This window comes from Bradyrhizobium sp. WYCCWR 12699 (assembly GCF_032144035.1).
Classification (GTDB): domain Bacteria; phylum Pseudomonadota; class Alphaproteobacteria; order Rhizobiales; family Xanthobacteraceae; genus Bradyrhizobium.
This window is the reverse complement of the sequence record NZ_JAVTJN010000033.1, coordinates 283454-331113: the sequence shown is the minus strand read 5'-3', so window position 1 is coordinate 331113 and position 47660 is coordinate 283454. Positions and strand designations below refer to the sequence as shown.

At 60.5% G+C, this 47660-nt stretch carries 54 protein-coding genes and 3 pseudogenes; 26 read left to right on the top strand and 31 right to left on the bottom strand.

The window, feature by feature from the left end; all coding sequences use genetic code 11:
• The 6 genes from RPS27_RS21715 to RPS27_RS21690 all read left to right on the top strand — a co-directional run.
• Positions 1 to 430: adenylate/guanylate cyclase domain-containing protein (locus RPS27_RS21715; protein WP_313754328.1), on the top strand; the 430-nt coding region annotated here is incomplete at its 5' end.
• 311 nt (positions 431 to 741) lie between these two features.
• Positions 742 to 1542, top strand: coding sequence for a sulfurtransferase/chromate resistance protein (locus tag RPS27_RS21710; RefSeq protein ID WP_313754327.1), 801 nt, complete (start codon positions 742 to 744; stop codon positions 1540 to 1542).
• A gap of 51 nt (positions 1543 to 1593) precedes the next feature.
• Entirely contained in the window at positions 1594 to 2337 is a 744-nt protein-coding gene (locus RPS27_RS21705) for a sulfite exporter TauE/SafE family protein (protein WP_313754326.1), read from the top strand.
• A 139-nt stretch (positions 2338 to 2476) separates the two neighbouring features.
• Positions 2477 to 2635 carry a DUF6894 family protein gene (locus RPS27_RS39750; protein ID WP_409517562.1) on the top strand — a complete coding sequence of 53 codons (159 nt, stop codon included), beginning with the start codon at positions 2477 to 2479 and terminating at the stop codon, positions 2633 to 2635.
• A gap of 1106 nt (positions 2636 to 3741) precedes the next feature.
• Complete coding sequence (locus tag RPS27_RS21695) at positions 3742 to 4110, top strand: hypothetical protein (protein ID WP_313754324.1); 369 nt, start codon at positions 3742 to 3744, stop codon at positions 4108 to 4110.
• Between the two features lie 572 nt (positions 4111 to 4682).
• On the top strand, positions 4683 to 5432 hold the full coding sequence (locus RPS27_RS21690; RefSeq protein WP_313754323.1) for a hypothetical protein: 750 nt from the start codon (positions 4683 to 4685) through the stop codon (positions 5430 to 5432).
• A 24-nt stretch (positions 5433 to 5456) separates the two neighbouring features.
• Here the strand turns inward: RPS27_RS21690 and RPS27_RS21685 are convergent, their stop codons facing one another.
• On the bottom strand, positions 5457 to 5588 hold the full coding sequence (locus RPS27_RS21685) for a hypothetical protein (protein ID WP_313754322.1): 132 nt from the start codon (positions 5586 to 5588) through the stop codon (positions 5457 to 5459).
• 203 nt (positions 5589 to 5791) lie between these two features.
• On the opposite strand from RPS27_RS21685, the gene RPS27_RS21680 reads away from it, so the two are divergent.
• On the top strand, positions 5792 to 6004 hold the full coding sequence (locus RPS27_RS21680; RefSeq protein WP_313754321.1) for a hypothetical protein: 213 nt from the start codon (positions 5792 to 5794) through the stop codon (positions 6002 to 6004).
• A gap of 34 nt (positions 6005 to 6038) precedes the next feature.
• On the opposite strand, the gene RPS27_RS21675 is transcribed toward RPS27_RS21680, so the two are convergent.
• The 5 genes from RPS27_RS21675 to ligD (RPS27_RS21655) all read right to left on the bottom strand — a co-directional run bounded on the left by RPS27_RS21675 (position 6039) and on the right by ligD (RPS27_RS21655) (position 8369).
• Positions 6039 to 6227 carry a hypothetical protein gene (locus RPS27_RS21675; RefSeq protein WP_313754320.1) on the bottom strand — a complete coding sequence of 63 codons (189 nt, stop codon included), beginning with the start codon at positions 6225 to 6227 and terminating at the stop codon, positions 6039 to 6041.
• A 369-nt stretch (positions 6228 to 6596) separates the two neighbouring features.
• Positions 6597 to 6782: a DUF3606 domain-containing protein gene (locus tag RPS27_RS21670; protein WP_313754319.1), complete on the bottom strand. Its 186-nt coding sequence runs from the start codon at positions 6780 to 6782 to the stop codon at positions 6597 to 6599.
• Between the two features lie 81 nt (positions 6783 to 6863).
• Positions 6864 to 7133: a hypothetical protein gene (locus RPS27_RS21665; protein WP_313754318.1), complete on the bottom strand. Its 270-nt coding sequence runs from the start codon at positions 7131 to 7133 to the stop codon at positions 6864 to 6866.
• A 4-nt stretch (positions 7134 to 7137) separates the two neighbouring features.
• Positions 7138 to 7443 (bottom strand): hypothetical protein, encoded by a 306-nt coding sequence (locus RPS27_RS21660; protein ID WP_313754317.1) that lies wholly within the window; start codon positions 7441 to 7443, stop codon positions 7138 to 7140.
• A 35-nt stretch (positions 7444 to 7478) separates the two neighbouring features.
• Positions 7479 to 8369 (bottom strand): non-homologous end-joining DNA ligase, encoded by an 891-nt coding sequence (ligD, locus tag RPS27_RS21655; RefSeq protein WP_313754316.1) that lies wholly within the window; start codon positions 8367 to 8369, stop codon positions 7479 to 7481.
• A 303-nt stretch (positions 8370 to 8672) separates the two neighbouring features.
• Here ligD (RPS27_RS21655) and RPS27_RS21650 point away from each other — a divergent pair, with 303 nt between their 5' ends.
• The 4 genes and pseudogenes from RPS27_RS21650 (at position 8673) to ligD (RPS27_RS21635) (ending at position 12090) form a co-directional block, all read left to right on the top strand.
• On the top strand, positions 8673 to 8888 hold the full coding sequence (locus RPS27_RS21650) for a hypothetical protein (RefSeq protein WP_313754315.1): 216 nt from the start codon (positions 8673 to 8675) through the stop codon (positions 8886 to 8888).
• Complete coding sequence (locus RPS27_RS21645) at positions 8889 to 10568, top strand: PHP domain-containing protein (RefSeq protein WP_313754314.1); 1680 nt, start codon at positions 8889 to 8891, stop codon at positions 10566 to 10568. It begins immediately after the preceding gene.
• On the top strand, positions 10568 to 11131 hold the full coding sequence (locus RPS27_RS21640) for an MOSC domain-containing protein (RefSeq protein ID WP_313754313.1): 564 nt from the start codon (positions 10568 to 10570) through the stop codon (positions 11129 to 11131). Before RPS27_RS21645 ends, RPS27_RS21640 begins: the two co-directional genes overlap by 1 nt.
• Positions 11132 to 11143: 12 nt before the next feature.
• Positions 11144 to 12090 (top strand): annotated as a pseudogene (gene ligD, locus RPS27_RS21635) (non-homologous end-joining DNA ligase).
• Between the two features lie 28 nt (positions 12091 to 12118).
• On the opposite strand, the pseudogene RPS27_RS21630 reads toward ligD (RPS27_RS21635), so the two are convergent.
• Positions 12119 to 12472 (bottom strand): annotated as a pseudogene (locus tag RPS27_RS21630) (ribonuclease HII); the annotation flags it as partial.
• 111 nt (positions 12473 to 12583) lie between these two features.
• Positions 12584 to 13495, bottom strand: a complete 912-nt coding sequence (locus RPS27_RS21625; RefSeq protein WP_313754312.1) for a LysR family transcriptional regulator — start codon at positions 13493 to 13495, stop codon at positions 12584 to 12586.
• A gap of 158 nt (positions 13496 to 13653) precedes the next feature.
• Between RPS27_RS21625 and RPS27_RS21620 the strand changes: the two genes are divergently transcribed.
• The 3 genes from RPS27_RS21620 (at position 13654) to RPS27_RS21610 (ending at position 16469) form a co-directional block, all read left to right on the top strand.
• Positions 13654 to 14634, top strand: coding sequence for a Bug family tripartite tricarboxylate transporter substrate binding protein (locus RPS27_RS21620; RefSeq protein ID WP_409517561.1), 981 nt, complete (start codon positions 13654 to 13656; stop codon positions 14632 to 14634).
• A 58-nt stretch (positions 14635 to 14692) separates the two neighbouring features.
• On the top strand, positions 14693 to 15433 hold the full coding sequence (locus tag RPS27_RS21615; RefSeq protein WP_038949298.1) for a dienelactone hydrolase family protein: 741 nt from the start codon (positions 14693 to 14695) through the stop codon (positions 15431 to 15433).
• Positions 15434 to 15710: 277 nt separating this feature from the next.
• Positions 15711 to 16469 carry an IS5 family transposase gene (locus RPS27_RS21610; RefSeq protein ID WP_313754310.1) on the top strand — a complete coding sequence of 253 codons (759 nt, stop codon included), beginning with the start codon at positions 15711 to 15713 and terminating at the stop codon, positions 16467 to 16469.
• Between the two features lie 9 nt (positions 16470 to 16478).
• Here the strand turns inward: RPS27_RS21610 and RPS27_RS21605 are convergent, their stop codons facing one another.
• Positions 16479 to 16844, bottom strand: a complete 366-nt coding sequence (locus RPS27_RS21605) for a hypothetical protein (protein ID WP_313754309.1) — start codon at positions 16842 to 16844, stop codon at positions 16479 to 16481.
• Between the two features lie 62 nt (positions 16845 to 16906).
• Positions 16907 to 17089: a hypothetical protein gene (locus RPS27_RS21600; protein ID WP_313754308.1), complete on the bottom strand. Its 183-nt coding sequence runs from the start codon at positions 17087 to 17089 to the stop codon at positions 16907 to 16909.
• A gap of 341 nt (positions 17090 to 17430) precedes the next feature.
• Here RPS27_RS21600 and RPS27_RS21595 point away from each other — a divergent pair, with 341 nt between their 5' ends.
• Positions 17431 to 17778: a hypothetical protein gene (locus tag RPS27_RS21595; RefSeq protein WP_313754307.1), complete on the top strand. Its 348-nt coding sequence runs from the start codon at positions 17431 to 17433 to the stop codon at positions 17776 to 17778.
• Complete coding sequence (locus RPS27_RS21590; protein ID WP_313754578.1) at positions 17775 to 17939, top strand: hypothetical protein; 165 nt, start codon at positions 17775 to 17777, stop codon at positions 17937 to 17939. Before RPS27_RS21595 ends, RPS27_RS21590 begins: the two co-directional genes overlap by 4 nt.
• Positions 17940 to 17961: 22 nt before the next feature.
• On the opposite strand, the gene RPS27_RS39745 is transcribed toward RPS27_RS21590, so the two are convergent.
• From RPS27_RS39745 to RPS27_RS21570, 5 genes are all read right to left on the bottom strand, one after another.
• The gene (locus tag RPS27_RS39745) at positions 17962 to 18204 is read right to left on the bottom strand and encodes a PilZ domain-containing protein (protein WP_038949304.1); all 243 of its coding nucleotides are present in this window, start codon (positions 18202 to 18204) and stop codon (positions 17962 to 17964) included.
• Positions 18205 to 18362: 158 nt separating this feature from the next.
• Positions 18363 to 18668: a hypothetical protein gene (locus RPS27_RS21585; protein WP_313754306.1), complete on the bottom strand. Its 306-nt coding sequence runs from the start codon at positions 18666 to 18668 to the stop codon at positions 18363 to 18365.
• Positions 18669 to 19644: 976 nt separating this feature from the next.
• Positions 19645 to 20982 carry an extracellular solute-binding protein gene (locus RPS27_RS21580; protein WP_313754305.1) on the bottom strand — a complete coding sequence of 446 codons (1338 nt, stop codon included), beginning with the start codon at positions 20980 to 20982 and terminating at the stop codon, positions 19645 to 19647.
• Between the two features lie 54 nt (positions 20983 to 21036).
• Positions 21037 to 22053 carry a methyltransferase gene (locus tag RPS27_RS21575; protein ID WP_313754304.1) on the bottom strand — a complete coding sequence of 339 codons (1017 nt, stop codon included), beginning with the start codon at positions 22051 to 22053 and terminating at the stop codon, positions 21037 to 21039.
• A 54-nt stretch (positions 22054 to 22107) separates the two neighbouring features.
• Entirely contained in the window at positions 22108 to 23088 is a 981-nt protein-coding gene (locus RPS27_RS21570) for a tripartite tricarboxylate transporter substrate-binding protein (RefSeq protein WP_313754303.1), read from the bottom strand.
• 166 nt (positions 23089 to 23254) lie between these two features.
• On the opposite strand from RPS27_RS21570, the gene RPS27_RS21565 reads away from it, so the two are divergent.
• Entirely contained in the window at positions 23255 to 24826 is a 1572-nt protein-coding gene (locus RPS27_RS21565) for a winged helix-turn-helix domain-containing tetratricopeptide repeat protein (RefSeq protein WP_313754302.1), read from the top strand.
• Between the two features lie 69 nt (positions 24827 to 24895).
• Here RPS27_RS21565 and RPS27_RS21560 read toward each other — a convergent pair whose 3' ends face one another.
• Complete coding sequence (locus RPS27_RS21560) at positions 24896 to 25792, bottom strand: MBL fold metallo-hydrolase (protein ID WP_313754301.1); 897 nt, start codon at positions 25790 to 25792, stop codon at positions 24896 to 24898.
• 2 nt (positions 25793 to 25794) lie between these two features.
• Positions 25795 to 26775 (bottom strand): tripartite tricarboxylate transporter substrate binding protein, encoded by a 981-nt coding sequence (locus RPS27_RS21555; protein WP_313754300.1) that lies wholly within the window; start codon positions 26773 to 26775, stop codon positions 25795 to 25797.
• A 143-nt stretch (positions 26776 to 26918) separates the two neighbouring features.
• Here RPS27_RS21555 and RPS27_RS21550 point away from each other — a divergent pair, with 143 nt between their 5' ends.
• The gene (locus tag RPS27_RS21550; RefSeq protein ID WP_313754299.1) at positions 26919 to 27725 is read left to right on the top strand and encodes a helix-turn-helix domain-containing protein; all 807 of its coding nucleotides are present in this window, start codon (positions 26919 to 26921) and stop codon (positions 27723 to 27725) included.
• A gap of 306 nt (positions 27726 to 28031) precedes the next feature.
• On the opposite strand, the gene RPS27_RS21545 is transcribed toward RPS27_RS21550, so the two are convergent.
• The 6 genes from RPS27_RS21545 to RPS27_RS21520 all read right to left on the bottom strand — a co-directional run bounded on the left by RPS27_RS21545 (position 28032) and on the right by RPS27_RS21520 (position 33700).
• Positions 28032 to 28385 (bottom strand): hypothetical protein, encoded by a 354-nt coding sequence (locus tag RPS27_RS21545; RefSeq protein WP_313754298.1) that lies wholly within the window; start codon positions 28383 to 28385, stop codon positions 28032 to 28034.
• Complete coding sequence (locus tag RPS27_RS21540; RefSeq protein ID WP_313754297.1) at positions 28382 to 29788, bottom strand: adenylate/guanylate cyclase domain-containing protein; 1407 nt, start codon at positions 29786 to 29788, stop codon at positions 28382 to 28384. Before RPS27_RS21540 ends, RPS27_RS21545 begins: the two co-directional genes overlap by 4 nt.
• Positions 29789 to 30734: 946 nt before the next feature.
• Positions 30735 to 31151, bottom strand: a complete 417-nt coding sequence (locus tag RPS27_RS21535; protein ID WP_313754296.1) for a hypothetical protein — start codon at positions 31149 to 31151, stop codon at positions 30735 to 30737.
• A gap of 15 nt (positions 31152 to 31166) precedes the next feature.
• Positions 31167 to 31370 (bottom strand): hypothetical protein, encoded by a 204-nt coding sequence (locus tag RPS27_RS21530; RefSeq protein WP_313754295.1) that lies wholly within the window; start codon positions 31368 to 31370, stop codon positions 31167 to 31169.
• Positions 31371 to 31512: 142 nt separating this feature from the next.
• Positions 31513 to 32079, bottom strand: coding sequence for a hypothetical protein (locus RPS27_RS21525; protein WP_313754294.1), 567 nt, complete (start codon positions 32077 to 32079; stop codon positions 31513 to 31515).
• Between the two features lie 22 nt (positions 32080 to 32101).
• Positions 32102 to 33700, bottom strand: a complete 1599-nt coding sequence (locus RPS27_RS21520) for a hypothetical protein (protein ID WP_313754293.1) — start codon at positions 33698 to 33700, stop codon at positions 32102 to 32104.
• A 508-nt stretch (positions 33701 to 34208) separates the two neighbouring features.
• Between RPS27_RS21520 and RPS27_RS21515 the strand changes: the two genes are divergently transcribed.
• Positions 34209 to 35717: a tetratricopeptide repeat protein gene (locus RPS27_RS21515; RefSeq protein WP_313754292.1), complete on the top strand. Its 1509-nt coding sequence runs from the start codon at positions 34209 to 34211 to the stop codon at positions 35715 to 35717.
• Positions 35718 to 35957: 240 nt separating this feature from the next.
• Here the strand turns inward: RPS27_RS21515 and sigJ are convergent, their stop codons facing one another.
• On the bottom strand, positions 35958 to 36860 hold the full coding sequence (gene sigJ, locus RPS27_RS21510) for an RNA polymerase sigma factor SigJ (RefSeq protein ID WP_313754563.1): 903 nt from the start codon (positions 36858 to 36860) through the stop codon (positions 35958 to 35960).
• A 210-nt stretch (positions 36861 to 37070) separates the two neighbouring features.
• Here sigJ and RPS27_RS21505 point away from each other — a divergent pair, with 210 nt between their 5' ends.
• Entirely contained in the window at positions 37071 to 37526 is a 456-nt protein-coding gene (locus tag RPS27_RS21505; protein WP_018642933.1) for a carboxymuconolactone decarboxylase family protein, read from the top strand.
• Between the two features lie 208 nt (positions 37527 to 37734).
• Here the strand turns inward: RPS27_RS21505 and RPS27_RS21500 are convergent, their stop codons facing one another.
• Positions 37735 to 38697, bottom strand: a complete 963-nt coding sequence (locus tag RPS27_RS21500) for an ABC transporter substrate-binding protein (protein ID WP_313754291.1) — start codon at positions 38695 to 38697, stop codon at positions 37735 to 37737.
• Between the two features lie 492 nt (positions 38698 to 39189).
• Between RPS27_RS21500 and RPS27_RS21495 the strand changes: the two genes are divergently transcribed.
• The 5 genes from RPS27_RS21495 (at position 39190) to RPS27_RS21475 (ending at position 43630) form a co-directional block, all read left to right on the top strand.
• Complete coding sequence (locus RPS27_RS21495; RefSeq protein ID WP_313754290.1) at positions 39190 to 39963, top strand: ABC transporter substrate-binding protein; 774 nt, start codon at positions 39190 to 39192, stop codon at positions 39961 to 39963.
• 867 nt (positions 39964 to 40830) lie between these two features.
• The gene (locus tag RPS27_RS21490; protein ID WP_313754289.1) at positions 40831 to 41790 is read left to right on the top strand and encodes a DUF3618 domain-containing protein; all 960 of its coding nucleotides are present in this window, start codon (positions 40831 to 40833) and stop codon (positions 41788 to 41790) included.
• A gap of 12 nt (positions 41791 to 41802) precedes the next feature.
• Positions 41803 to 42483 (top strand): hypothetical protein, encoded by a 681-nt coding sequence (locus tag RPS27_RS21485; protein ID WP_313754288.1) that lies wholly within the window; start codon positions 41803 to 41805, stop codon positions 42481 to 42483.
• On the top strand, positions 42480 to 42896 hold the full coding sequence (locus RPS27_RS21480; protein WP_313754287.1) for a phage holin family protein: 417 nt from the start codon (positions 42480 to 42482) through the stop codon (positions 42894 to 42896). The genes RPS27_RS21485 and RPS27_RS21480 overlap by 4 nt, the downstream gene beginning before the upstream one ends.
• Positions 42897 to 42916: 20 nt before the next feature.
• Positions 42917 to 43630: a hypothetical protein gene (locus RPS27_RS21475; protein ID WP_313754286.1), complete on the top strand. Its 714-nt coding sequence runs from the start codon at positions 42917 to 42919 to the stop codon at positions 43628 to 43630.
• 82 nt (positions 43631 to 43712) lie between these two features.
• On the opposite strand, the gene RPS27_RS21470 is transcribed toward RPS27_RS21475, so the two are convergent.
• From RPS27_RS21470 to RPS27_RS21450, 5 genes are all read right to left on the bottom strand, one after another.
• A complete protein-coding gene (locus RPS27_RS21470) occupies positions 43713 to 43976 on the bottom strand; it encodes a GlsB/YeaQ/YmgE family stress response membrane protein (protein ID WP_313754285.1) in 264 nt (87 codons plus the stop codon).
• 38 nt (positions 43977 to 44014) lie between these two features.
• The gene (locus RPS27_RS21465; RefSeq protein WP_313754284.1) at positions 44015 to 44467 is read right to left on the bottom strand and encodes a YidB family protein; all 453 of its coding nucleotides are present in this window, start codon (positions 44465 to 44467) and stop codon (positions 44015 to 44017) included.
• Between the two features lie 409 nt (positions 44468 to 44876).
• Positions 44877 to 45056, bottom strand: coding sequence for a hypothetical protein (locus tag RPS27_RS21460; protein ID WP_313754283.1), 180 nt, complete (start codon positions 45054 to 45056; stop codon positions 44877 to 44879).
• A gap of 62 nt (positions 45057 to 45118) precedes the next feature.
• Positions 45119 to 45436: a hypothetical protein gene (locus RPS27_RS21455; RefSeq protein ID WP_313754282.1), complete on the bottom strand. Its 318-nt coding sequence runs from the start codon at positions 45434 to 45436 to the stop codon at positions 45119 to 45121.
• A gap of 24 nt (positions 45437 to 45460) precedes the next feature.
• Positions 45461 to 46546, bottom strand: coding sequence for a DUF1236 domain-containing protein (locus tag RPS27_RS21450; RefSeq protein ID WP_313754281.1), 1086 nt, complete (start codon positions 46544 to 46546; stop codon positions 45461 to 45463).
• Between the two features lie 647 nt (positions 46547 to 47193).
• Here RPS27_RS21450 and RPS27_RS21445 point away from each other — a divergent pair.
• On the top strand, positions 47194 to 47421 hold the full coding sequence (locus RPS27_RS21445; protein ID WP_313754280.1) for a hypothetical protein: 228 nt from the start codon (positions 47194 to 47196) through the stop codon (positions 47419 to 47421).
• 91 nt (positions 47422 to 47512) lie between these two features.
• Here RPS27_RS21445 and RPS27_RS39740 read toward each other — a convergent pair.
• A pseudogene (locus RPS27_RS39740) lies at positions 47513 to 47660 on the bottom strand (glycosyltransferase family 4 protein); the annotation flags it as partial.

The following is a 47660-nucleotide window of genomic DNA, read 5'->3' as shown; positions in this document are numbered from 1 at the left end:
TTTCGCTCTCCTAGATGCAATCGCTCATCAGCATGCCGGTGCCATTGTGAAGACCATCGGCGACGCCGTCATGGCTGCGTTCTTCCAACCGGCGGATGCCGTGGCGGCGGCGCTCCAAATTCTGCAAGACATCGAACGGTTCAACCGGGATCATGGCCAGCCGGCGATCATTCTCAAGATGGGCGCCCATTGCGGGCCGTTTATCGCCGTGACCCTCAATGAGAACCTCGACTATTTCGGCCAGACCGTGAATATCGCAGCTCGGGTGCAATCATTCGCCGGTGCCGGCGAAATCTGTCTTACGGAAGCGCTCCATACGGCCCCCGCCGTTCGCCAGCTCCTGACGGGGTACGGTGTCGAAGAGTTCGACGCCCCGCTGCGTGGCGTCGAGGGCGAGGCGCGAGTCTATCGGGTCACTGGCCGATCGTAGCTTAGCTACCCGCCTTGCTCAAAGGACAGCGGTGTTGCGAGCGTCAAAGAGAGGGGGGCCTCTCAACCGTGTAAATGTCGCCTTGTGGCCCCTAGCAGCCTCTCTTTCTCTACGCCCTGACGTCGGCTTGCGAGGTACGAACGGACCAAGGCGAGTATGGCCACGACGCCCGCATGTGACCCATAAGAGAAGTCAACCGGATTGACTTTTAGGCGATTTCGGTACGAGATGTATCTCTGGGGATATCGCGATGACCCCGTGAGGCGGCAGCCGAATATCGCGTCCAAACCCTCGATGAAGAGGTGGACGCCATGCCGTCACCAACCGAAATATCGGTAGAACAACTATCCCGTATCATTGGCCTGCCCGGCGCACCGACGCTAATCGATGTTCGTCCAAGCGACGGTGACGGCAGCGACATTGACCGGAGCTTGTTGCCCACCGCACGCCGAATGAATTCCGAGATTATATCGAATTGGGCGCAAAACATTTCTGGCCGACGCGTAGTTGTCTATTGTCGGAATGGCGGGAATATCAGCCAAGGAACAGCAGCTTGGCTTCGGCAAGCAGGCATCGTTGCCGAGACGCTTGCGGGCGGCTTCGACGCATGGTGCAAAGCGAACCAACTGCAATTGAGCACGAACCGGCTACCAGTTCGCGACGAAGCCGGTCGGACAACTTGGGTCACGCGATCGCGACCAAAGATCGTTCGAATAGCCTGTCCGTGGTTGATCCGTCGCTTTATCGATCCGACAGCGATATTCCTCTTCGTCGCTCCTTCGGAGGTTGCTTCCGTTGCGGAGAGGTTCGCAGCAACTCCGTTCGACACCGGGCATGGCATTTGGAATGATCGAGGTGACGCCTGCACTTTCGACGTGATGCTTGAGGAGTTCAATCTCAAGACCGAACCGTTGTCGCGTCTCGCAGCGATCATTCGTGGCGCTGATACCGGAGAGCCCGATCTGACATCCCAGTCGGGTGGGCTGCTGGCGATCTCGCTAGGCTATTCCCGGATGTTCAGGGACGACGTGGCCCAGCTTGAAGCCATGATGCCGGTCTACGACGCGCTCTATCGATGGTGCCGTGATGGGACCGAAGAGACACACGGCTGAATTGCCGGGTCGTCACCTCTTCCTCAACCACCACAACGAAAGGCCATCGTTATGAGTAATGCAATTCCGTTCGAGCTTGCTATCTTTCTGATAGGCACATTCGCCGCTGCATTTGTAACCGGGCTTGCAGGCTTCGCATTTGGCATGGTTGCTGCGGGTATTTGGCTTTTCGCCCTGACGCCGGTGCAGACGACGACATTGATTGTCGCTTACGCGCTGCTGGTACAGGGTTACTCAACTTTGCGATTGCGACGTACAATAATTCCATCTCGGCTTTTACCTTTTGTCATTGGAAGCGCCGTCGGAATACCCGCAGGCATCGCCATTCTCGAATTAGCATCGGCTGTGCACTTGAGGACGGGTGTCGGAATACTGCTGATCGCATTCAGCCTTTACAATCTGCTCCGACCGAAAATGCCTGACTTGAAAAGGGTAGGGCGATCCGGGGACGCTGGGATTGGATTTCTCAATGGGGTGCTTGGTGGCGCTACCGGGCTTGGTGGCATTCTCCCGACCTTGTGGTGCGTGTTGCGCGGTTGGCCCCGCGATGAGCATCGCTCGGTATCGCAGCCGACTGCCGTCGTGACCTTTGCTTTGACGCTGCTGGCCTTCGGCGGGATGGGGCTAGTTGCACCGGAAACGATCCGGCTCTTTTTGATCGGCCTGCCGGTGCTTGTGGCCGGAACCCTGCTTGGTTGGTCGCTCTACGGCAAACTAGATGAGATCGCATTCCGCAAGGTAGTGCTCGTTCTTCTTTTGGTTTCCGGGGTGGCCATCGTCGTCACGGGTCGGTGACTTCCGTTGTTGGCCCTTCAGCGACCTCGGCGGACGTCCGCTTTCCGCGGCTGTTGTTGAGCGGACACAAGGCGGCCAGTTGCTCAATGGGTACGCAGCCCAGTCGGAACAACTTTTCCAAAGCAGCATTTTTACCGAAATGCCGCGATACTTTTTCCACGTTACCCACGAACATAAGCTCATCGACGAAGAGGGAAAGGACCTCCCTGACAAGCACGCCGCTTGGAAGGAAGCGACCGTGACGGCCGGTCAGATGCTCCAAGGCATCGATGGAAAGCTGGCGCCCGGTCCGGACTAGCGAATGGAAGTCACCGACGAAGCGCAAAACACGCTTTACGTTCTGCACATCCACGCCGAGAAGCCCGGCGCCTCTCGTTGATCTTTTCAAAGCACTATTCTGGAGGATGGAGGCCGGGCGAGGTGATCCAGTCAGATAAGTGGGCGCCCGTCTCGGCAATCCGAGCCCTCTTAAGCAGGGCCTCGCGCTCTGGACCTGCCGGTAACTCGCTGGCCTGTTCTTTGAGTTGGGCGGCCAGCTCTGCCATCCGTTGTTCGAGGGAGCGGGTTTGCTTCACTCTTCGGCGGTGTTGCGTCATGCCGATCCTCCCCAGGGTCCTCACGCTCATAACGTTCCCGCCAAAGGAACGGTTCCCAAAGAGGCCATAGGAACAGACACACTCGCTGACGCTTCTTCCTGTGCACCTGCCGGACAACAGGTGATCTCCTGTGGCGTGAGCGAGCCCCAGCCGTCCAGACGGCGGCTGGGACTTTTTCGTTCGCGTTAGCTCACTTGATGCTTTCGCACTTCGCCAGGCTGTATATTCAGCGCTGCGGCGTCATCTGCTCCCAGCTCTCCCCGAACTAGGCTGGCCGCCCACCCCTCAGGGACGACTTCGAGCACGGCGTCGATTGCTTTGTCCCGAGCGGTTGCCGCAAGCCAAATTTGGCGTTCGCCACTGTCAGTGATCACCCGAACAATATGTACGCGCTGCATCCTTCACCGCTTTAATGCTCATGAGAGCTTTCCCGCTGCGCTTTCTCCGCCATGGCCATCCACTCTTCGCCGAGTTCCAGCCACGCCTCCTTGTCGGCAACACCAATCGCCCTCTGTGCCTCGTCAAGGCAGGCCTTCGCGTGGCGTAGGTATCTGTCAGCGTCATTGTCCATAAGCAATAATGCAAGTGCAAGCCGAAGGTGCCTAAAAAGCAGCCGCGAGCCCTGCTCTTAGAACAGCGCCCGTGGATGCGCCGCGACAGTCCGCACGAGTGGCGAGGAACTAAGCCGGCCGGCTCAGCTTGAATCCCGCCGGCTCGCCGCCGAGCTGGCGGAGCGGCCCCGACCGATATCCCCCGTAGCAACCCTGCGTGTCGGGGCCGTCTCTCCGCCTTGTACCGGAGTAAGCGTATGCGCTCGTCGCCCTCGATTGTGCCGACCGACCGTCTCGACCGCGACATCTACCTGGTGCTCGAGGATTTCGGCGCCCGCGCCGGCTGCGCCTGGCGCGAGACCGACGAGGCCGATACCGATCTTGAGACCTTCCTAAGGGACATCCTGTCCGGCCAATATGCCTATCCGCTCCGGATCGTCTGCTTCAACGCGATCGAGGGCTGGTCCCGCGATGCAACCTCGGACGTCGCGGACGCGTTGAGCGAGCGCATCGCCAACAACGACGCCGAAGTCTCCCAGGCGCTGCAGGATTTCATCCAGGCCAACGGCACACGGCCCTTCAACCTGCAGCTGGCGCTTCCGCTGCCGCTTCGCAGCGTCGCGTGATGACGACCGAGGAAGCCGCTGCGCTGGACGCCGCGCGACGAGCGGGACCATCTGGTGCGCTGTCCAGGTTGCGGAGAACTGATCGATATGCGCGATCTTGCCGAGGCGCTCGAACATCTGCACGGCGAGGAGATCGAGGAGGAACCGTTGGTGCAATGAGGTTCTGCGCGCGCTGTGACAACACCCACTGGGTCTGCGAAAACCACCTAGATCGCCCCTGGGAAGGACCACGCGCGTGTGGGTGTGGCGGCGCGGGCGCCCCCTGCCCGGCTTGCAACGAACCAGACCCCGACGAGCTACCGCTGCTGCCCGAGGGCTTTGAGACCAAGTTTGCGTCAACTGAAACGATGCGCCCGCTGCTGCGAACACCGAAGCGACCGGGCAAGCGACACTAGCGTTTCGCCGTTTTTTTCTTCTTCGCCTTCTTTTTCTCGACGCGCACGCCCTTGAACTTTTTGGCCGCTTTCTTTCCCTTCTTCGGTTTCTTGACGGCCATGAACTCCCCGGAACTTCTGTCGCGCTTCGTCCAACCGCTTGCTCCACCAATTGTGGTTTTGGTTTGCGAGCGTTTCTTGACAGCACCCCTTCCTGGCATTGTCGCCAGTCGGCTTATTGACAGCCATTTCTCTCTCTCCCTTGCGACTCAGCTCCCAAGCAATGGTAGCCGCGGGACTCGCGCTGCGTGCGCCATCGGTTCGTCGAATGCTGCGGTGGCGAAGCCAGTCTGCTTTCCGATCGCTGCGGCGAAGCTTGCCAGATCGTCGCCCGAAACGCCGTCGAGGGCCGCCTCCATCAACGGGGCCTGGGCTTCCGTTTTCATCCACGCGGGAATCTTCCGGAGAAAATCGGCTTTCTCCTGCGGACTCATCGCGCCGATCGCAGCCTCGGTTGCCGGCACCCACCTCGAAGCGTCCGTCGCGCACCGTTCCCAGACTTCCCGAGCGTATCTGCTGAACGGTGCCGGTTTCTTCCACCAGGCGCATCGGGCCGTCGACGACTGTCACGCTCTGCTGGAGGTGCTGGCATCCGAGCTTCCGACCACCGGTTCGACGGCGCTGGCGCTGTTGCTGGCGGCCGCCCGCAAGCCGACGATGCGGGTCTGGGCGGAGCAGACCGCATTCGAACTCAAGGACTCGTTGAAAAGGCGCGGCTATCGTTGGAACGACGGTAGCGACGGGCGCGCCAAGTCCTGGTTCAGAGACGTCGACGAGACCGCGCTCGGCGACGAGATCGCGTTGCTCCGGTCCGAGACCTACATGCAGGACGTCGAGCCGACCGTGCAGAGGCTGACCGCGTTCACCCGGTTCTCCAGCCGCATCTAACTACCGTTCCTGGTGACGGAGAGCTCAGTCCGCAGGCGGCTTCAACGGGCTATCCACCCACTTGCGAGCGGCAGGGTCGTGCAAAGGATCGTCCTCGCAAACCGGACAGACATAGCGCTCCTTGCCGGGGCCCGCGTCGCTCTTGACGAGTTTCATGGGCCTTCCGCAGGCCGGACACGCCTTCCGGATCGGGTGCAGCACCGTCATGTCGAAATTTCCTGCCGCCGGCAACTTAGGCCCGCCTGAGGCGTCGGTACAAGGCACGTTGAAAAGTTTTCAGACCTCCGCGCCTGCGCCGCTTGACTCCCCGAGTGCAGGCCACTCAAATTTGAGGAGTGATGTCGTGCGTGGGGTGCGCCATGGAGCAGGAATTCTATCGGGGTCTCGCGCACCGGGTCCGGACCATTGCCGAAAGGGCCAACCCGTTCACCAGGCGACGCCTATTGGACCTGGCGAAGCGGTATGATGCGAAAGGCGGTCAGGCGTCGCGATCTTCCCCGCCCGAGCGCCCGCTCCCCCTACCGCGCACGACGCCTCCAACCTCGATCTTCTCCGGGCCCGGCGAGGCCTGACGCGCGAGCGGCGGAGAAAGCCTTCGCGGCAGGGTCAGGCCGCCGATTCCTTTTCGAGCGCCACATCGTCTTCGGTCAGCTTGGCCTCAAGCCGTAGACTATTGACCTTGGCGCTGCGATGCCGGAATCGGCTGCCCCGCATCAGCACGAAATTGAATTTGCCGGCGATCAGCATCTGCAGGATCGGCGTCAGCGCGTCCCGCGGGATTCCGATGTTGCCCAAGATCGCATCCTGCGTGACGTGGGAGCGACCCCAATGCGACGGGGTGCAAGTCTCTGCGCCGCTCCTCTTCCAGGTCGGACGAAGGGAGCAGCGAAATATCCGCCCTCTCGGTCTTCTGCCCCGACGGCCGCAACAGCCGCTCCTTGACCTGCAAGTGGCGAAATTCGTCGTAGGGGTCGATCGGCTGCCGCTCCCTGTTGAGCGAAAACGAGTAGCCCCAATCCCATCCCTCGATCGCCACGACGTAGTCGACGATCTCCTCGCGGCTTGCGGCGGCGCCTTTTCGCCGACTTGGTCGGCTTCGGCTCGCCAGTCATCGCTCGCACTCTCGATAAGTGCGTCAGGCTATCCGGCCGGATCTGAGGCGGCCTAGCGGCCCAGACGCTTCTCGACGCGCTTGCGGCTGTTGCCGACCGTCTTGACTGCCTTCTTGACGGCCGATGCCGAGCGGCCGGTCTTCTTAGCTTCGTAGCGAACTTCGTAGTCCTGTCCCTTCGCGACACGTGCCCGGTCCTGCTTGCGTCCACGTGCGGTCTTCTTCTTCGCTGCCGCCATCGGCTCCTCCTCTTGCGAATGTTCGATGAGGTGCAACGCCGCAAGGAATCGCGAGTTCCCGGCCGGCTTCGCTGCGACGCTTCAGTGACCGCAAGGATGGCTCGGAACGATGGGCGCCCACCCGTCAAGCAAAAGGCCGTCCCAGGAAATGACGCCTTCATCCCATTTCGACGCGTGCTCGCGGTACATCGAAGCCCACTGAGGGCTCCATTCGATGATCTGGTCGTTGAGACCATCGCGAACGCGGCACGGCATATCGGGATCGAACGAGTCCATCGGGTTCATGCCCGGATGTCCGAGATCGACGTCCCTTCGCCGACCTAGCTCTTCGCTCTGGATGTCGTCCTGCATCGCCTCATTCCATCCGAGCCTTGTCTTTCAGATCGCGGATCCGGGTTTCGGCTTCTTCCTTCGAGGTCACGATCTCGGATTCGTCCGGCACGCGCGCGATTGCACTGAGCCTCTTGAGCTCGTCGAGTTGTTCTGTTGTGGGCTTTTCCATCTTCGAATCCTTGAGCGCCTGCACGACGGCTTCGTCGTCGAGCACATCCAGCAGCTTGTTTATCGTTTGCTCGCAATCTCTGGGGCCGGGCTCGACATGCCGGGCCAAGATGCCTTGTGCGTCTTCCAAGGCCTTCGCAACTCGCCGTTCCGGATCCATGACCGGTACTCCACTTACTCTGCAGGAAAACGCGGCTATGATCGGCGCGTTCCTTTGCTCAGCCCCTTGAACGAGCTGGCCCGCAGCAGACCTTCGGAGGTGATGTCTCGGTACTCGATGTCCGCGTAAAACTTGGGTTCGACCCACGTGGCCTTCGGCTTCCTGATGGTCTTGGTCAGCTTCTGCTTCGGGCTCACCACGTTGTCGAGCGCCTTGCGGATCTGCGCCGAGGTGGTTCGGCTCCATCCGGTCCCGACCTTTCCCATGTAGACCAGATCCTTGCCTTCCTTCTTGCCCAAATAGAGCGCGGCCACGCCGGACGGGTCCTTGATGAAACCGACCACGGGAAACTTGCCCTTCTGAACGACCTTGATCTTCTGCCAAGCCTCCACCCGATCGGACCGGTACGGTGCATCCAGCCGCTTGGAGACGATGCCTTCGTAATTCAGCTTGCTGGCTGCCGCGAACAGTGCCTGGCCGTCCCCTTCGTGGTGCTCGCTATAGAGGACGGGCTCCTGGAGGTCGTGCTCCTCGATTAGCTCCTTGAGCAGCCTCTTCCGCTCGATCTGCGGCTCCTTGCGCAGATCTCTGCCGTCCCGCCAGAGCAGATCAAAAGCGAAGTAGACCAGTCGATCCTGATCGCCCCTGCCTAGGTCTGCCTGCAGCTCGGAGAAGTTCGTGCGCCCATCATGGATGACGACGACCTCGCCGTCGACGATGGCCTGTCCTTCGATATCGAAGGTGCCGGCAATCCTTGAGAACTTGTTGACCCAGTTATGGCCGTTGCGGGTGTAGGCCCGCCGGTCGTCACCGTCGATCCGCAGCTGGATGCGGTAGCCATCGTATTTGACTTCGTGAATCCAGAGGGATCCCGAAGGCGCCTTCATCTTCAGGGTCGCCAACTGGGGTTCGATGAACCCCGGCATTGTAGGGCCCTCGGTCTTTTCGGCCCGAGGCGCCTTCGTACGCTTTGCCACGCTACTCAACTCACAAAAAATCCGCCGCCGGGATGGAGCCGACGGCGGGCAGTCTACCTACCTCAATCAACGAGTCTCGCAACTTCGAAGGCGGCGAGGAGTTCCACACTTCGCGCATTTGCGGCAGGACGCCGGGCGATCTGGCAGAGCCCATCGAACAACCGGCGAGAGCCGGCGTTTACTGACATCATGTCAGACGCATTCGACTACTTCCGCGCCTACGCCATCCGAGCTCTCTGCAGAGCGAGATCCATGCCGCGGGGCAAGATGAAGCATCTACAACTGGTGGCCGGCCGGATCTACAATCTCCTCAAGAAAGAGGCTGCCTACGGCCCCAATGTCCAGCATCTTGAGGACTTCCGCGCAGCCCAGAAGCTCGAGGCCTCTCTCGACCGCCGGCCAAGTGACCGCTCCGGCGGTCGTCTTGCTCCGGCGGCGCCGCAAAGCTCGGACCGGGAGGCTGGCTGAATGCCTTCGCTCGACGCGCGAGGTGTGGCAAAGCTCCTGCGAGAGTACGCGCAGCGCACCGCCTTGCGAGGAGGCAATCCCTACCGGGCGAAAGCCTACTCTCGGGCCGCCGACAGCCTGGCGGCCGTAGCCGTTCCTCTGGAAGTGCTCGTCGCCGAGGATCGGCTTACTGAGATCCCGGGCGTCGGCGATGCTATTGCCGACATCATCACCAAACTTCACAAGACGGGCAGTCATCCCAGCCTCGAAAAGCTGCGGAAGGAGTTTCCCGCGGGCGTGCTCGAGATGCTCGCCGTGCCCGGCCTTCGTCCGGAGAAAGTGCTGCGCCTGTACAAAGATCTCGGCATCGGCTCGCTGTCGGAGTTGGAGGCCGCCGCCAAGCATGACCGCATCAAGAAGGCGAAGGGACTCGGCGCCGCACTGCAGAGCAAGATCCTGCAGAACCTCGCAATCGCCAAAAGCGGAGAAGGCCGCCTCCACCTGCACCGCGCCGCCGCCCTGCTCGCGCATGCGAAGGACTCGATCCGCAAATCCCGCCCCGAACTCAAGCGTGTGACGATCGCCGGCGATTTTCGCCGCGGCTGCGAACTCGTCGGCGATCTCGCGATCGTTGCGGAGGCTGCCAAGCCGGACAAGACATCGACTCCATCGGCCGACGGGCTGCAAACCCGAGTATCCGACCGCAAGCACTTCGGCGCCGCCCTTCTCTTTGCCACCGGCTCCGCCGGCCACATCGAGCAACTTCAGGCCTTGGCCGCCAAGAAGGGTATGCGGTTCGACGCTGACGGCCTCCACAAGGGCCGCACGCTAATCGCAGGCGAGGAGGCCGACATCTACCGCGCCCTCGGGCTGCCCTTCATCGACCCTGAGCTCCGGGAGGGGCGCGGCGAGATCGAGGCGGCTCTGAAAGGCAAGCTCCCGAAGCTCGTCACCGACCAGGACCTGCGCGGCATCCTTCACTGCCATACCGATGCCTCCGACGGCACCGAGACGCTGGAGACCATGGCTAAGGCCACGCGCCAGCGGGGCTTCGAGTATTTCGGCGTGGCCGACCATTCCAAGTCCGCCCACTACGCGGGCGGCCTCACAGTTGAGGAGATCGCGCAGCAGCACCGGGAAGCCGACCGCCTGAACAAGCGCTTCAGCAAGGACTTCCGGATCCTCAAGGGTATCGAGTCCGACATCTTGGCGGACGGGTCGCTCGACTACGACGACGAGGTGCTGGAGCGCTTCGACTTCGTGGTGGCCAGCATACACGGCCGGTTCAAACTGGAGCGTAAAGCCCAGACGCAGCGGCTGCTTCGGGCTATTTCCGACCCTCACACGACTATCCTCGGCCACATGACCGGGCGGCAGCTACAGCGGCGGCCGGGCTACGAAATCGAGGTCGAAAAGGTGCTGCGGGCCTGCGCGAAGCACGACGTCGTCGTCGAGATCAACGCCCACCCATGGCGGCTCGACCTGGACTGGCGTTGGCATCAGGCGGCGCTGGAGTTCGGCTGCATGCTGAGCATCAATCCGGACGCGCACTCGATTCCCGAGCTCGACCACATGCACTGGGGCGTCCTGATGGCCCGTAAGGGCGGTGTTCCTGCTGACCGGGTCCTGAATGCGATGTCGCTTACCGAGATTACGCGCTACCTGCGCCACAAGCGGCGCTCGTTGGCCCGCGCCGCTTGATGCCGCGGAAGCAAGAATTTGCGCTGCTGGGAAAGGTGGTGGCGGTCGCCGCCGACCCTGGGCACCACTTCAGCAAACCAACTCGGGAGCGCATAATCCTGGTGGAAGGCCACGGCGTCGAAGGCGACGCCCACGCCGGCCCGTTCGTCCGGCACCGCTATTTGGCACGCCGCCGGCCCCGTCTGCCCAATCTCCGGCAGGTCCACCTGATCCCATCCGAACTCTTTCCATCGCTCCTCGAAGCTGGCTTCGAGGTTGGCGCCGGCGACCTCGGCGATAACGTCACCACCGCCGGCTTGGACCTCGAACGGATGCCGCTCGGGACACTGATCGACCTCGGGTCGTCCGCAGTCGTCGAGCTGACGGGCCTGCGGACGCCCTGCGTCCTGATCGACCGCTTCCGGGCCGGCCTGAAGCGACAGGTGCTCTCGTCGGCGGAAACGGGCCTTCCGTTCAAATCTGGAGTGCTGGGCGTGGTCCGGGCCGGGGGACCGCTCGTGGCCGGCGACAGCGCGCGGGTTCGCCTTCCATCCTCCTCGTTTCGGCCTTTGCCGGCCCTGTAGAGAGCCCCTGCCATGGCCCGAAAATCGACCTTGCCTCTTCGCCTGCAGCCCATGCTGGCCACGCTGACGGATGCGCCGTTCGACGATCCCGACTGAATCTTCGAGGACAAATTCGATGGTTTTCGTATGGTGGCTGAAATCCGGCGTGGTCGGGTCGCGCTCTATAGCCGTAACGGGAAGATCATCAGCCACTCCTATGTCGAGGTCGCGAAAGCGCTAGAGGGCGTGAAGGCGGATGCCGTGATCGATGGCGAACTCGTCGCGATCGGCAAGGATGGGGCCTCCCATTTCCAGTTGCTTCAGAACGCTCTGCGCCATGAGGCCAAGCTCTTGTACTGCGCGTTCGACCTCATGTTCGCGGACGGCGAGGATCTGCGCGCGCTGCCGCTTCTCGAGCGCAAGAAGCGGCTAAAGAGCATCCTGCCGCGCCGCAAGCTGATCGCGTTCAGCAACCACCGCAGAGGCAAGGGGACGAAGTTCTTCGCAGAAGCTGAGCGAAGGCATCTCGAAGGTATCATGGCCAAGCGCGCCGACAGCCTCTACGCCTCCGGACGCCGGACCGCGATTGGCTGAAGGTGAAGACCGCGCAGCGGCAGGAGGTCGTGATCGCCGGCTTCACGGCGCCGAGGCGGACCCGGCCGTTCTTCGGCGCTCTCGCGCTGGCGGTGCGGGAAAATGGCGGATGGCGGTACATCGGCCACGTTGGCACCGGCTTCAGCCACCAGGTTCTCGAAGAGCTCTACGGCAAGCTCCTGAAGCTCAAGCCGGCCAAGTCGCCCTTTTCCGTCAAGGTGAAGGATGAGCAGGTCACGACCTGGGTGCGTCCTTCGTTGGTCGCAGAGGTGAAGTTCGCGGAGTGGACCAGCAAGGGAGAGCTGCGCCAGCCGGTCTATCTAGGACTGCGGTCCGACAAAAAGGCCAAGGACGTCGTTCGCGAAAGGAGTTGGTCGCGAAAATAGCGCCGCCGTGACGAGACGTCCGACCCGGTCAACCGGCGGCCCGCTCGGATGCCGAAGGCCACGGCGGCAGGGGCGGCAACCCGAGACCCTTGCGTACGGGGCCGAACGACCGACGGTGAGCGGCGCATGCACCGAGCCTGGCAAGAGCTTCGTAGTGAGCCGGCACGGGGTAGCCCTTGTGATCCGCGAAGCCGTAGCCGGGGTGACGAATGTCGAGAGTCCGCATGACCGTGTCGCGCTCGACTTTCGCCAGGATCGACGCCGCAGCGATGCTGGCGGACTTGGCGTCGCCCTTGATGATGGCCTGCTGAGGGATATCGATCTCCTTCAATCGCTTGGCGTCGATCAGCAAGTGCTGCGGCGCAAGCCCTAGGCCATGTACCCATAAACCCAGCGCCGAGATGCGACAAGGCGATGTCCGCCACCGCAATAGCGACCAAGTCCGCGCCGCAGCGCAATATGTCGCGATGGCCCAAAGTAGACATACGGTTTGTCACTTTCGTTTCGCCGTCGGCTTTGCGAGCTCACGGGCGCTGTCAATGACGATCTGCACAAGCGGGCTGACGGCGCGATCCTTAACAGTGACGATCCCGTTCGGTCGACGTGCCGCCGGCAGTTCAACGGACAACACCTTAAGCGCTGCCCTCTTGGTGAGAAATTTCAGTGCGGAAGACGGGAAAACCGTGATGAACCGCCCTGTCTCCAGCAAGCTGACCCGCATATGGGGGGAATCAGTGACGACCGTCGCGCGTGGATATTCAAATCCGCCGGCGCGAAAGGCTTGCGTGATGATTGATCCGATCACGCTCTCCCGCGGTGGAAGCACCCAACGTTCCTCCGCCAGATCCGAGAGTTGGATGTCGCGGCGCCGGGTCCAAGGATTTTTCGCACCAGCCGCGACGACATAGTGATCTTCAAAAAGAAATTCGAAATGCAACCGTTCGTCAGTCATCGGGCCGCTGCTCCGCACGATTAACAGATCGACTTTGCGCTCGCTAAGATCGCGGTGCAGTGTCTCTAGGTAGCCGGTCAAGAGCTGAAATCTGATCCGCGGATGACGCCGGGAGAGCCGATCGATGAGAGCGGAGACGAAGCTCGCCGCCAGAAAAGCCGTGGTTCCAATCCGCACTTCACCAGCGGTGGGGTCGGCCAGAAATTCGATGCTCTTCACACCGCGGCGTAGTTCGTCGAAGACGGCGCTACCGCAATCGAGCAGGGCGCGGCCGCACTCCGTCGGTTCTATCCCTCGCCGGTGGCGATCCAACAAGCGGACGCCGAACGCATGCTCAAGCTCCGCGATCGATCTCGAAATATTAGGCTGGGTGGTATCGAGTATGAGCGCCGCCTTGCCCATGCTGCCAGCCTGCACCACCGCCATCAGCACATGCAGGTCCTGCAGCTTCATTCGTTTTCCGATGCGATCACTCATCTGCATGAGAGTACCCCATTTCCGTTTTGAGATGATCTCATCAGACAATAGCCTTATGCGCTTATGACAGCATCAACTATCTTCAGCGCGTTGAAGAGAGCCGGTGCGAGTGCAGGTTCGACGGAGCAATGCGTATGACGCCCTCCCGACGTCAATTTCTGCACCTCGCAATGGGGATGGCTGCGCCACCTCTGCTGTCGGGCTTGGCTCGGGCCGATACTTACCCGTCCCGGCCAGTGCGCATCATGGTTGGCTTCGCCGCGGGCGGGCCAAATGACATCCTTGCGCGTCTGGTGGCGCAATGGTGCTCGGAGCGGCTGGGCCAGCAATTCATCGTCGAGAACCGACCCGGAGCGGGAAGCAACATCGCCACTGATGCGGTCGTGCGTGCGCCTCCGGACGGCTACACTCTCCTGCTGGTTGGCTCCCCCAACGCGATCAATGCAACGCTTTACGAAAATCTTAATTTCAATTTCCTGCGGGATATCGCGCCGGTCGCGAGTCTGACCCGTGGCTCCCTGGTGATGGTGATACACGCATCGGTTCCTGCCCATACAATTCCAGAGTTCATCGCCTATGCCAGAGCCAATCCCGGGAAACTCTCCTATGGTTCGGGTGGCGTGGGCGGGATCACCCATATCGCCGCGGAACTGTTCAATCAGGAAGCCGGCGGACTCGATCTTCAGCATGTGCCCTATCGAGGCGTTGCGCCCGCGATCACGGATCTGCTCGGCGGGCAGGTACAGGTCGTCTTTGTGAACTTGGCGCCATCGATCGGCTACATCGGGAGCGGCAAGCTGCGTGCGCTTGGGATAACGACGGCCGCGCGATCCGAAGCGCTGCCGGATGTTCCAGCCATCGGCGAATTCGTGCCAGGTTACGAGGCGAGTTCGGTGTTCGGCCTCGGCGCGCCGAAGGACACGCCGGCCGCGATTATCGAAAGGCTCAACAACGAGACCAACGCCGTTCTGGCCGATCCGGGGTTCAGGTTGCGTCTTCGTGGTCTCGACGCGACGGCACTCGGCGGCTCGCCCGGCGATTTCGGCAAGCTGATGGCCGGTGAAACCAAGAAGTGGGCCAAAGTGATCCGCCTGGCGAAGATCCGACCGGAATAGATAACGGTGTCTTGGGTAGCCGCAATCTCTGTACCGCGCATCCCAGCTGGACCAGGCATTGCCGCTGCACCTCAAGCGAAAGGTGGGATTCGAGATGCAAGGGAAGTTCAGCAGGATTTGCGCGAAAGGCGGCGGCGCGTTCGATTGCTATCTGGTCACGCCCGAGCCTGAAAAGCGGGCTGCTGGCGTTGTGCTTGCTTCCGCCATTCATGGCGTGGATACCGACATGCTCGCAATCGCCGACGAGCTTGCGGCATATGGCTTCGTTGTCGCGGTGCCGGATCTGTTCTGGCGTTCGATTGCCGGGCCGCTTTCCCGGAACGACCCGCGCACGGCCCAGCGCGCCGAGCCGCGCCTTGAGCAAATCAAGGCCGGCGAAGACGATATGATCGATACCTTGAGGCACCTCGGCACAATTCCGCAATTCAATGGCCAGGCGGTGGTCATGGGGTTTTGCTACGGCGGCCCGTATGCGATTCTCGGGCCGAAACGACTTGGCTATGCCGCCGGTATCTGCTGCCACGGATCCCAGATGCTGGACTATCTTCACGAACTTGTCGGGGTTCGCGAGCAAGTCTGTCTCATTTGGGGCGACGAGGACAATCGCGCGCCAGTCGAGGTGCTGGAAGCGTATCGTGATCTAGCGGCGAGTATGGACAACGTCGAACTGCACATCTTTCTCGGGGGGCGCCACGGTTACATGATGCGGGGGAGCCCGTCCTTCGATCGGGCGGCACATGATTTTTCAATAAAGCGCGCCCGTGAAATTCTCCAAGGTCTCGAGTCGGCAGTTCGTTAAAAGATTCCATTCCGTCTTGCAGAGAGATGATATCGGATCGACTAAAAATGCCGTCCGTCAGCGGCCTTCGCCGCTCGGCGGTGCGCCTGTTCGCCGATTAAGTTGGCGAACTCGCCACATCAGGTCCAACGGTGCTTCGGGTCATATTCGACGGTTTCGGCGGGGACTATCGGTTGTTTGATGTCCGCTCTGCCCGTAAGCGCCGGACCAGAGGAAATCTAGGCGTTGCTTTCGGTGCGATTGCCGTGATTCAAACTTCCAAACTGGGGCCCGAATCATGCGCTACGAACTCGCGGATTATGAATGGACTGCCATCAAGCCCATGCTCCCTAACAAGCCGCGTGGCGTTCCTCGGGTTAACGACCGCCGTGTCCTCAATGGAATTTTCTGGGTCTTGCGATCCGGAGCACCCTGGCGTGATCTCCCCGAGGCGTTTGGTCCGTATACCACTTGTTATAACCGCTTTGTCAGGTGGCGGCGAGCGGGTGTCTGCCGTATCATGGAAGCACTTGCCGGCGCCCATGATACCGGCGTCCAGATGATCGATACCTCCATTGTCCGCGTGCACCAGCATGGAGCCTGCATCAAAAGGAACCAGCGCCAATCGATGGGACGGTCACGCGGCGGGTTGACGAGCAAAATACATGCGGTGGTCGATAGTAATGGTCGGCCGGTACGGCTGGCGTTGAGCCCCGGCGAGGCCCATGACGTTCGACTTGCCGGAAAACTGCTGTCTCGTTTGCAATCCGGGGCAATGCTGCTTGCCGACCGCGGCTATGACGCCGACTGGATCAGAGAGCTTGCCATGAAGAAGGGTGCGTGGGCCAACATCCCCCCGAAAAGCAATCGCAGCGCCCCGATCTGCTTCAGCCCATATCTCTACCGCGCTCGCAATCAGGTCGAACGGTTCTTCCACAAGATCAAACATTGCCGTCGGGTCGCGACGCGCTACGATAGGCTCGCTGCCAACTACCTTGCATTCGTTCAACTCGCGTCAATCAGCCTGTGGCTGCGCCTTAATGAGTCCGCGTCCTAATTCGTCGCGCTATTTGGCTAGGTACTTGATGAGCGCAGCGATGCCGAGCACGATCAGCGCGAGAACGAGCAGGACGATCAGGCTTATGCTCCATCCCATCCCGGTCATCATATCCATGATCCCATTCATGGATGACTCCACGATTGAAGATGCCGCCTCAGTTTGCTCCTGCTGGACCGTGCGGCTCTGCGCCAACGGATAGGCGTATATCTGAGCTGCTGGGCCATGGTGGCCGCCCAGAAGCCAGGTGTCGCCAAGCCGGGAGACGGCGACCTTCAGCCGCGCCGGCGCCGCATCGGGCTCCGTGCGCCCGCGTGGCCCGCCGTGCGCACCTTTGAGCAGCCGGTCGATTTCCTTCTTGGAGAAACCGAGCACGCCAGGTCGACGGCGCCGGCCTGCCGCAGATACGCCATCTCGCGGGCGAGCAGCTGCTCGTCTCAGGTCGAGCTTTCCGCAATGCGGTTGTCCGCCATGCAGTAGGCCCGGCGGGCGGCCTCGGACAGGTGCCCGAGCGGCACCACCGGCACCTCGGCGAGCTCGAGCGACTTTGCGGCGGCGTAGCGGCACAGCGAATTCAGCGCCGGCCTCGCCCCATCCAGCAGGGCTGGCTGACGCTCCACGAAAGCGGCACCTATGTGACGTTGGTGACGTCTGGTGAGGACCTACTCGGTCAGTAGATCAGCACCAAGGACAGCCATGCCGCGAGGCAGGTGCAGAGACAAATTCCGAGATAAGGCAAAGCAAGGCGCATCGGGCTTCCCTCCGCGACGCACGACTATGATTTGATTTTCTCACGCACTTTGGACTGTGACTAGGCATCTCAAGTTGCAATCGCGACCAAACCGCACCGTTGCGTAGAGCCCAGCTGCAGGATCGAACGACTGGAACGAAGGTCTTGTGAAAAAATTAAGAGTCTCGCCGGCTGCCGCCAAGCCGGCGGAGCGGCCCCGGCCTACCCCCGTTGAAAATCCCCTGCCGGGGCCGTCTCTTCGCCCAGAGTTCGGAGCTCGAGGATTTCGGCGCTCGCGCGGGATGCGCCTGGCGCGAGACCGACGAAGCCGATACCGACCTCAAGACCGTCCTGCGGGATATCCTTTCCGGGCAATACGCCTATCCGCTCCGCATCGTGTGCTTCAATGCGGTCGAGGGGTGGTCGCGGGACGCAACCCCTGACATCGCTGACGCCCTGGCCGAACGCGCCGCCAACACAGATGCGGAGATCTCGCCTGCCCTGCAGGACTTCATACACGCCAATGCGACAAGTCCGTTCAACGTGCAATTGGCCCTGCCGCTGCGCAGCGTCGCTTGATGCCGACCGAAGGCAAATCCCCCGGCTTCACCGCGGAGGACGAACGCGAGCACTTTATCCGCTGCACCATATGCGGGGAACTGTTCGATATGCGCGACCTCGGCCAGGTCCTCGACCATTTGCACGGCGAGCAGATCCCAGAGCAGCCGACGCAGCACTAATGGCCGCCAACCGAGGCGCCCTTTAATCGTCGAACGCCAACCCAAACTGACCGTCTTGCCGCCAGACGATGTGGCAATGCCGCAAGAGACCGTCAGAGGGAATACCGAGCACAAAATTGTCAGGAAACCAGAGCGGGCTTTTGACTGCGATCCTCGCTCCGACTTCCGAAATATCTCTCACGACGCAATCAAGGGCTGTCGGGCCAAATATGATTTTCCCAGATTTGAAGACCCGGCGTCGCTTCGATGATCTATCCTGCTCCATTTGCGCATATTGCCACTTTCTCCTGAAAACGTCAGGCCCCGTGACACACCTTCGGCACGTGAAATCCCGGAACATTTCCGTCTCGCGGGAATTTCAGCGGTATGGACCTTGAACAGGAAAAACTGGCAGTCGAGCAAAAGCTCGCCCGGTGTCGGCGGTTAAAGAAAGACTTTTCGGAAGGGGTAAGTGCGAAGAACCTTCGTGATCTGGAAGCTGAGCTGCTCGAGCAACTTCAGCAGATTGAGACGAGTCCAGCTCAGCAAGATCGTGATTAAGCCATGTCTATTTTGAGTTTCCGGAGGGCTGGGGGGCGGCAGCCCATAATCCTTGGCCCGCCTTGCCGCCAGCTCACGATATAATTTGGCCTGTTCGAACAGCTGCTGCCTGAAAGCCGGGTCAGCTTCGCTTCGTCCCAAAGCTTCCAGCTGAACTGCGCGCTCGAGATACTCGGTCAGAAGTTTCACGGCACGCCTCAGTCCGCCCCAGTCGCCCAGCATTTATTGTCAAGATTTGCTGCTGCGCAAGGGCAGCGAAGCCGCTCCGCCATGTCGATGCCGCGCGGCAGGACTATGCAAATCGCTATAGCCCTCCGTGGCATTTGGAGCCAGTGAGCCTGACATATTGAAAGCCGGTCTCTGGCCATGGTAGATTGCCGATTTTTCCCGTCCTAGTAGTGCGTTTTGTACTGTGGAGGACATTTATGCGAAGCTCTCGCGCGATCCTTTATCTGCAACGACTTTGCGACCTTGCCTCTCAGCTCTCAGAGCTGGAAGACCTTCGAAGTCTAGTCGAAGATGCAGAGCGCGCCCGCGGTGCACCAGCATTGCGCTCTAGACGCCATGCTTCTCGCCGCCTCCGAAGCCGCGATCTCCGCGTCCTGTCTGTCCGCCGCAGTCGCTTCACGCCACCAGGCAGAAATGCAGGAGGTGTCAGCCCCCCTCAGAGCGACAACCAAGTGGATTGGACGTTGCTTGTTTTTCCCGACGGATGGTGGGCCTCCCCCTAAAGCTTTTTAATGGCTGTTAGTGATCAGTCTTCTCGCCTGCTTGTGGTCCCTCAGCTCACGCAGCCGGTGGAGGACTGCTTGTGACCCGCAGCAGACTCAATCAATATTGAAGCAAATTCTTAAAAACGCCTGCGAACAGCCGGCTGCTAAAGGCCTAGCAGGAGATTCCTGGGGAATGGATCGCCGGGCGACTCATCGGCGATGTCGAATGACGGGCGCGCGCCGCGTGTTCCGGACGAGGGCATACCAAGATGATCAGCCACTCTTCCCCGACGATTGTCCTTACGGTGTCCGCTGTCCTCCTCGGCTTTGTCGCCGCCGCACCTCGATTTTCCATAGCGAGCGGCGGCACGCAGTCCCGTCCAAAGTATAGGCGCTACGCCGTCAGGCAGCAGGACCGCGCTGTAGGCCGGTAATTGCATGCCCTCTCTTTTTCAGGTCCGCATGAAGCCCTCGCACTCGCCTTCCGCCCAAGCGAGAACCCTCTCCATCGCTTCGCCTTGTGCGTAACGGAGACACATCTTGGTTAACGTCGCCTGGACATTGATCTGCGACGCAATCTTCGGCGGAGCCGGCGAAGCCACGACGGAGAGTTTCTGATGTTTGTAGGGATTTGGGTAGTGATAAAGGGTGCCCTTGGGGGGCTCTGCTTCCGCCCAAATCTTCAACGTCGTGAACTTCTCGTAGGCTGGAAAATCATAGCCTCCACTTGCAACCACCATTCTCTCAATCGATGACGGCTGTGAGAGATGAACGAGGAGGCTCTTGGCGGCTTCCTTGTTTCTAGTAAATTTCCATATCGCCCAGAAGAAGGGCAGGTACGGCGCGAAGCGGCCTTTCGGACCCGCCGGGAAGCCGTGGGTCCAGCATTGCGCGGCGATCTGTGGAGCATCTCGCTTCGCCACCGCCCAGGCACTGGGCGCATTCATGATCAGCGCTCCTCGGCCGGAGATGAGCCATTTATTATTGGATGCATCGTCCCACGCTGCTACATCGGGAGGCAAAAGCCCGATCAACTTCCTGTAAAATTCCAGAGCTTGACGCACTTCGTCGGTCCTGACTGTGATCTTACCAAAGGCGTCGACCAGCTGTGCGCCGAATGAGTGGAAGAATGCGCCGGCAGCAGCGACGCTATCGATCGTCTCTCCCAATCCGATTCCAAAGGGAAATCCTCCCTTGTGACAGGCTTCTGCTGCTTTCAGGAAGGTTTCTGTTGTCCAATTGTCGGCTCTCGGTGCTCCTCCGGCCGGATACATGTCCTGCACGTCAATGCCGGCATATTTTTTCATCAGGTCGATGCGAGAGCATGAAGCCTGGATTTGGCTACCAGCCGTGGCCGGAACGGCCATCCATCCGCCGTTCACTTGGCCGAGATACTGCACGACGCTGTTAACCTCGCCGTTCTGCTTGACGATCGGCTCCATGATATCGTTGACCGGCTCGAGCTGCTCGGCATGCGTGTGAGGCCGCCACGTCGACATCGCGAGAATGTCGTGGCCAGCTCTCGCTTGCGCTTCGGCGGCGATGGTCAGCAAGAGCTTGTTGCCCTGGGTTGTAATGTAATCGATCTGGACCTCGACTTTTTCCTTCGCAGCCCATTCCTTGATGAGATCGCCCGACGCCTTGTTAGCCTCAGGCACGAAATGATCCCAGAGACCTATCGATAGTTTGCCGGCGGCGTAAGCACTGCGCACATGAGGCGCCGCGAAGAAGGCAACAGATGACATGGCGGTCGCTGCCGCAAATTGTCGTCGCGATATTCTGCGTGACATTGTTTCCCTCCAAACGGAGAAATCGGCCTTGCGATGCCCTTAAATTATCCGAGATCAGCTGGCGACCTTCTCAAACTGGATAAGGCTGAACGCACCGGCACTGGACGTTCTGGCAAAAACGAAGCCGGCAGACTCAATCAGCGTGCGGTATTCGGATTCCGTTCGTTCGACGCCGCCGGTTCCCCGCAACATATTGAGATCGCTCATAGCGCGCGAACGGTGTTCAGGGTCGGCCACGGCAGCCTCCGGCATGATCCGTTCGACAATGATCAGCTTGCCGCCGGATGGAAGTGCATCCCGGCAATTGCGTAGGATGATCCTGCAACGATCGTCCTTCCAATTATGGATGATGCTCTTCAATAAGATTGTGTCGGCGCCGCATGGCACCGTTTGGAAGAAGTTGCCGGCGACGAAGCGGCAGCGATTTGCGATACTCAGACGGTCGAAATGTGCCCGTGCTGCTTCCTCGCAGCGTGCAAGGTCAAAGGCGATCCCTTCAAGACCGGGGTGGTGCCCCAGCACGCCGCCGAGCAGTTCGCCGGTGCCCCCACCCACATCCAGGACGACACGCGCGGTCGAGAAGTCGAAGGCCTCAACGATCCTAGGAACCACAGTCCGCGTGAGATTAACCATCGCGGCGTTAAACCGAGCGATCCATTCCGGCGAATTGCCTCCCGCGGCATAGCGGTCGTCGCCTTCTCCCCGGAGCTGGGTCGCGCTTTTTCCGGTGCGAACCGAATCGATTAGTCCGCTCCAGGATTGCACGAGCATCTCGCCCTCAAACAGAGCCCAGTCCTTGAAAGATTGATCGGCGCTGCCGTCGAGCTGCCGCCCAAGATCGGTCAAGGAAAATCGGTCCCGGTCCACCTGCTTGCAGAGGCCGACGGTTGTCATGCCAACGAGTAGTCTGCGTAGCGCGCGCTCGTCCGTGGATACCAGCCCGGCGAGCTCGGCGGCCGATTTCGCATCTTCGCCGATGGCCTCGGCGAGATTGAGCTTCGCCGCCACATAGATCACCGCCGTGATGCGATGCGCCTGCACGAGATCATGAATAGATTCTGATTGGCTCATGTGTTCCCCCGATGGTTCCTAAAATCGAAACTTCCGCCGGTCCGATCTCCTAGATCAATCGGTCGGGACGAAGCCGGTTGCCTGTACGATCGCCTTCCACCGATCGGATTCGGATGTAATCAGCCGGGAAAAGTCTCCCATAGCGATCGCGTCGGGCTCGACCGCCAATTTTTCCATGCCGGACTTGACCTCATCGGTGCGTAGCGCCGCTTGGATGGCGGTATTGAGCTTTTCAACGATGTTGGCCGGTGTCTTCGCGGGAACGAAGAACCCATACCATGTGAGGTCCTCTAGCGACGGATAGCCGGCTTCCCTCACCGTCGGTACCGCGGGAACGAACGGGCTGCGGCGCGGGCCGGTGGTGGCCAAGGCCCGAATATCGCCGGATTGGACGAGGCCGAGCGAGCTGCCGACTGGCAGGATCGCCGACGCGATCTCGCCTTTGAGCAAATCCTGAATCGCGCCATTGCCCTGATAGGGTACGTGAAGATAATCGAAGCCGGCAGTGCGCCCCAGCATCGCACCAAGGAAATGCAGAGTGGTCCCGGCACCCGGCGTGCCGTAGGTGGCCTGTTTCGGATTGGCGCGGCACCAAGCGACGAAATCTGTAAGGGTCTTCACTTCGCCTGGCACCTTCGAACCGATCGTCAGCAATGTCGGGGTCGAGGCAATGGTCGAGACCGGGGTGAAATCCTGCGGCTGGTATCTGAGCGACTTGTAGACGTGTGGAAAGAACATCATGAATCCAAGCGGCGCGAGCAGCATGACCGATCCGTCGGCGTCGGCCGTTTTCACCGCCTCCACCGCGACACGACCGCCTGCACCCGGCCGGGTCTCGACTACAATCGTTTCCGCATAATCTTTCATCTGGCCGGCAACGAGCCTTGCCAGGGCGTCCTGCAGCCCGGGCGTGAAACCCGACAATATATGTGCGGTTCTTGGCAGCTGTTGTGCGGTGGCCTGCTGCGCAATGTTCGCGGCGGAGAACGCGACGCCAGCCGTCGCCACGGTCAACAAATCACGACGTGTGATCATCAACTGTCTCCTCACCGCGGTTTGATGCCACGGCCCCCGCTCTACGTTTTCATGTACCACGGCGGGGATGGGGCTGGCTTGGTTTCCGGCTTACTTTTTCTTTACCGTCAGCTTATTCTTGCGCTCGGGTGTAAGAACATCGATGTCGCAGTTACGGGGAAGTGGCGTGCGCTATTTCTTTGAAGATTTTTCATTCGATACCGATCGGCGCGAGCTACGTCTCGGGGCGGATGTAATCGCCATCGCGCCGCAAGTGTTCGACTTGCTCGGCTATTTGATCGACAATCGTGAGCGCGTCGTCAGCAAGGACGACCTCATACGCACCATCTGGGAAGGCCGCGCTGTCTCGGAAGTGGCTCTGACCACACGCCTGAATGCAGCGCGGAAGGCCGTTGGTGACTCCGGTGATGAGCAACGTCTCATCAAGACCCTTCCGCGCAAGGGCTTCCGTTTCGTCGGCACGGTACATGAAATGCCCGATCCGGCGAGCGCGACCATCGCGAGCGGCTCGCCGAGACCCGCCTTCGCCGTCCCTGACAAACCCTCACTTGTTGTTCTGCCGTTCGCCAATCTGAGCCCTGATCCCGACCAGGAATATTTCGTCGACGGCGTGACTGAGAGCCTGACGACGGATTTATCACGCATGGCCGGCATTTTCGTGATCGGTCCCAACACTGCTTTCACCTACAAGGGAAAGCATGTTGATCTGAAGCAGGTGGGTCGCGAACTTGGCGTTCGTTATGTTCTTGAAGGTTCCGTGCAACGTGGTGGTGGCCGCATGCGCATCAACGTCCAGCTCATCGATGCCGAATCCGGCAATCATCTGTGGGCTGAGCGATTCGACAAACCGATCGCCGATATTTTCGACATGCAAGATGAAATCGGTGCGCGCCTTGCGGGCCAGCTCGGAACGGAATTGGTCACTGCCGAGGCCCGCCGGGCGGCGCGGGCGCCACATCCCGATTCGATGGATCTGTATTTCCAGGGCATGGCCAGTGTGAACCGGGGAGGAGCTCCCGCAATCCTGTCACAAGCGCGCAAATTCTTCGAACGGGCCCTCTGCCTGGACGCCGGCAACGTTGAGGCCAAGGTTGGGATGGCATTCGTCGATGCCATGCGGGCCACGTCCATGATGACCAGCGACCGAACCGCGCGCCTGTTGGCGGTCGAGGCGTCCCTGGCCGAGATTCTGGCACACACGCCAGATCATGCGATGGCGCATTGCATCGTGGGTGTGACCCAGATTTTCTCCAAGCGCGCCGCCCAGGGTATCGCCGAATGCGAGCGCGCCTTGGCGCTGGATCGAAATCTGGCCGCCGCTCACGCGTGGATTGGACTTGGCAAGTGCTATCTCGGCCGGGCTGAGGAAACCGAAGCCTGCATCATGAATGCATTTCGGCTGTCACCTCGAGACAGCCGGGCGTCCAGCTGGATGAATACCGCGGGCGTCGCGCAGTCATATCTTGCCGCCGATGAAGCTGCGGTCAACTGGTTCAAGCGATCAATCGAGAACAACCGGAATGTCGCGGCATTCGTTCACTTCTATCTGGCGGCGGCGCTGGCGCATCTCGGGCGGATCGAGGAAGCGCAGGCGTCGTTGCAGGCGGGCCTCGTTCTCGACCCTGGTTTCAGCATCGCCGAATTCCACGCCAGTTCGCCCTCGGATCATCCGACCTGCCTCACTCAGCGGGTGCGGATCGCCGATGGTTTGCGCAAGGCAGGACTTCCGCAAAAGTGAATGGGTGCCTGCGTCGCCGTCAGATGGATCGATCTGGCGAAGTCTGCTTGTGACCCGAAGCCGACATTTTCAGATCTCCGATTTTGAACGTCCGATTGTAACTGTCTCGCCTATCTCGAAGCTAGACAGATCTTCGCCGACGACAAGCGGCCCGGAATAGGTCTCGCGTGTCGCCGCTACTAGATCAGCTATAGCAGGCGCCGCGACGGTCTTACTCGCGAGCATGACGAGATGGGTAAAAGCGGCCATTTTCGGCTTGGTCTTCGCAAACACTCGCCCAGCCTCCTGAGGCGAGGTGTGATGATTGAGAATGCGCCGGATGTAAACTTCGCTCAAAAGTTCCGGCCGCGCCATGGCGACCTCATGCACCAGCAGGTCAGCGCCCGCGCCGTAGCGCAGCACATTGACGTTGTAGCGGGTGTCACCGGAGATCACGGCAACCCGATTTTGATATTCGATTCGATAGCCGTAAGCCGGCTTAATGGCCTCACCATGGTCGACGGCGAAGGCAACAACCCTTAGGTCGCCGGCCTGATAAACGGCGCCGTCATCAGCAAATTCCTTCACGTCGATAGCGGCGTGCTCACGGGCGAGCTTCTCATCCGCGACCCTGATGTCGATATCGTGCGCATAGGCTGCTTCAATATGATGCATCAGCTTGGCGGTGCCGACGGGCCCGATCACATTAAGAGGCCGCCGGCGGTTGCCGAAATAAGAGCTCAGCCAGCCGGTGAGCCAGAGGTCTGGAATCCCTGTAGTGTGGTCGGAATGAAAATGCGTGAGCAACAGTGCATCGATGCTGCCTATGGGAACGCCGAGCTGAAATAGCCTCATCGTAGCACCGCGGCCGGCGTCGATAAGAAGAGTGTGGCCGCCGGCCTCGATTAACGTGCTGGGCCCGAACCGGTCGGGACGGGGGATCGGTACCCCCGTCCCGAGCAGCGTCACCCGGAAATCAGCGGTCATTGCTACTCTACCTTTATGCCGGCGCCGGAGACGATTTGATACCAGTGCGCGACCTGGTCGCCGACCATGCGGCCAAATTGCTCCGGCGTGCCGCCTGCCGGTTCGGCGCCAATCTTTGCCAGCGCTTCCTGGACCGATCGCTTTTGCAGCGCCTTGTTAATCGCTGCATTAAGCCGCGCGACAGTTTCCTTGGGGGTGCCGTGCTTGACCGCGAAACCCGTCCAGTCCTCAACCACGAGAGAGGGATAGCCAGCTTCGATGATGGTTGGGACGTCGGGAAGGGCCGGGACACGCTTCGGACCAGTCACCGCCAAAGCGCGCAGCTTGCCCGTCTTAATCAGGTCAACGACCGGCAATACGGTGATGAACTGAAACGTGTTTGTGCCGTTGAGCAAATCGCCGATCGCTTGCGAAAATTGCGCGTAGGGAACGTGCTGGGCGCGCGTACCGGTCTGCTGCTTGAACTGCTCGCCGATAAGATGTGCGGGCGTGCCGAAGCCACCCGAGGAGAACGTCAACTTGTCCGGCTGGCTTTTCAGCAGCGCTACCAGCTCGGCCACCGTCGTGGCCGGCACCGATGGATTCACGACCAGCACATTGTAGGAGACGGTAGCCTTGATGACAGGGTCGAAGTCCTTGCTTAGGTCGTACGCGATTTTCGGCACCAGCGACGGTGCTGCAACCGATGGTACAGACATCGCAAAGAGGCTGTTGCCGTCCGACGGCTGGTTCAGGACGTCGCTCGCCGCAATCGTGGTGACGCCGCCCGGCCGGTTCTCCACAATGACTCGCCAGCCTTCGGATTCCGTTAGTTCCCTCGAGATAATGCGGCTGATGATGTCGGGCGGGGTACTAGCCGAGTTAGGCGCCACGAACCGAATCGTCCCCGTTGGGAAGGATGACTGCGCCAATCCTGTGGCGGCAAGCAGAGGCAGGATCGCAACTGATAAGACGGTGGAGTGGCGAAAGAGGTGAGATGTCATGGAAGTCTCCATCAAACGATGAAAGTGAACTTCAGCACGCACGCCAGCTTCGGCCCCCTGTTCGCGCCGAGCTAGGAAAATCGGCATGCGTTCCGCAGTGTGAAATGGTACGTTTCACGCCGTGGAACCTGTGAGGTCACTCGATGTCCGGGCCAAAAGTTATCAAGAGCTTGGAACGCGGATTACGTGTTCTGCAAGCGCTGCAGATGCAGCCGGATTCGTCGCTGCAGGAGCTTTACCTCCTCACGGGCATCTCGAAACCAAGCATACTGCGCATCCTGCACACCTGCGCCCGAGCAGGTATTGTGACGCGGAGGCTTGGTGACGGGCGTTACCGGATCGGTGCCATGCTTTCGCATGCACCCTCGCGTCGCGAACATCACGACCGGATAGCGGAAGCCGCGGCGCCGATCCTGGAGCGCTTGTGCGAGCGCGTCTCCTGGCCATCAGATTTGATGGTGCCCGCAGGCGATCACATGCAAATCCGCGAAACGACCCGGGCCCGGAGTCCCTTCCTGTTGCAGCAGGAGCGGATCGGACTGCCTGTCAACTGGCTGTGGTCCGCCGTCGGGACAGCCTATCTTGCGTACTGTCCGACCAAAGAACGTCAACGCGTGCTCGATTTACTTCGCAAATCGAGCCGTCCCGAAGACCGGCTTGCACGTGAACCGGGGCGGTTCAACGTTATTCTCGACGAGGTGCGGGAGCGCGGTTATGGCATACGCAACTCAATGCACAGCGGGGGCTATTATGGTGGGCCGCCGCACTCGGACGGCTTATTTTCGATCGCGGTTCCCCTGCGCGATGGTCCCCGCGTGCTTGGAGCGATCAACATGCTCTGGCTCAAAAAAGCGTTCTCCATCGAAGCCTTCGCAGCTCATCATCTGGCCGAGCTTCAAAACGCAGCGGCGGAAATTGTAAGTTCAGTCCAAAGACGAACGAAGCGGTGATGTTCGCTGTTGGCCCGAAGGCGAAGATCGGCATCGTGTCCCGGACGTCGGCAGTCGAGGCCGGACCAGACACGTGGGGACGCGAGGGAATCGACGCGATTGACCCTTGCTGTGTAAAAACGCGAGGAGGCGAAAAACGGCTAGAATTGCGTTCTTCAGTTCGCCGTCTGGCTTGAAATCGGTTGCGCGCATAAGCGCTAGATCGGCCTTGGACGAACAACTTCTTCTATCGCTCTCAACCATCTTGGCGTTTTCACACAGCCAAGACCCAAAGCAGACATGCATTTCACCAGCCGTGGAGGACATTTATTCTCCTTTCGGCACGCCAGCTAAGAGCAGGCCTTCATAGATCCGCTCCCTCTGGCTCAAAAATGTAGCGTTCTGACTGCGCCGCTCGTTGCGAAATCGGGCCACCGTAAAGTTCGGGTCGAGCCGGAGGCCGGCTTCCCGCGCCGCGCTCGCCTCGTCCATAAGCCCGCTCAGACTGGATGCGGCGGCCAGGAAAAAATGCACCATGGCGACGTTCGGGTTCATTTCGATCGACTTGCGCAATCGGTCCAGCGCCGATTCCAGCCTCCCAAGAAACAAGTCTGCAATTCCGAGCAGGGCGTCCCAGCGATCCAACCCGGGATCACGCGGGCTCAGCCGGATAGCGTTCATGAGGTCCGCTTCCGCCTCCTTTGCACGCCCGAGCAACACCTTCGCAAAGCCGGCATTGGCGTGAGCCCAAGCCAAGTTGCGATCAAGAGTGATGGCAAATTCGAATTCGCGCAGGGACCGCTCTGTCGCTCCCGAGACATGAGCACATTCCCATAGATAAGATGTGCCGCGGCGTTACGCGGAGCGAGATCCAAAGCTTTAGTGATCGCCGTCCCGGCGATACGCAGCTGTTCATCCCGGTTTGTCGAAGCAAACGTACGAACCTCATCAGAATGATAGGTGGCAATGCCGATCAACGCCTCGACATTGCGATCGTCCCGTCGGAGCGCGTCTTCAAAGAGCTCACATGCCGCGCGGTGGCCACGCAGCGATAGGGGCTGGTTCAGAATCGCCCAACCCCTCATCGCGAGGTCGATGGCGTCCATGCTTCCTGGCCGCTCACGCTCCGCCCGCCGGCTTTCAGCGGCTACAAGCTCGACACCAACGATCCGGGCAAGGCGCGTGGTGATCTCGTCCTGCATGTCGAAAATATCGGCGCGCGGTTTGTCGAAACGCTCGGCCCAGAGGTGCGCGCCGGTTGTCGCGTCAATGAGCTGAGCATTCACGCGGATGCGATCGCTACTGCTCTGCACGCTGCCTTCCATCACATAGCGCACACCGAGCTCGCGTCCGACGACGCGGGCGTCCACCGGTTTGTTCTTGAAGGTGAACGCAGTATTGCGTGCAATGACGAAGGCGCTTGGGATGCGCGACAGGTCGGTCGTCAGGCTTTCGGTGATACCGTCGACAAAATATTCCTGATCGGGATTGCCACCGAAATTAGCAAAAGGAAGCACAACGATCGACAGACGCGGCGCGGCGAGCTCACGCGACGTTGAGCCCTTTGCGACAAAGTCGAGCCGGTTGCGTTTCACTGCATACGCGCGTACCGGACGCGCAATGTTCTTGAGGCTATGCTCGCCGAGATCAATGAATTCGACGTCGATCTTCCCGCTGACCTGATCATGGGCGGACGCGGAAAGGCAAACACCACCGGGCTCGGCGATCCCCTCAAGGCGGGCGGCGATGTTGACGCCGTCGCCGAAGATATCGTTCGCCTCGACGATGACGTCGCCGATGTTGATGCCAACGCGAAAGACAATGTGCTTCTCTTCCTCCTCTCCGGCTGCGAGGTCTCCAACGCCACTCTGAAAGTGCTCGGCTGCTCGAACCGCTTCGACCGCGCTCGGGAACTCGGCGAGGAAGCCGTCGCCGGTGTGTTTGACGATGCGGCCTCCGTGTTGCCTAATGGTCGGCTCGACAACATCAGTCAAAAGCGCCGTGAGGCGGGCATGTGTAGCCTCTTCGTTATTGTGCATGAGCCGAGAATAGCCCGCCACGTCGGCGACCATGATGGCCGCCAACCTGCGTCCTCGGCCTCCATTCTCTCGCGACATGACCGCTCCGCCTGTCCATTAAGTGTAGAAGGGATCAGGCGACAATTCTAGCCGTTCGAGAGAGGGTCGCTGCCAACCGACCCCGCCTTGGGACGTGGCATCTCGTCAGATTGTCCATACGCTGCATCTGCGGGCGCGTGCTGGAACCCTATGTATCGCTGCAGCCCCCAAAGCTCAGAGCCTTGATGACAAACCCCTAGTTTGTTGTCGGCTATTGGCCGATACTGTTGAAAAAGTCCTCTGTGGCGCGCATGCCAAATTTCTAAAGGCTGCTGGTGCGCTCGACGCCGTCTGACGCGAGGGACTACGTCAATCCTTGCGGGATCGCTGTGTGATTTTCCTATTCTCGTGGCAACGGCCTTTATTGCCAAGACTCGACTAGAGCTGATCCGATCGAGATTTTTGCTGTCTCTCTACTTTCGACTTTTTCAACAGTATCGGCCCCTAGCGGACGTTCACTTGGCATCGTCGATGTCTGCTTTTGAAGACACTGCGGACCTCGCCGTGCTGGACGATGCTCGATTTATGAGTACACGCCCCAGTCCCGCAATCGGTTCTTAGACGGCGCCCTCCGCGATCGGTTTTGAGCTGGCCTCAGCGGCACGCGCTCTCGTCGGCGGAAACGAGCTCTCGGTTCAAAACGGGTTGCTGCGCGTGGTCTGGGCGCGCGGGACCGTGGCGGCTGACCATAACCCTTGGGGTCGGCTTCCATCCTCATCCCGCCCTTTGCCGGCTCTGTAAAATGCGCCGCGCATAAATCGGCCGCCCAATAGCCGAATCGAAGCGGATTCGATAGCTCGGAGCGGCATGGCCGCAAACAAGGTAACGGCGGTACGCTTGGGGCTGGGGAGGCAACCGACGGTCCGGGACTATCAAGCCGCCTCCGCTGGCGGCTTTTTTCGTTCAACTTCCTTCAGGAGGCGTTCGCCCTTGCTCGTTCACGGGCCTCGCGGCGACGCTCCCGGCGCTCGCGCCGCCGCTTCGCACCGTCTGCGGGCTGCCGCAGCGAAGAAACGGGCGACGTGGACGCCGCAATGGAATCTTCGACCGCGGGCACCTGGACGGCCTCCGGCGCCGCTGGGCGGGCCTCCATGAGGTCGAGCACTGCCCGTCCTTTGGCTGTGATCTTCCATCCTCCGCTTAGGCGCTCGACCAGTCCTTGTGACCAGATGTCCAGATCGGGCGCCTTGGCCGCGAGCCGCCTCGTCCGGTCCGCCCAGTCGCGGCCACTCGTCGCCAGGATAGCCATGTCACGCTTGAGGTCTTCCATCATGGCAAACCCGTCCGGGTATGCCGCCAAGATCTTCAAAACAGTGACCTGGAAGTTCACGTCCGCTCCCAGCCATTAGTGGCGCCACATGGTGGGCGCGTGCGAGAGGGCCTTGCGGCCGACCTGCCTTAGGTTCTCGGGAGAGAGTTCGCCACTGGTGGCGGCCTCCAGGATCTTCGATGCCACATGCGTACGCACCCCGATCTCGCGCTGCCGAAGGCCCTCGCACTCTTCTTCGAAGACCGCGCGCAAAAGCGCGGTTGTTGCCATGTCGAACATGCAATGCCCAATGAGGGAAGGTCGCATCTTAGCCGAGTTTTCCCGATCTGACGATTGAGGCATCCTAAGTTTGCGGAATTGCGCTCGGGGATTAGGGAACGACGCCGGCGTGCCGAAATGTGAGCCTCGAGGTAGCGCTGAGTTATAAACCTAGCGCGATCTCGGCCCACTTCAACATGCGATCGCTGTTGAGGAATGCCAGCACCGCTGGCTCCAGTGAGCCGGGTGCGCCCCGTCCAACCACGGCCGTTGCAGCCACCATGTCGCAGCGCTGATTGAAAGCGAACGAAAGCGCTGCGTTACCATTTCCCTCAACCCGATACGCGCGGCTGCGGCCTTGCATGGGCCCAACGACAATCTCCCGACCGGCACCGATCGGCGTTGTCTTACCAATCAGCGCCAAGTCGCCCATTTGCTCGAGGTCAGTATCGTCGGCGACGCCGGTGGTGCAATTGCAAAAGCCGAGCTTGGCGCGAACGTAAAGCTGGACCTCACCGCCGCAATCGTTGGCATTGCAGCGAAACGCCTTGCCTTTCCCCCAAGGATCTACCCCGAAGGGCCAGTCGGTTTCCGTCCACACCGGGCGGATCTCTCCGGTTGCTGCTGTTGCACGTGTCGGATCGCCGGATCGCAGCATCCAGACCGCAACGGCCGCACAGAACAGTACTGCGGCTGCGCCGATCGCGGCGGATTTGCTAGTCAGACGCATAGCACCTGCCGCCGGACCCTCTCTAATTCTGAGCCATGAACTTTCGTGCGGCCGCCAGATCTTCCCGCGAGGAGTCGCCATCCCGTGCCATGTCGACCACCTTCGCATAGTACTGGCGTGCCTTCACGGCATCCCCTGCTTTCTCGGCGGCGTGAGCCGCGCCGATCGTCGCGCCGAAGCGGTTGGGCTCCTTGCGCATTGTGCTTTCGAACGCGGCTAATGCCTCCGTCGCCATGCCGCGTTCGAGCAGCATGGTCCCATAAAGCTCGCGTGCCGGAGCAAGCGGTCCAGGCGTGACGATGGATTTCTCGGTCTTGTCTTCGGCATCGGCCGCAAGGCGCATCGCTTCCAACGCGTCCGCCGGTTTCCCCCGGGCGTTGAGCTGCCAGGCTGTGGCGACTTGCCGCTGGATTTCGACGATTTCGGCCCAATAGGCGTCCTTGTCCTGCTGCAGCTTGTCTCGCAACTCCGCCAGCTTGGCGATGTCCGCCGTCGCCGCGTCGGCATTGCCGGAGCGCGCGGCGCCAAGGGCGCGGGCGAAGTAGGTGATCGCATCGACATAGGCGAACCGGCTCGGCTCGACCCTCAGAGCGGCAGCCCCCGGCCAATCGCCTCGCTCGACCATGTAGCGCGCTTGGCTCGCCGCTATCGCGTAGGGGCCGGCGGGAACGGCCGGCGCATAGCCCGTGGTCGCAAGCATGTCCGCGATGACGTCGCGGGCTCGGCTGTCCTGTGCAAGCTGGAGCAGGGCGTAGACCATGTAGTCGTCGGCGTGGAGCTGCTCGCTGGGGTCCTTGCCCTCCTTGGCAGCCTTGGCTGAGCGGATATTGGCATCGATGGATTCGTTCCAGTAGCCGACGCGCGTGAAGATGTGTGACGGCATGTGCAAGGCGTGCGGCGCCGCCGGCGCGATCTCGGAATAGCGCTTGGCAGCGTCGAGGCCTTGCTCCGCTATCGCCGGATAGTCATAGAGGTGGATCAGGTAATGCGCGACGCCGGGGTGCCGCGGCTGCCGCTTGAAGATCGGCTCCAGGATGGCCGCGCCCTTGAGCTGGTTAGCATACGTCTTATCGTTTGGTGAGGCCGTGACATTCAGGGTGATGGCGTAGGCGATCTGCGCCTCGTCATCATCGGGATAGCGCTCCGCGACGGCCTCGGTTGCCTTGAGATAGGCCTGTGCCCGCTGGCCAAACGTCGTCTTCGCGTCCCCCGAGTAGAAGGCCAGCAGTGCGTCGACATAGTCTCGTTCGCGGTCGCTCTTGGCGCCGAGTGCCTTGGCTTTTTGCAGCGCGGCGAGGCCCTCGGCGAGGTTTTCCTTCGGTGCGGGAAAATGAGGATTGTAGAGCAAGCTCAGTGCAATGCCCCAATAGGCGATCGCGCATTCCGGATCGGCCTGCAACGTCTCCTTAAAAATCTCCTTCGCAGGCCGGTACCAGAACGAGTGCTGGTAGCGCATGCCGCGATCAAAGCGGCGTTGCGCGACGTCGTTGCAAGTGGTCTGGAAGTGCACCTTGCCAAACTGCTCGTCGGTCGCATCCTGTGCGCGGGCGCAGGCCGTGGCGCAGATCGAAGCAAGAGTGGCGAGGAGAAGAGAGACGCTTTTTAAAGCGAGCGCGCGCATGGGCCCCTCCGTTTTCGGATAAAAGCAAATGGATTCAGACCGCGCCAAAAAAAGGCCTTAGCACCGAAATTTATCGTGCTGAAAATTCGCCTCGGAAAGGATTTGCCCATTTGCGGCAGGTGTCAATAGGAGGGAATGATGTGGTTAGGGAAGAACGCCTGTCAGAATTCATTCTCCTGCAAGCGAAATATCCGGAGAGGAAGCGGTCGCATGCAATGAGAACCGATGGCGGGATGTAAGAAGGTTGTAGTGAGGGCTTTTGTCCTCAGGCGAAGGAGGACGGTCAGCTCAGCATGGCAGCAATTGAGGCGACACCGGACGTGCGGAGAACGCGGTCAGATCGACGCGAATGACCCTGACCGGACATTATTGGGACCTCGTGGACCGGCGATCCCCCGAGCCGGCAAATAAAAAAACGCGGATGAGTCAGGTGCCTTGACCAACCTTAAGCTGTGCAATTCTGCTAGTGTTGGAAGTCCAGGCCGGCGGTCCGAGCGCGGAGGCAGCGGTGACAAACTGGGAAGTGTCGAACGGCCCACTTGGCGAACCGCCATCCGAGAATGGGCAGCCGGGCAAACCGGCGTCCAATGAGAAGGAACGGGAGAAGCCGCCATCTGATCGCAACTTAAAGATTCGCTTGCGGGCGCGATTGCAGGTGATCGGGGGCGCGCTTGCCTCGATTGCTGCCGTGGGCGCGATCGCGGGTGGCCTCGTTGGCTACTGGACCGTTTGGAAGACACTCCGCACAGACGTGTTTCCGGAAAGCCAAAAAACACAGAAACAGGCTACGATCCGGCCCGATGTTGCTCCTCGTTTGTCCCTTGTTGTCCTGCCATTTGCAAATCTCAGCAACGATGCGGAGCAGGATTATTTCGCTGACGGAATTACGACCGATCTGACAACAGACCTCGCGCAAATGCCTGAGACGTTCGTCATCGGTCGCGGGACGGCTTTCACCTATAAGAAAAAGCAGGTTGATCTAAAGGCGCTCGGCAAGGACCTTGGCGTCCGATGGGCGGTACAGGGAGCGGTGCAACGGGCCGGAGATCGGGTCCGTATGAACGTATCACTTTCCGACCTGTCGACCGGTCGCGACGTCTGGTCGGACCGCTTTGACGGCGATCGGTCAAATCTTCCGTCCTTGCAGGAACAGGTCACGGCTAGGCTCGCCCGTTCCCTCAACGTCGAACTCATCCAAGCCGAAAGCCGACGCAGCCAAATAGACAGACCGACCAATCCAGACGCTGTGGATTTCAGCATGCGCGGCTGGGCGAAGCGTTATGGTCCACGGACCAAGTTGACGAATGCAGAGGCAAACGGCTTGTTCGACAGCGCACTGCGCCTCGATCCGAGCAACATAGATGCAATGATCGGTAAGGCGTCGTGCATAGCGGATGGTGTGATCTACGGATGGTCAACATCCGTAGCGGAGGACAAAAGGACGGCGCTCAAGCTAATTGATCAGGTTCTCGCACAACGTCCAGCGGCCGCCAACGCGCACGCAGCCAAGGGAAACATATTGAATTATGGAAATCCTGAGGAAGCCTTGCCTGAATATGACGCAGCTTTGGAAATCGATCCAAATTCGCCTGTCGCGTATGCATCTAAGGGGATCGTACTTGTTACGGCGGGACGCGCGGCCGAAGCGTTTTCTCCCATTCAGATCGCTTTGCGCCTAAGCCCCAAAGATCCGGCTGCTGGGACTTGGCATTTTTTCCTCTGTCACGCTCATGTCCATCTAAGCCAATACAGGGAAGGTATTGAGGAATGTAGGCGCTCCATAAATTTGAACAAATCGGACTGGTTTCCGTATCCAGATCTGATTGCCGCCTATGAAGCCACTGGCCAATCGGAAATGGCCCAGCAAGTAATCGTGGAATTAAACGCAATCCGACCGGACTTCACGATCCAGTGGTTCAAGCAAATCGGCTACGCACGTTCGAACAATCCGCAGTTTCGTCGTGAGTACGACGGCATCATCGAAGGACTCAGAAAAGCTGGCGTTCGCGAGCAATGACGCGACGGAAACCTCATGGCTTGGTTTACGGGCAGACGAGAGCAAATGAATAAGGTCTCCTCCTGGCCCACGGCTGCCGCATCCCACGGCCGAGGATATGTCGGCTTTCCGGGGCAGACTGGACCTAACTTAAGCCAAGCCCAAACGTCGCGATTGACCCGAAGCGGACGTCGATCGTGGGCGAGCCTCGTATGCAGCCCATCAAACGATTCTCCACGTTGCCGCAGTCACTCGGCCAGTTCATGAAGCTGGCGGTACCGGCGAGATGCGTTCTGGAAAGTCCATTTCTGTCGCTAAGTGAGACAGCTTGTCCGGGTTTTTGACGATGTAGATCGCGGTGATCCCATCCTCGCGGATTTCGAGCGCAGTCGTCTGCAGAAAACCGCGTCCATCGAGGCTAACGTAGCCTGGCAGGCCGTCGATAGTGACGACACGAAGCAGCGTCGGCGGTACGACATATTTGCGCCGCTGCCTCGCAAAAAGGCGCAGGGCCCGCTCGATCCCCCGAATGACATTGCGGAAAGCAAGGACCTTGCCGCCGCCATCGGCATGGATCTCGACATTCCTTGCCAGCAGAGCCGAAAGCGCCGCCACGTCCCCGTCGCGTGCTGCGGCGAAGAAAGCACGGGTGATCCGATCCGCATCCGCGGGTTCGACGTCGAAGCGGGGACGTGCGGCCTGCACGTGCTTGCGGGCGCGCGCCGCGAGCTGACGAACAGCGGCCGGCTCGCGGCCGAGGGTGATGGCCACTTCGGTCAGCGGCACGTCAAAGACGTCGTGGAGAAGGAAAGCGGCCCGCTCCAGAGGCGACAGACGCTCAAGGGCCAGCATCAACGTGACCGTGACGTCGTCGGCGACCGTCTCGTCCTGCTCCACGGAACCCACGAGTGGATCTGGCAGCCACGGTCCGACGTAGGTTTCCCGGCGCGCCCGCGCGGAGCGGCGTCGGTCGAGGCACAGGCGTGTGACAATGCGGGTCAGATAGGCGGGAGGCGAATCGACGCCACCCTCCACCCCGACCCACCGTAGCCATGCGTCCTGAACGACGTCCTCCGCCTCGGTGAGCGAGCCCATCATCCGATAGGCCAGGCGTGTCAGGCGCCTGCGCTCCGTTTCGAACTCGGTGGTCCGCTGATCGTCCATCGCCTCCATCCGCCCAGTTTCCTCGCAGATCATATCCGCTGTCACCGTCGCTCGCGCATCCCGAACCCAAGGATAAGACGATCGGACGTGCCTGGATGTGACATCGGCCGCTTTGAATGGAACCGCCGAGCGCCATGTCACACCCTGACCGCTTGGCCCGTCATGGCTCCGAGCGTCGAATCTCCGGCGTTCCGAACAACGAGGCACGTCATGAGCGAGAACAAGCGGCTGGTCTGGAACGAAGTGGCGCCGCAGGGTGCAAAGGCGCTCTTCGGCATCCACCACTACATCACCACGGGTACCGACCTGCCCCACGAACTGATCCACCTCGTCTTCCTGCGGGTTTCGCAGATCAACGGCTGCGCGCACTGCATCGACCTGCACACCCGGGACCTCTTGGCCACGATGCCTTTTCAAAAAGTCGCACTCGTTCCGGTCTGGGCCGAGGTGCCCCACCTGTTTCCCGACAAGTACCGCGCTGCCCTCGCGTGGGCGGAGGAAGTCACGCTCGTTAGCGAGACGCACGCCTCCGACGAGGCCTATGCTGCAGCAAGCGCGGCTTTCGCGCCAAAGGATCTCGTGGACCTCACCATCACGATTGCGGCCATGAACGCGTTCAACCGGCTGGGGGCGCCCTTTCGGCTCCCGGTCAAGACCAAGGCCTGATCCCCTTCTTTCCATCATCACCGAATGGCCCCAGAGCGGTTCCGATTCCACCATTTAAGATCCAATCCCAGGGCTGTGTCGAGCTGCGAGACGTTGGGCGAAGTTCGGTTTGGCTGAGATATGGTCTGCTGATCGGGGCACAATGGAAGTGATACGCCGCCATTCAAACGAGCGCTTTTGACCCCAAGCGGACTTTCGGTGCCTCAATCTACTCGATCACTCTGTCTGCCAACAGGAGCACTTGCTCCGGGACGGCCAAATGCAACGCTTTGGCCGTTTGGAGATTGATCACGAACTGAAACTTCGTCGGTTGCTCAACCGGCAAGTCCGCTGCATTCGCACCTTTTAGGATGCGGTCCACGTAATCGGCCGCTAAAACAAATAGAGCCTTGATGTCCGGCCCGTAAGCCATCAACCCACCCAGGTCCGGGTAATTGGTGACCTGATATACTGTCGGCAGGCGGTACTTAAGTGCGATTGATGGCAACGACGGCCGCGGCGGGTCCGCAAGTACGTAGACGATTTCGCACTCCGCGGCCTGCATGTCGGCGAACGCCTTTTCGACGTCCTCGGGGTTGGGCGCAACGAACCGTTGGGCTGAAATGCCGATGACGCCCGCCGACCTGGCCGCTACGTCGGCCAAAGCCGGATGCGTCGGGTTGTTTGAAGTGAGTACACCGATTTTCCGGACCTTGGGAAACAGAAGGCGAATAATGTCGAGCGTCTTCGCTGTGAGATCACCGAACATATTTGCAACGCCGGTGATATTACCACCGGGCTTGGCAAAACTTCTGACGAAGCCAGAGCCGATCGGATCGGTGGCTGGCGCCATGATGATCGGAGTCGTCGAGGTCGCTCGTTGTGCAGCTGCAATAGCAGGCGTCGCTTCGGCAATTATGATGTCCGGCTTTAGTGCAACGAGATCCTCGACTAATTTCGGTAACAGCGCGTAGTGTCCCTTCGCTTCGCGCAGTTCGAATATAAGGTCCTTTCCCTCCCGATATCCTTTGGCTTCCAAAGCTTCTCTGAACCAGCCGATGATCCGGTCGCCTTGTCCGGAGGTAACCAGCGCGACGCGCCATGGCTGCGATCGCTGGGCGTGCACCACGGCGCCAATGGCAACTAAAGAAGCTGTCGTAAGCAAGGCACGACGCGTTACTGAACGAGCCATGTGTCTCTCCTTGAGTTCGCACTGCGAGGTTAGCACGGGCGGATTCTTCAAAGAATATGGTCTCGCTTGCTGCGGCACGTGAGTCCGGAACTGGCCCATCGCTGCCGTATCTCACGGCAGAGGATACATCGCCTGTCAGGCGTAGACCGGACCTTACGAAAGCCGAGTCGCAATGTCGCGATTGACCCATTGCAGAAGTTCTGGCCCTGGACCGCGAGCTATGATCCAATGCATTAAGAGAGTGCCGTGGGGAGTGTGTCTTCATGAGGCGCCGCTTTTTCCTTCTGGGGCTAACACTTGCGGCCGTGATGCCGTCGGCCGGTGCTCAGCAATTGCGGAAAATGAAGCGAATGGCGATGCTGTCTCCAGCCGCCAAAATCGGCGACATGACCGCCAGTAGCAAGAATAGCTATTTTCGATCATTCTTCGAAGAATTAAGCCGACGCGGATATGTCGAAGGGCAGAACATCATAGTCGAACGCTATTCAGGCAATGGTGAAACGGCACGGGTATCCGCAAGTCGCCGCCGATATCGTTTCAACGCATCCAGACGTAATCTTCGCGTCAGGAACCCCTGTCGCAGTTCAACTTAAGAAGATAACTCAATCCATCCCAATCGTGTCGGTTTCTGCAGATCCTATTGCGTTGGGGCTCGTCTCTTCGCTGGCTCGCCCTGGTGGAAACCTCACTGGTGCGAGCATTGATGCTGGGTTAGAGCTTCACGGCAAACGATTCCAACCGCTCACTGAGATGATACCTAGCCTCTCGAAAATCTACTATCTGGCGTCCGCTGGGTACTGGGAGAGGGAGGCTGGCATTGCCGCGCGCTCGGCAGCACGACGTGTAGGTATTCCGGTTATCGAACTCCCGTTAGGTAGGACCGTTTCGCAACGGGCCTACGAAGAAGTCTTACTCTCGCTGCAACCCGGTGAGCGCAGCGCCCTGCTCGTCTCCGACGAGGGTGAACATCTTCCGCTCCGTCAGTCGCTGGTTGACTTGATCGCCGCTCGTCACCCGCCTGCGTGCTACCCCTTCCGAGAATTCGTGGAAGCCGGCGGTCTTATGTCTTACTCGGTCGATCTGGCAGACCTTTTTCGGCTGATGGCTGCACAAGCTTCTGACATCTTAGAGGGCAAGAAGCCGAGTGAAATCCCCGTCTACCAGCCGACTAAGTTTGAGCTGGCTATCAATGCGAGGGCTGCCAAGGCTTTGAACCTCGATCTTTCACCATCCTTCCTTGCTCAAGCCGATCACGTTCTTGAATAATGCTAATCGTGGCGGCGAATTAGGCTGGGCAAGGTCTCTTCTTGGCCCGTGACTGACCTCCCCTTTCGGTTTCGCAGGGTCCGCTTCCCAGGGCTGAGCGGAAAGTCATCGTGCAAACGCCCAGGGAAGCCTTTGACGTTTAGCAGGCTTAGCGGGCGAGGAGACACGGCGTCCGAACACCGGCCGCCACCCTCGGTTCAACCACGCCTCGCCTTGAAGCAGCGTCGCTCCGACACCATAGTCGCAGGATTGCAACTTTTTCCCGGTTCGACTGTTGAGGTGATACCCGGTCGCGACGGTTGCGCCGGCTACAGGGAGGCAGAATACATGAAATGGATTTACAGGCTTAGCTATTTGACGTGCGCTGTTGCCATAGCTTCTACAACGTCCGTCTCGGCCATGCCTGTTGCGACTTCGAATGCAATTGGTGGACCTGCCTCGACCGCGATCGAAGTCAAAGGTGGCCACGGCCATGGCGGCGGTCACGGATGGGGGCACCGCGGTGGCCGCGGCCATCATTACGGGTGGGGAAGGGGCCGTGGCCATCACTATGGCTGGAGCCGCCACCGTCATTGGTGAATCATAACCAGGGCCGCTCAATAGCGGCCCTTTTTATTTCGTGGGCCAGACAGCGAAGCGTTCTCTGGCCCTGACGTTCCTCGCGACAGTGTCTTCTTACGCCGGCGTCTTCTCCGCGGATATCCGGCAAGCAGCTTTACCGCTACCGCTGAGCACTCCCCTTCCCTTAAGCAAAACCGTTTTGTCGCCTGGCAGGCTGCCAAGCGATGCGAGGAACGATTCAAGAAAGGGTGAGTTCGATTCTCAAATTCAAGAAATCAAATTCAAGAGATATGAAGAGGTATCCCGATGACACGATCCGTGGAGGAGTTGAGACGCGAGTCCGAGCGCAGCCGCGCGGAGCTGGCCGCGACGGTGGGGCGATTGAGGGAGCAGATATCGGACACCGCCGATGACATTCGCCACAAGATCTCGCCGCAGCACATGAAGTCCGAAGTTACCGAATACGTCAGCCATAAGACCCAGAGTTGGGTTGACGGGCTCAAGCAACAGGTCATGGACAATCCGATGCGCGCAGTGGCTGCGGGCGCCGCAGTCGGTATCCCGCTGCTCCGCTTGGTGCGAGGCACGCCGCTGCCACTTCTCATGATCGGCGCCGGACTGGCCCTGACGTCGAAGACGGTGCGGGATCGCGCTGCAGACGTCACCCGCCCGGTCATGGACAAAGCGGAACACATGCTTGGGGACGTGACGGAGGGCGCCCGAGCCGTACAGGGCGACGCCAAGGAGACGCTGTCGTCCGCCCAAAGCCGAGCCGCCGGGATGACTGCTGACGTGCAGGACAAGGCCGCTGGTCTTGCCTCTGGCCTGCGGGCGAGCGCAGCGCAGGCTGCCAGCTTCGCAAGTGAAAAGCTGAAGATTGGCATGGATGCCGCCAAGGATGCCGCTGCGAACGCGCCCGACCAGGCCCGACAAACCATCGGCGACAATGCCTCGCTGATCGGAGGATTGGGCATCGCGATCGGCGCCATCATTGCTGCCGCTCTTCCAGAAACCAAGGCCGAAGCCAAGGTGATGGGCCGGGCAAGTGACGGTGTGAAGCAGGCTGCGGCCGCTGCGGCGCAATCCGGGTTCGAGGCGGCGAAAGATGCGGCCACATCCGCAGCCGACGCTGCGACGCAAAAGGCCGCCGAAGCCGATCTTGGCAGCCATACCAGCCGTTTGACGCAGAACATGGCGGACACATTGAAGGAGGCAGCCGAAGACGTGGTCAAAGCTGCCTTTAGCCCCTCTCAAACCAACACTTGAAGGAATACCATCATGAGCGATTTGGACCCACACAACGTCACCCAATTCGGAAAGAACCAGGACAAGGGCGCCGCGAAGGACTTGAAAGAACAGCTTGGCGAGGTCGGAGCGGAGATGAAGCAGCGCGCCGGCGATGCTTTCCAGACATCGGCCGGTCTTGCACGGGATAAGTTCGGCGAGGCCGCGGATGCAGCGAAGGGCGTCGCAGACGGGGCCGTTGACCAGATCCAGAGCCAGGCCCGCGAGCAGCAGCGGTCCGGCGCCGAATTCATCGAGCGCCTGGCGGGCAACATTCGCGAAGCCGGCCGCGCGTTTGAGGCAGACGTGCCTTTCGCGGCGCGGGAGATCGATTCCGCCGCCGACTATGTCGAGGACGCTGCGCAGAAGGTCCGGGAAGGGAGCTTCAGAGATCTCCTCCAGGGTGCGACCGATTTTGCCAAGCGTCAGCCCGCTGCCTTTCTCGGGATATCGGTGCTGGCAGGGTTCGCGGCCGTCCGCTTCCTCAAGGCATCGGGCGAGCGCTCGTCATCCTCTCAGCAGCGCGACACGACAGAGAGATCGTCGTCGTCGCAACACGGTCAGAGGCCGGGCGGTTCGTTCTCGGCGGGACAACAAACCTGGTCTCAGGGCTCTATGCAGCGTAGTTCTGATACGAAACAAACCTCGTCGGCACAGGGCAGCAACGTACCATGAGCATCGAGCGCGATATCAAAACCAGCCAGGGCGAATTCAGGGCTATCTCGACGCTGCTCGGCGACGCCCTGTCGCAGTTCGCCAAGCTCTTCCAGAATGAAATGGACCTGGCAAAGGCGGAGCTCGGCGAGAAGCTTCAGAAGATCGGTGGGGCGTTAGGCCTGATTGTGGGTGGCGCCGCTCTGGTGATCCCGGCGATCATCATGGCGCTGTTCGCCTTGTCGGCCGCGTTGATCTCGGCCGGATGGTCGCCGGCTGTCTCCTATCTGACCTCGGCAATAATTGCGGGGGTCATCGCCGCCGTACTGTTTGCTATTGGCGTCAACCGGCTCGATGCGCGTCAGCTGACCCCTCGGGAAACGATCAGCCAGCTCGAAAAGGATAAGGATACGGTGAAGGGGATGGTGCGATGAGAAGCGCAAAGAGCAGCTTTATGGACAGTTTGGTGACCGCCGCCCGGGAAAACCCGCTCGCCGCCGCGCTGATCGGGGGCGGAGCGCTCTGGTTGCTCGCGGGCGACCAGAGGCTGAAGAATGCGGCGCGATCGGCGACGGAGGCCTTTGCATCCGCTGCCGACGCTGGGACGAGTGGTCTCAGGTCGGCGGCATCCACCGTCAAGCAGACCGTGGCGCCTCCGACCGCACCTGAGATGGACGACCACGGGTCGATGGGCGCCGGAGACGCGTTTCAGCGCGCGACCACTGCCGCTTCCGATGCGATGGCGGGAGCTGCCGACAGCGTGCGCGACCGCTTCGACGAGGGAGTCGCCTTTGCACAGGAGCAATTCAGCAAACTCGGCAGTTCGTTTCCCGACAGACAGACCGTCAACAGCGCGAAATCGTCACTTACGGATGTGCTCGAGCGGCAACCTCTCGTTCTCGGGGTCGTGGGTATCGCGATCGGTGCAGCGGTTGCAGGCTCGTTTCGCTCGTCCGATATCGAGAACAAGTACGTCGGCGACGTCAGCGACGATGTGAAGGCGGATCTGAATCGACGCGCCGGTGCCGTCTCGCAAGCTCTGAGGGAAGCTTCGGACACCGTCGTCGCGGAGATAAGCGACACCGGTGCCGAACTTGTGGACCGCCTCAAGCAAACTGGCTCTGATGTTGCCGCCGCTGCGCGTGCGGAGGTGAAGTCCCCTTCATGAGTGATATCGCAGGAGCCCGATGGCGACCGCGCGCTCCTGCGATCCGAGATGGTCGCTCAGCAAAAGCCTGAATTTATGCTCTTCAAATCGCGCGCCTTTGTCGGCCGGCGAAGAGGCCATACACAAAGAGCACGATGATGGCGCCCACCACGGCACCAACGAGTCCGGCACCCTCTCCTGGACGGTACCAGCCAAGAGCTTGGCCGAGATAGGTTGCAACGAAGGCGCCGACGATGCCGAGGACGGTGGTGAGAATGAACCCTGATGGTTCGTTGTCACCCGGCATGATAAATTTTGCGATTATGCCTGCGATAAAGCCGATGATGATCGTCCAAAAAATTCCCATTCTCCGCTCCTTCGAATAAACGACCCGTTCAACTGCTATTAGGCTGGGAGACGCCCCTCAGGCGTGTACTGGTCGATCGCCTGTGGCAGCTCACGCGATAACCTTGCGAGAATTTCTTCTTGAGAGAGCCCGGTCTCCTTCTCGAGCTTGTCCAAGACGTCGGGCCCGATTGCTTCCCGGAGCTGCGGAGGCGAGATTTCCTTGTTCGGCCCAGAACTGACCCAAGACTCGGCCGTGTCTCCATGGCCGTTCTGGTTGAATTTCTCCAAGAGTTCGCCAATTCCTCCTTGCAGCAGGCCCCCAACGCCTGCGCCGCTCAACATACCTGTAAGATTTCCGAGAAGGCCGCCGAGCGGCTGCTGGGGGTTGGCTGGCTCCAGCGATCCGGCGCCCGGCCCTCGAAGCAATTCCGCGAGCTTGTCTCGATTTTGATACCCGGCGATCGCCAGCATTCCGAGAAATGCGGTCAGGGAGGGCATTCCGCGGCTCATGTTAGGACTCCTCAACAGGTTAAACACTCGAACTCGGGGAAGACAGCTGAGTTCCTAACGCCGCCAGACAGGACGATGCCATCGACGAACTGCGCCAGATGGTCGAAGACGACATCGAGGCAGCGGAAGTTCGTCCAAGAACTAAAGCGCAAGCTGAACTAAGGCTGCTTCAGTTGGCGGCCTCAATCATTCGGCGACGTTGACTTTCGCTTGTGGCCCGATGGCGAAGTGCGTTTTGGTTCAGGTATTGTCAGCGTATCGGGGCATACCGGAAGTGACGCGGCGCTGCTCAAACGGGCGCTTCTGACCCAAACCGGACCGCGTATGCGGTGCCGGCTAAGAGCGCGCTGGGCAGGTTAAGAAGTCGGTTCCATACCACCCACCAAGTGGCTGAGTTTGAGTAAGTTACTCAAGCGAAATTAGCGCGTCTCGTATCAGCGGTGGAATCCTGGCTGCCGAGCAGCTTCAGCGCCGTCTCGATCTTCGCGAGTAGCGCCTGGATTTCGGCAGTCTCGTTCGGACCGGGATCGGCTTCGAGCCGCGCCAGCAACTCCTCTTTCTGGGTCAGGAGCTTCGCAACAGCCGACATCTCATCATCCCCACAGGAAATCGACGGAGAAAGGGCCGCTCTGAGAGCGGCCCTTTCGCAGTTCACCAGCTTCGGGTGCCGAAGCTGAAACCGATGCTCGGGCCACCGCCATAGTAGCCGTAACTGCGATCGTAATAGCCGGGGCCGCCATCGTAGCCGTAGCCTCTGCGGACTACGTACCCGTCGTCCCCGCCGTAGTAGCGCTGGACGTAGCGCGGGCCGCGGGTCCGGTAGCAACGGCCGTACTCGTCGCAGACGAGACGGACCTGCTCGGTGGCACCGAGCCCGGCCGAAGCGATGGCCGCAGGCGCGAGCGGGGCCGCATTCGCGGACGCCGCCATCAGGGTCGCCGTGAGCGCTCCCAACACGATGGTCTTCATTGTTTCTCTCCTACCGTTGCGAGATCAATCGATCTCTTCGATGACGCGACGCTCATGGGGCTCGACGATGTAGGTGCGGCTGTCCCGGTTGATGTACCGGTACTCGCGAAGGGTCGGAGCATCCCGATAGACCTCCTCCGGGAAGGCCTCGATCTCCACTCCCTCCGGCACGCGCTCGCCGGTCCGGATCTCAGTCCGGACCGAACTGCCGGTGGTCACCCGCTTCTCGCGCTCGACCGGGCGCGCCTTCGCGTGCTTGCGGACGACCTCGCGATCGCGGTCGCTGAACGTCACCTTACGTTGCTCCGTCCGCGCCGGCGCGGCCGCTGTCGACCGGCCCGAGTACGGCAGGATCGTCACGATCTTGTAGGTCGAGGGCTCGACGATCACGATCTCGTCCTTCACCAGGACGAAGTTGTAGCCTCGATACTGCGGCACGATCTCGACGACCTCGGCCGGCAGCGGCTGCAGGCGGACGTCGCGCGGGACGACGGTGCCCACCGACAAGGAGAAGTTCACGTTGGTGAGCGGCTGCACGTTCAGGTGGGAGATCGACGCGCTGATCCGGGTCCGCTGCTGGTCGTTGACCGACGCATTCACGTTGGTGTTCGACGAACGATCCGCCGTGTTCTGCTGATTGTTCGGCTGCTGCGCGGTGTTGGTCGAGCCGCTACCCGAGGGCGACTGCGCCTGGTTGGCGCCGGAAGCCGGCGGATTGGCGCTTTGCGTCGTGCTAGACGGCGAGTTTGTCTGCGCCTGGTTGGACGGCGTCGTCGTCGGGTTCGGCGGCTGATTGGTCTGGGCCTGGTTCGTCGAGTTGCCCGCGGAGGGCGCCTGGGTGGTGTTGGTGCCTGACCCGGAATTGGACGGCGGGCTACCGGCGGTCTGGTTGGTCGGCGACTGGCTCTGAGCCGAGTTGCTCGAGGGAGTGGTCTGAGCCGAGCCCGACGGATTCGAGGGTGTCGACGTCGAAGAGGACGGCGTCGACGTAGAGTCCTTTTGCTGCGTTGCGGACGGAGTGGAGCTCGACGTGCTCGGAGACGACTGCGCGAACGCCGAAGTCGCGATGGCAACCGCAGCGGTCGTAGCCAAGAATAAACGCTTGTTCATCTGAAACCTCACAAATGTGGACGCCGATCAACCCTCGGCGCCGCCTTCGGTTCCGAATCGGGAAAAGTCGGCAAATTCGGGGCGAGTCGAGCTTGCGATTTCCACGGCGACCGGACATGCTTCTTCGCGGACGGCAAACACGCGTTAACCAGAAGGGCGTCGCCGCCCTATCGTTCTTGAGCGCCGCTCCCACACGATCTTCCATGGCATCGTGGCCCGCTGTGTATCATTTGATACATTTGCGCCCTGTCCGAACTTTTACGACTTACCAAACGCCAAGCGGCGGAGCGCGCCCGATGAAAAGACTGAAGGATTCCCTGGAAGAAGTCGGCAATCCGACCTGTCCGTATTGCCGTGTAGAGATGAGATGGTTTCGGTCCGAACTCGTCCGGGACAATCCCACGACGATGATCGCGCACCTCTTCGTCTGCCCAAATTGCAAGCGCGCGCAACGACAGGACACGGATTTCGAGCCGGTCGTCGTGCCGCCAGACAGGCTGGACGGACCGCGATTTCAGGTCATCGAGGGGGCAAGCAGACCACCTGAAAGCGGTTCCATCATAATTTCCAGACCGGGAAAAAGTGGAACTTCTGCCGCGTCCGCCTCGTTAGCAATAGCCACTTTACAACTGCTTGAGGAGGACTCCATGAAGAAGCTGATCGTGTGCGGCGCGCTCGCCGCTTTCGCTCTCGGCACCCCGGCCGCGAGTGCCGCCGAGTTCTACATCGTCCGCGATGCGACGACCAAGAAATGCACCGTCGTCGACACCAAGCCGACGACCACCACCACGACAGTGGTGGGCAACGGCGTCTACAAGACCAAGACGGAGGCCGAGTCCGCCGTAAAGACCACCAAGGTCTGCACCGAGCAATGATCGCTCGGCAGCTCAGGCCGATTTAACGAGCGGCTCGTCCGGTACGCCGGGCGGGCCGTTTTGTTTCGGCCGAACGATTCCTTCGGAGGCGCTACCTGCCAGCGACCAGCTCGCGATATCGTTCTTCGTATTCCTTCGCCATTCGGCTCGCGACGAAGCGCTCCTCGAAGCGGGCGCGGACCCTTCGTCGGTCCAAGCGGATTACCTTCTCGACTGCTTCGATCGCCTCCTGCTCGCCA

Coding starts and splice junctions, on each gene's coding strand:
- RPS27_RS21710 (WP_313754327.1), top strand. CDS start 742: ATGCCGTCACCAACCGAAATATCGGTAGAACAACTATCCCGTATCATT.
- RPS27_RS21705 (WP_313754326.1), top strand. CDS start 1,594: ATGAGTAATGCAATTCCGTTCGAGCTTGCTATCTTTCTGATAGGCACA.
- RPS27_RS39750 (WP_409517562.1), top strand. CDS start 2,477: ATGCCGCGATACTTTTTCCACGTTACCCACGAACATAAGCTCATCGAC.
- RPS27_RS21695 (WP_313754324.1), top strand. CDS start 3,742: ATGCGCTCGTCGCCCTCGATTGTGCCGACCGACCGTCTCGACCGCGAC.
- RPS27_RS21685 (WP_313754322.1), bottom strand. CDS start 5,588: ATGAAACTCGTCAAGAGCGACGCGGGCCCCGGCAAGGAGCGCTATGTC.
- RPS27_RS21680 (WP_313754321.1), top strand. CDS start 5,792: ATGGAGCAGGAATTCTATCGGGGTCTCGCGCACCGGGTCCGGACCATT.
- RPS27_RS21670 (WP_313754319.1), bottom strand. CDS start 6,782: ATGGCGGCAGCGAAGAAGAAGACCGCACGTGGACGCAAGCAGGACCGG.
- RPS27_RS21665 (WP_313754318.1), bottom strand. CDS start 7,133: ATGCAGGACGACATCCAGAGCGAAGAGCTAGGTCGGCGAAGGGACGTC.
- RPS27_RS21660 (WP_313754317.1), bottom strand. CDS start 7,443: ATGGATCCGGAACGGCGAGTTGCGAAGGCCTTGGAAGACGCACAAGGC.
- ligD (WP_313754316.1), bottom strand. CDS start 8,369: ATGCCGGGGTTCATCGAACCCCAGTTGGCGACCCTGAAGATGAAGGCG.
- RPS27_RS21650 (WP_313754315.1), top strand. CDS start 8,673: ATGCCGCGGGGCAAGATGAAGCATCTACAACTGGTGGCCGGCCGGATC.
- RPS27_RS21645 (WP_313754314.1), top strand. CDS start 8,889: ATGCCTTCGCTCGACGCGCGAGGTGTGGCAAAGCTCCTGCGAGAGTAC.
- RPS27_RS21640 (WP_313754313.1), top strand. CDS start 10,568: ATGCCGCGGAAGCAAGAATTTGCGCTGCTGGGAAAGGTGGTGGCGGTC.
- RPS27_RS21625 (WP_313754312.1), bottom strand. CDS start 13,495: ATGAAGCTGCAGGACCTGCATGTGCTGATGGCGGTGGTGCAGGCTGGC.
- RPS27_RS21620 (WP_409517561.1), top strand. CDS start 13,654: ATGACGCCCTCCCGACGTCAATTTCTGCACCTCGCAATGGGGATGGCT.
- RPS27_RS21610 (WP_313754310.1), top strand. CDS start 15,711: ATGCGCTACGAACTCGCGGATTATGAATGGACTGCCATCAAGCCCATG.
- RPS27_RS39745 (WP_038949304.1), bottom strand. CDS start 18,204: ATGGAGCAGGATAGATCATCGAAGCGACGCCGGGTCTTCAAATCTGGG.
- RPS27_RS21580 (WP_313754305.1), bottom strand. CDS start 20,982: ATGTCACGCAGAATATCGCGACGACAATTTGCGGCAGCGACCGCCATG.
- RPS27_RS21575 (WP_313754304.1), bottom strand. CDS start 22,053: ATGAGCCAATCAGAATCTATTCATGATCTCGTGCAGGCGCATCGCATC.
- RPS27_RS21570 (WP_313754303.1), bottom strand. CDS start 23,088: ATGATCACACGTCGTGATTTGTTGACCGTGGCGACGGCTGGCGTCGCG.
- RPS27_RS21560 (WP_313754301.1), bottom strand. CDS start 25,792: ATGACCGCTGATTTCCGGGTGACGCTGCTCGGGACGGGGGTACCGATC.
- RPS27_RS21555 (WP_313754300.1), bottom strand. CDS start 26,775: ATGACATCTCACCTCTTTCGCCACTCCACCGTCTTATCAGTTGCGATC.
- RPS27_RS21550 (WP_313754299.1), top strand. CDS start 26,919: ATGTCCGGGCCAAAAGTTATCAAGAGCTTGGAACGCGGATTACGTGTT.
- RPS27_RS21545 (WP_313754298.1), bottom strand. CDS start 28,385: ATGAACGCTATCCGGCTGAGCCCGCGTGATCCCGGGTTGGATCGCTGG.
- RPS27_RS21530 (WP_313754295.1), bottom strand. CDS start 31,370: ATGTTCGACATGGCAACAACCGCGCTTTTGCGCGCGGTCTTCGAAGAA.
- RPS27_RS21525 (WP_313754294.1), bottom strand. CDS start 32,079: ATGCGTCTGACTAGCAAATCCGCCGCGATCGGCGCAGCCGCAGTACTG.
- RPS27_RS21520 (WP_313754293.1), bottom strand. CDS start 33,700: ATGCGCGCGCTCGCTTTAAAAAGCGTCTCTCTTCTCCTCGCCACTCTT.
- sigJ (WP_313754563.1), bottom strand. CDS start 36,860: ATGGACGATCAGCGGACCACCGAGTTCGAAACGGAGCGCAGGCGCCTG.
- RPS27_RS21505 (WP_018642933.1), top strand. CDS start 37,071: ATGAGCGAGAACAAGCGGCTGGTCTGGAACGAAGTGGCGCCGCAGGGT.
- RPS27_RS21500 (WP_313754291.1), bottom strand. CDS start 38,697: ATGGCTCGTTCAGTAACGCGTCGTGCCTTGCTTACGACAGCTTCTTTA.
- RPS27_RS21495 (WP_313754290.1), top strand. CDS start 39,190: ATGGTGAAACGGCACGGGTATCCGCAAGTCGCCGCCGATATCGTTTCA.
- RPS27_RS21490 (WP_313754289.1), top strand. CDS start 40,831: ATGACACGATCCGTGGAGGAGTTGAGACGCGAGTCCGAGCGCAGCCGC.
- RPS27_RS21485 (WP_313754288.1), top strand. CDS start 41,803: ATGAGCGATTTGGACCCACACAACGTCACCCAATTCGGAAAGAACCAG.
- RPS27_RS21480 (WP_313754287.1), top strand. CDS start 42,480: ATGAGCATCGAGCGCGATATCAAAACCAGCCAGGGCGAATTCAGGGCT.
- RPS27_RS21475 (WP_313754286.1), top strand. CDS start 42,917: ATGGACAGTTTGGTGACCGCCGCCCGGGAAAACCCGCTCGCCGCCGCG.
- RPS27_RS21470 (WP_313754285.1), bottom strand. CDS start 43,976: ATGGGAATTTTTTGGACGATCATCATCGGCTTTATCGCAGGCATAATC.
- RPS27_RS21465 (WP_313754284.1), bottom strand. CDS start 44,467: ATGAGCCGCGGAATGCCCTCCCTGACCGCATTTCTCGGAATGCTGGCG.
- RPS27_RS21460 (WP_313754283.1), bottom strand. CDS start 45,056: ATGTCGGCTGTTGCGAAGCTCCTGACCCAGAAAGAGGAGTTGCTGGCG.
- RPS27_RS21455 (WP_313754282.1), bottom strand. CDS start 45,436: ATGAAGACCATCGTGTTGGGAGCGCTCACGGCGACCCTGATGGCGGCG.
- RPS27_RS21450 (WP_313754281.1), bottom strand. CDS start 46,546: ATGAACAAGCGTTTATTCTTGGCTACGACCGCTGCGGTTGCCATCGCG.
- RPS27_RS21445 (WP_313754280.1), top strand. CDS start 47,194: ATGAAGAAGCTGATCGTGTGCGGCGCGCTCGCCGCTTTCGCTCTCGGC.